The sequence below is a fragment of the Paraburkholderia strydomiana genome (assembly GCF_031456815.1).
GTDB classification, from domain to species: domain Bacteria; phylum Pseudomonadota; class Gammaproteobacteria; order Burkholderiales; family Burkholderiaceae; genus Paraburkholderia; species Paraburkholderia caledonica.
In genome coordinates this window covers 1-54,983 of sequence record NZ_JAVDVL010000017.1, presented here as the reverse complement: position 1 = coordinate 54,983, position 54,983 = coordinate 1, and the positions used below count along the sequence as shown (strand labels likewise).

At 59.3% G+C, this 54,983-nt stretch carries 59 protein-coding genes and 1 pseudogene (1 of these 60 running past the window's edge); 25 read left to right on the top strand and 35 right to left on the bottom strand.

Annotated elements, in window-relative coordinates; translation table 11 throughout:
• Positions 1–167, top strand: partial view of an efflux RND transporter permease subunit gene (locus tag J2W46_RS30620; protein WP_310359021.1) — the 3' portion only. 2,977 nt of this gene lie to the left of the window's left edge; 167 of the gene's 3,144 nt are visible here — the last part of the coding sequence; its start codon lies off the left edge, out of view; the stop codon is at positions 165–167.
• Positions 167–1,687, top strand: a complete 1,521-nt coding sequence (locus J2W46_RS30615; RefSeq protein ID WP_374726896.1) for an efflux transporter outer membrane subunit — start codon at positions 167–169, stop codon at positions 1,685–1,687. Before J2W46_RS30620 ends, J2W46_RS30615 begins: the two co-directional genes overlap by 1 nt.
• Positions 1,688–1,799: 112 nt before the next feature.
• Here J2W46_RS30615 and J2W46_RS30610 read toward each other — a convergent pair whose 3' ends face one another.
• The 4 genes from J2W46_RS30610 to J2W46_RS30595 all read right to left on the bottom strand — a co-directional run bounded on the left by J2W46_RS30610 (position 1,800) and on the right by J2W46_RS30595 (position 5,878).
• Positions 1,800–2,402 carry a TetR/AcrR family transcriptional regulator gene (locus tag J2W46_RS30610; protein ID WP_310359016.1) on the bottom strand — a complete coding sequence of 201 codons (603 nt, stop codon included), beginning with the start codon at positions 2,400–2,402 and terminating at the stop codon, positions 1,800–1,802.
• 83 nt (positions 2,403–2,485) lie between these two features.
• A complete protein-coding gene (locus tag J2W46_RS30605; protein ID WP_310359014.1) occupies positions 2,486–3,199 on the bottom strand; it encodes an SDR family oxidoreductase in 714 nt (237 codons plus the stop codon).
• A 124-nt stretch (positions 3,200–3,323) separates the two neighbouring features.
• The gene (locus tag J2W46_RS30600) at positions 3,324–4,292 is read right to left on the bottom strand and encodes a LysR family transcriptional regulator (RefSeq protein ID WP_310359012.1); all 969 of its coding nucleotides are present in this window, start codon (positions 4,290–4,292) and stop codon (positions 3,324–3,326) included.
• 212 nt (positions 4,293–4,504) lie between these two features.
• Positions 4,505–5,878, bottom strand: a complete 1,374-nt coding sequence (locus J2W46_RS30595; RefSeq protein ID WP_310359010.1) for a pyridoxal phosphate-dependent decarboxylase family protein — start codon at positions 5,876–5,878, stop codon at positions 4,505–4,507.
• A gap of 227 nt (positions 5,879–6,105) precedes the next feature.
• On the opposite strand from J2W46_RS30595, the gene J2W46_RS30590 reads away from it, so the two are divergent.
• Together J2W46_RS30590 and J2W46_RS30585 are read left to right on the top strand one after the other, a co-directional pair.
• Positions 6,106–6,933 (top strand): SDR family NAD(P)-dependent oxidoreductase, encoded by an 828-nt coding sequence (locus tag J2W46_RS30590; protein WP_310359008.1) that lies wholly within the window; start codon positions 6,106–6,108, stop codon positions 6,931–6,933.
• Between the two features lie 145 nt (positions 6,934–7,078).
• Complete coding sequence (locus tag J2W46_RS30585) at positions 7,079–8,263, top strand: thiolase family protein (RefSeq protein WP_310359006.1); 1,185 nt, start codon at positions 7,079–7,081, stop codon at positions 8,261–8,263.
• Between the two features lie 220 nt (positions 8,264–8,483).
• On the opposite strand, the gene J2W46_RS30580 is transcribed toward J2W46_RS30585, so the two are convergent.
• Together J2W46_RS30580 and J2W46_RS30575 are read right to left on the bottom strand one after the other, a co-directional pair.
• On the bottom strand, positions 8,484–8,780 hold the full coding sequence (locus J2W46_RS30580; protein WP_310359005.1) for a putative quinol monooxygenase: 297 nt from the start codon (positions 8,778–8,780) through the stop codon (positions 8,484–8,486).
• Between the two features lie 59 nt (positions 8,781–8,839).
• Positions 8,840–9,463 (bottom strand): nitroreductase family protein, encoded by a 624-nt coding sequence (locus J2W46_RS30575; protein WP_310359152.1) that lies wholly within the window; start codon positions 9,461–9,463, stop codon positions 8,840–8,842.
• A gap of 460 nt (positions 9,464–9,923) precedes the next feature.
• Between J2W46_RS30575 and J2W46_RS30570 the strand changes: the two genes are divergently transcribed.
• Positions 9,924–10,520, top strand: coding sequence for a CGNR zinc finger domain-containing protein (locus J2W46_RS30570; protein ID WP_310359002.1), 597 nt, complete (start codon positions 9,924–9,926; stop codon positions 10,518–10,520).
• 523 nt (positions 10,521–11,043) lie between these two features.
• Here the strand turns inward: J2W46_RS30570 and J2W46_RS30565 are convergent.
• Positions 11,044–11,277, bottom strand: a complete 234-nt coding sequence (locus tag J2W46_RS30565; RefSeq protein WP_310358999.1) for a hypothetical protein — start codon at positions 11,275–11,277, stop codon at positions 11,044–11,046.
• A gap of 125 nt (positions 11,278–11,402) precedes the next feature.
• Positions 11,403–11,708: pseudogene (locus tag J2W46_RS30560) on the bottom strand (GNAT family N-acetyltransferase); the annotation flags it as partial.
• Positions 11,709–11,800: 92 nt separating this feature from the next.
• Between J2W46_RS30560 and J2W46_RS30555 the strand changes: the two are divergent.
• Positions 11,801–12,160, top strand: a complete 360-nt coding sequence (locus J2W46_RS30555; RefSeq protein WP_310358997.1) for a hypothetical protein — start codon at positions 11,801–11,803, stop codon at positions 12,158–12,160.
• Here J2W46_RS30555 and J2W46_RS30550 read toward each other — a convergent pair.
• The 7 genes from J2W46_RS30550 to J2W46_RS30520 form a co-directional block, all read right to left on the bottom strand.
• Positions 12,141–12,404 (bottom strand): hypothetical protein, encoded by a 264-nt coding sequence (locus J2W46_RS30550; protein WP_310358994.1) that lies wholly within the window; start codon positions 12,402–12,404, stop codon positions 12,141–12,143. The genes J2W46_RS30555 and J2W46_RS30550 overlap by 20 nt on opposite strands.
• Positions 12,398–12,835: an acyl-CoA thioesterase gene (locus J2W46_RS30545; protein ID WP_374726889.1), complete on the bottom strand. Its 438-nt coding sequence runs from the start codon at positions 12,833–12,835 to the stop codon at positions 12,398–12,400. The genes J2W46_RS30550 and J2W46_RS30545 overlap by 7 nt, the downstream gene beginning before the upstream one ends.
• Before the next feature lie 109 nt (positions 12,836–12,944).
• Positions 12,945–14,402 (bottom strand): CoA transferase, encoded by a 1,458-nt coding sequence (locus J2W46_RS30540; protein WP_310358990.1) that lies wholly within the window; start codon positions 14,400–14,402, stop codon positions 12,945–12,947.
• 19 nt (positions 14,403–14,421) lie between these two features.
• Positions 14,422–16,149 carry a ubiquinone-dependent pyruvate dehydrogenase gene (poxB, locus tag J2W46_RS30535; RefSeq protein WP_310358988.1) on the bottom strand — a complete coding sequence of 576 codons (1,728 nt, stop codon included), beginning with the start codon at positions 16,147–16,149 and terminating at the stop codon, positions 14,422–14,424.
• Between the two features lie 25 nt (positions 16,150–16,174).
• Entirely contained in the window at positions 16,175–17,494 is a 1,320-nt protein-coding gene (locus J2W46_RS30530; RefSeq protein WP_310358986.1) for an acetyl-CoA hydrolase/transferase family protein, read from the bottom strand.
• A gap of 24 nt (positions 17,495–17,518) precedes the next feature.
• A complete protein-coding gene (ripB, locus tag J2W46_RS30525; RefSeq protein ID WP_310358984.1) occupies positions 17,519–18,046 on the bottom strand; it encodes a (R)-specific enoyl-CoA hydratase RipB/Ich in 528 nt (175 codons plus the stop codon).
• The gene (locus J2W46_RS30520; RefSeq protein ID WP_310358982.1) at positions 18,039–18,890 is read right to left on the bottom strand and encodes an aldolase/citrate lyase family protein; all 852 of its coding nucleotides are present in this window, start codon (positions 18,888–18,890) and stop codon (positions 18,039–18,041) included. Before J2W46_RS30520 ends, ripB begins: the two co-directional genes overlap by 8 nt.
• A 109-nt stretch (positions 18,891–18,999) precedes the next feature.
• Here J2W46_RS30520 and J2W46_RS30515 point away from each other — a divergent pair, with 109 nt between their 5' ends.
• Positions 19,000–19,881 carry a LysR family transcriptional regulator gene (locus J2W46_RS30515; RefSeq protein ID WP_310358979.1) on the top strand — a complete coding sequence of 294 codons (882 nt, stop codon included), beginning with the start codon at positions 19,000–19,002 and terminating at the stop codon, positions 19,879–19,881.
• A gap of 165 nt (positions 19,882–20,046) precedes the next feature.
• Here J2W46_RS30515 and J2W46_RS30510 read toward each other — a convergent pair whose 3' ends face one another.
• From J2W46_RS30510 to J2W46_RS30495, 4 genes are all read right to left on the bottom strand, one after another.
• On the bottom strand, positions 20,047–20,700 hold the full coding sequence (locus tag J2W46_RS30510) for an HAD family hydrolase (protein ID WP_310358976.1): 654 nt from the start codon (positions 20,698–20,700) through the stop codon (positions 20,047–20,049).
• A gap of 219 nt (positions 20,701–20,919) precedes the next feature.
• Positions 20,920–21,282, bottom strand: a complete 363-nt coding sequence (locus J2W46_RS30505) for a hypothetical protein (RefSeq protein WP_310358974.1) — start codon at positions 21,280–21,282, stop codon at positions 20,920–20,922.
• 113 nt (positions 21,283–21,395) lie between these two features.
• Entirely contained in the window at positions 21,396–22,166 is a 771-nt protein-coding gene (locus J2W46_RS30500; protein ID WP_310358971.1) for an AraC family transcriptional regulator, read from the bottom strand.
• Positions 22,167–22,225: 59 nt separating this feature from the next.
• Positions 22,226–22,867: a TetR/AcrR family transcriptional regulator gene (locus tag J2W46_RS30495; protein WP_310358969.1), complete on the bottom strand. Its 642-nt coding sequence runs from the start codon at positions 22,865–22,867 to the stop codon at positions 22,226–22,228.
• On the opposite strand from J2W46_RS30495, the gene J2W46_RS30490 reads away from it, so the two are divergent.
• Both J2W46_RS30490 and J2W46_RS30485 read left to right on the top strand, forming a co-directional pair.
• Positions 22,866–23,621, top strand: a complete 756-nt coding sequence (locus J2W46_RS30490) for an SDR family NAD(P)-dependent oxidoreductase (RefSeq protein WP_310358967.1) — start codon at positions 22,866–22,868, stop codon at positions 23,619–23,621. The two genes, J2W46_RS30495 and J2W46_RS30490, sit on opposite strands and share 2 nt — an antisense overlap.
• Positions 23,622–23,726: 105 nt before the next feature.
• Complete coding sequence (locus tag J2W46_RS30485; protein WP_310358964.1) at positions 23,727–24,491, top strand: sulfite exporter TauE/SafE family protein; 765 nt, start codon at positions 23,727–23,729, stop codon at positions 24,489–24,491.
• Between the two features lie 54 nt (positions 24,492–24,545).
• Here J2W46_RS30485 and J2W46_RS30480 read toward each other — a convergent pair whose 3' ends face one another.
• A complete protein-coding gene (locus J2W46_RS30480; protein WP_310358962.1) occupies positions 24,546–24,902 on the bottom strand; it encodes a winged helix-turn-helix transcriptional regulator in 357 nt (118 codons plus the stop codon).
• Positions 24,903–25,046: 144 nt separating this feature from the next.
• On the opposite strand from J2W46_RS30480, the gene J2W46_RS30475 reads away from it, so the two are divergent.
• A complete protein-coding gene (locus J2W46_RS30475; protein ID WP_310358960.1) occupies positions 25,047–25,541 on the top strand; it encodes a nuclear transport factor 2 family protein in 495 nt (164 codons plus the stop codon).
• Between the two features lie 515 nt (positions 25,542–26,056).
• Positions 26,057–27,031 (top strand): oxidoreductase, encoded by a 975-nt coding sequence (locus J2W46_RS30470; protein ID WP_310358957.1) that lies wholly within the window; start codon positions 26,057–26,059, stop codon positions 27,029–27,031.
• A 31-nt stretch (positions 27,032–27,062) separates the two neighbouring features.
• Here the strand turns inward: J2W46_RS30470 and J2W46_RS30465 are convergent, their stop codons facing one another.
• Positions 27,063–28,001: an AraC family transcriptional regulator gene (locus J2W46_RS30465; protein ID WP_310358955.1), complete on the bottom strand. Its 939-nt coding sequence runs from the start codon at positions 27,999–28,001 to the stop codon at positions 27,063–27,065.
• A 121-nt stretch (positions 28,002–28,122) separates the two neighbouring features.
• On the opposite strand from J2W46_RS30465, the gene J2W46_RS30460 reads away from it, so the two are divergent.
• From J2W46_RS30460 to J2W46_RS30425, 8 genes are all read left to right on the top strand, one after another.
• Positions 28,123–29,274 carry an NADP-dependent oxidoreductase gene (locus tag J2W46_RS30460; RefSeq protein WP_310358952.1) on the top strand — a complete coding sequence of 384 codons (1,152 nt, stop codon included), beginning with the start codon at positions 28,123–28,125 and terminating at the stop codon, positions 29,272–29,274.
• Positions 29,275–29,284: 10 nt separating this feature from the next.
• Positions 29,285–30,361, top strand: a complete 1,077-nt coding sequence (locus tag J2W46_RS30455) for a quinone oxidoreductase family protein (protein WP_310358949.1) — start codon at positions 29,285–29,287, stop codon at positions 30,359–30,361.
• Position 30,362: 1 nt separating this feature from the next.
• A complete protein-coding gene (locus J2W46_RS30450) occupies positions 30,363–30,725 on the top strand; it encodes a VOC family protein (RefSeq protein WP_310358946.1) in 363 nt (120 codons plus the stop codon).
• 208 nt (positions 30,726–30,933) lie between these two features.
• Positions 30,934–31,737, top strand: coding sequence for a transporter substrate-binding domain-containing protein (locus J2W46_RS30445; protein ID WP_374726888.1), 804 nt, complete (start codon positions 30,934–30,936; stop codon positions 31,735–31,737).
• A complete protein-coding gene (locus tag J2W46_RS30440; protein ID WP_310358941.1) occupies positions 31,734–32,930 on the top strand; it encodes a succinylglutamate desuccinylase/aspartoacylase family protein in 1,197 nt (398 codons plus the stop codon). Before J2W46_RS30445 ends, J2W46_RS30440 begins: the two co-directional genes overlap by 4 nt.
• An 11-nt stretch (positions 32,931–32,941) precedes the next feature.
• Entirely contained in the window at positions 32,942–33,898 is a 957-nt protein-coding gene (locus J2W46_RS30435) for a threonine/serine dehydratase (protein ID WP_310358938.1), read from the top strand.
• Positions 33,895–34,887 (top strand): ornithine cyclodeaminase family protein, encoded by a 993-nt coding sequence (locus J2W46_RS30430; protein ID WP_310358935.1) that lies wholly within the window; start codon positions 33,895–33,897, stop codon positions 34,885–34,887. Before J2W46_RS30435 ends, J2W46_RS30430 begins: the two co-directional genes overlap by 4 nt.
• 40 nt (positions 34,888–34,927) lie before the next feature.
• Positions 34,928–35,605 (top strand): helix-turn-helix transcriptional regulator, encoded by a 678-nt coding sequence (locus J2W46_RS30425; protein ID WP_310359150.1) that lies wholly within the window; start codon positions 34,928–34,930, stop codon positions 35,603–35,605.
• A 582-nt stretch (positions 35,606–36,187) separates the two neighbouring features.
• Here J2W46_RS30425 and J2W46_RS30420 read toward each other — a convergent pair.
• On the bottom strand, positions 36,188–36,724 hold the full coding sequence (locus tag J2W46_RS30420) for a VOC family protein (RefSeq protein ID WP_310358933.1): 537 nt from the start codon (positions 36,722–36,724) through the stop codon (positions 36,188–36,190).
• 131 nt (positions 36,725–36,855) lie between these two features.
• On the opposite strand from J2W46_RS30420, the gene J2W46_RS30415 reads away from it, so the two are divergent.
• Positions 36,856–37,854, top strand: a complete 999-nt coding sequence (locus J2W46_RS30415) for a LysR substrate-binding domain-containing protein (RefSeq protein WP_310358931.1) — start codon at positions 36,856–36,858, stop codon at positions 37,852–37,854.
• Here J2W46_RS30415 and J2W46_RS30410 read toward each other — a convergent pair.
• The 5 genes from J2W46_RS30410 to J2W46_RS30390 all read right to left on the bottom strand — a co-directional run bounded on the left by J2W46_RS30410 (position 37,848) and on the right by J2W46_RS30390 (position 43,123).
• Entirely contained in the window at positions 37,848–38,747 is a 900-nt protein-coding gene (locus tag J2W46_RS30410; protein WP_310358929.1) for a ketopantoate reductase family protein, read from the bottom strand. The genes J2W46_RS30415 and J2W46_RS30410 overlap by 7 nt on opposite strands.
• Before the next feature lie 280 nt (positions 38,748–39,027).
• Entirely contained in the window at positions 39,028–39,360 is a 333-nt protein-coding gene (locus J2W46_RS30405) for an EthD domain-containing protein (RefSeq protein WP_310358926.1), read from the bottom strand.
• 372 nt (positions 39,361–39,732) lie between these two features.
• Entirely contained in the window at positions 39,733–41,076 is a 1,344-nt protein-coding gene (locus tag J2W46_RS30400) for an MFS transporter (protein ID WP_310358921.1), read from the bottom strand.
• Positions 41,077–41,117: 41 nt separating this feature from the next.
• Complete coding sequence (locus tag J2W46_RS30395) at positions 41,118–41,957, bottom strand: FAS1-like dehydratase domain-containing protein (RefSeq protein ID WP_310358919.1); 840 nt, start codon at positions 41,955–41,957, stop codon at positions 41,118–41,120.
• The gene (locus J2W46_RS30390) at positions 41,954–43,123 is read right to left on the bottom strand and encodes a CaiB/BaiF CoA transferase family protein (protein ID WP_310358916.1); all 1,170 of its coding nucleotides are present in this window, start codon (positions 43,121–43,123) and stop codon (positions 41,954–41,956) included. The genes J2W46_RS30395 and J2W46_RS30390 overlap by 4 nt, the downstream gene beginning before the upstream one ends.
• On the opposite strand from J2W46_RS30390, the gene J2W46_RS30385 reads away from it, so the two are divergent.
• Complete coding sequence (locus tag J2W46_RS30385; RefSeq protein WP_310358915.1) at positions 43,122–44,171, top strand: LysR family transcriptional regulator; 1,050 nt, start codon at positions 43,122–43,124, stop codon at positions 44,169–44,171. The genes J2W46_RS30390 and J2W46_RS30385 overlap by 2 nt on opposite strands.
• Positions 44,172–44,237: 66 nt before the next feature.
• On the opposite strand, the gene J2W46_RS30380 is transcribed toward J2W46_RS30385, so the two are convergent.
• The 3 genes from J2W46_RS30380 to J2W46_RS30370 form a co-directional block, all read right to left on the bottom strand.
• Positions 44,238–45,200, bottom strand: coding sequence for a quinone oxidoreductase family protein (locus tag J2W46_RS30380; RefSeq protein ID WP_310359147.1), 963 nt, complete (start codon positions 45,198–45,200; stop codon positions 44,238–44,240).
• Positions 45,201–45,257: 57 nt separating this feature from the next.
• A complete protein-coding gene (locus J2W46_RS30375) occupies positions 45,258–45,824 on the bottom strand; it encodes a TetR/AcrR family transcriptional regulator (protein ID WP_310358913.1) in 567 nt (188 codons plus the stop codon).
• 406 nt (positions 45,825–46,230) lie between these two features.
• Entirely contained in the window at positions 46,231–46,449 is a 219-nt protein-coding gene (locus J2W46_RS30370; protein ID WP_310358911.1) for a hypothetical protein, read from the bottom strand.
• A gap of 581 nt (positions 46,450–47,030) precedes the next feature.
• Between J2W46_RS30370 and J2W46_RS30365 the strand changes: the two genes are divergently transcribed.
• Complete coding sequence (locus J2W46_RS30365) at positions 47,031–47,363, top strand: hypothetical protein (protein WP_310358908.1); 333 nt, start codon at positions 47,031–47,033, stop codon at positions 47,361–47,363.
• A gap of 9 nt (positions 47,364–47,372) precedes the next feature.
• On the opposite strand, the gene J2W46_RS30360 is transcribed toward J2W46_RS30365, so the two are convergent.
• Both J2W46_RS30360 and J2W46_RS30355 read right to left on the bottom strand, forming a co-directional pair.
• On the bottom strand, positions 47,373–47,591 hold the full coding sequence (locus tag J2W46_RS30360) for a hypothetical protein (RefSeq protein ID WP_310358905.1): 219 nt from the start codon (positions 47,589–47,591) through the stop codon (positions 47,373–47,375).
• A gap of 593 nt (positions 47,592–48,184) precedes the next feature.
• Positions 48,185–48,388 carry a hypothetical protein gene (locus tag J2W46_RS30355; RefSeq protein WP_310358902.1) on the bottom strand — a complete coding sequence of 68 codons (204 nt, stop codon included), beginning with the start codon at positions 48,386–48,388 and terminating at the stop codon, positions 48,185–48,187.
• Between the two features lie 476 nt (positions 48,389–48,864).
• On the opposite strand from J2W46_RS30355, the gene J2W46_RS30350 reads away from it, so the two are divergent.
• On the top strand, positions 48,865–49,491 hold the full coding sequence (locus J2W46_RS30350; protein ID WP_310358900.1) for a tyrosine-type recombinase/integrase: 627 nt from the start codon (positions 48,865–48,867) through the stop codon (positions 49,489–49,491).
• Between the two features lie 498 nt (positions 49,492–49,989).
• Here the strand turns inward: J2W46_RS30350 and J2W46_RS30345 are convergent, their stop codons facing one another.
• Positions 49,990–50,160, bottom strand: a complete 171-nt coding sequence (locus J2W46_RS30345) for a hypothetical protein (protein WP_179214121.1) — start codon at positions 50,158–50,160, stop codon at positions 49,990–49,992.
• A gap of 87 nt (positions 50,161–50,247) precedes the next feature.
• Positions 50,248–50,610, bottom strand: a complete 363-nt coding sequence (locus tag J2W46_RS30340) for a hypothetical protein (protein ID WP_179214120.1) — start codon at positions 50,608–50,610, stop codon at positions 50,248–50,250.
• A gap of 190 nt (positions 50,611–50,800) precedes the next feature.
• Here J2W46_RS30340 and J2W46_RS30335 point away from each other — a divergent pair, with 190 nt between their 5' ends.
• Both J2W46_RS30335 and J2W46_RS30330 read left to right on the top strand, forming a co-directional pair.
• Positions 50,801–51,820, top strand: coding sequence for a helix-turn-helix domain-containing protein (locus J2W46_RS30335; protein ID WP_374726887.1), 1,020 nt, complete (start codon positions 50,801–50,803; stop codon positions 51,818–51,820).
• Positions 51,821–52,201: 381 nt separating this feature from the next.
• Positions 52,202–53,335, top strand: a complete 1,134-nt coding sequence (locus J2W46_RS30330) for a sensor histidine kinase (protein ID WP_310358894.1) — start codon at positions 52,202–52,204, stop codon at positions 53,333–53,335.
• Between the two features lie 405 nt (positions 53,336–53,740).
• Here J2W46_RS30330 and J2W46_RS30325 read toward each other — a convergent pair whose 3' ends face one another.
• Positions 53,741–53,947 (bottom strand): hypothetical protein, encoded by a 207-nt coding sequence (locus J2W46_RS30325; protein WP_310358890.1) that lies wholly within the window; start codon positions 53,945–53,947, stop codon positions 53,741–53,743.
• Between the last annotated feature and the right edge of the window lie 1,036 nt (positions 53,948–54,983).

Sequence of the window (54,983 nt, the reverse complement as noted above, 5' to 3'; positions counted from 1 at the left end):
TTGGCGTGGCGCCGCTGGCCGTGGCAACCGGGGCGGGCGCGGAGATGCGGCAGTCGCTCGGTACGGCAGTGCTTTTCGGCATGCTGGGCGTGACGGGGTTCGGGCTTCTGTTCACTCCCGCCTTCTACGTTCTCATCCGCAAAATCGGTAAGGACAAGGTGCAATGATGCGCATCCGACACAACAGGAATGTATTGTCCGCGGCGCGGCATGGCATGCGTTGGACCTCCAGTCTCGCAGCCGCCGCAGTGCTGTCCGGCTGCATGGTCGGCCCGGACTACGTCGCGCAGAACGTTCAGCTGAAACCCATCGCCAAAGCGACGCAAGCCGGCGCCGACAATAAACGGGAAGCTGACATAGAGCAGTGGTGGAAAGAGTTCGACGATCCCATGCTGTCGGAGATAGTCAGGGACGTCCTGGCCCAGAATCTCGACCTCGCAGCAGCACTCGCGCGAGTCGAGCAGGCGCGCGCAGCGGCGGCATTCGCAGGCGCCCAGCTGCTGCCCACCGTGGACGCAAACGCAAGCGCGACCGCCGAGCATCAGAGCGTCGTCGGACCCGAGGGCAGTCTGGCGCGAAACTTCCCCGGATATGGGCGAGACCAGAAGGAATATGCGGTGGGTGCTGCTGCTTCGTGGGAAATCGACGTGGCGGGCGGACTTCGCCGCAATGCCGGCGCCGGGCGCCTCGAGTACGAGGCAGCCGAAGCCGACAAGGCCGGTACGCGAGTCACCGTACTGGCTGACGCCGCCGACGCTTATGTCCAGGTCCGGGGTCTGCAGGCGCGCCTGGCGGTAGCGGAAGACCAGATCCGCACCGAACAGCATCTTCTCGATCTCGTGAAGGCCCGAAAAGCCGCGGGTGCTGCAACGGAACGTGAGGTCGCGCAGGCCGATGCGCTGCTCCGGCAGGCACGCACGTTGCCCCCGGCGTTGAAGACCGCTCTCGAGGCTCAACTGAACCGGCTCGACGTCCTGCTGGGCGTGCAGCCTCATACCTATGCGGCAAAGCTGGCCATACCGTCGCCGATTCCTGCCGTGCCGGGTTCGAGCTTCACGGCAACGCCGGGCGAACTGCTCAGGCGCCGCCCGGATATTCTCGCAGCGGAGCGGCGCCTGGCGGCGGCGAACGAGAGGATCGGTGCGGCTATTGCTGACTACTATCCGAAAGTATCGCTGTCCGGCGTGCTGGGTTTCGATAGTCTTTCCGCCGACAAACTGTTCACCGCGCAGGCGTTCCAGCCTTTGATCACGGCTGGCTTGCGCTGGCGCCTCTTCGACTTCGGCAAGGTGGATGCCGAAGTAGCAGCAGCGAAAGGGCGCAACGCCGAGGCCATCGCGCAATACCGGCTGACCGTGCTGCACGCCGTGGAAGATGTGGAAAACGCGTTCGTCGGGCTGTCGCAATCACAGCTGAGGGCGTCGGAGCTTGAGGCAGAGGTGACTTCCCTGCAGCGTGCCCGCGACCTGTCGGAGACAGCATATCAATCCGGCGCAATCACGCTCACTGACGTACTCGATGCCGATCGCCAGTTGTTGAGCGCGCGCGACGATCTCGATGCGACGAGGGCCGACGCGGCACGAGCGGCTGTCGGGGCGTATCGCGCGCTGGGCGGTGGCTGGAGTGCGGACGACTCCGCACTGGCAACAGCACCCGGCCTATCGGCGCCGCAAACCACCGCACGCTGAAACGAAATGATGCGCGCCGGACGAAAGACGCTTGCGTTCAGCGTTCAGTCAGCGCGCACCAGCGGACGGCAGTCCGGCAAACGCGCGCACCGAAGTACGGCCGCCGCGTTTCTCAGGACGCGCGTCTCTTCTCTTTCACGATTTCGTCGCTGTATAGCGACAGCAACTCGCTCGTGACATTGCGGAGAATGGATCGGGAAAGCTCGCGGTCGGGAACCGCTCTCGCGAGCGACAATGCGCCGACGCAGGCGCTGAAGATCGTCATGGCCTTTGCGCGCTTTTCGGCATTCGTTCCCGACGCGAGCAGCGACTGGAGCAGGCCAAACATGCGCGTTACACGTGCGCCGAATGCGTCTCTGACTTCTTCGCTCGCTCGAGAGACATCGTTCGCCAGTGCCGCCATCGCGCAACTGCCCGGCAAATCGTCGCGGTGCGCCTCGGACAGATAACCTTGAATTGCCTGGCGAAGATTGCCGCGCGCCAGATCTTCCCAGCCGTCGAGATCCGCGAAAGCCTGCAGCATTGCTTCAACGACAAGATGATCGCGCGTCTCGAAGTGCCGGTAAAAGCCGCCGACTGTCATGCCAGCTTCGGACATGATGTCGGCGACGCTGATTCCTTCCAGGCCTCGCTCGCGGAATCGCCTCGCCGCGATCTCGACGATCCGCGCATGTGTCGCCGCCTTCTCTGCCTGTGAGTGTCCCATTGCGTACATGAACTAAAGAGCTTCTGTCGTATAAGTATAATCCTAACGCGGGACATGCCGGCACCCTGCGGCGCCGGCTAGCCAGGCCTTCTTCAGAACGGCAGATCGGGGTGGATATACGCGGGACTGTCGCTCGACAACGACGCCTTGATTTTCTCGGTACCCGCATCGGCGAGAACTTCGTAACTTCCTTGCTCAAGCGCGCTCAGCGCCGCGGCCGCCACGTCGTTGGGGTCGGACTTGGGGACGTCTACACCGGCGGTCATGTCGGTGTCGAGAAAGCCGACGTGAAGTCCAAGCACCTCGATTCCGCGCGGCTTTGTCTGCAGGCGCAGCGAATTCGTGAAGCTCCACGCTGCATGCTTCGAGGCAGCATAGGCCGCAAGCATCGGGGCGCTCACCCATGTGGCGTCTGACAGCACGTTCACGATCGCCGAGGGCGCATTTTTGCCGAGCGTGTCGGCGAACGCTTGCGTGGTGCGCACTACGCCGTAATAGTTGGTCGCAAAGATGCGCTCGGACTGATCGATCAATCCCGGATCGAGCGCGCCGTCGCTGAGCAACGCGATGCCGGCGTTGTTGACGAGCAGATTCACGTCGCCGCACGCAGCGGCGGCGCGCTGCACAGACTCTGGGTCCGTGACGTCGAGTTCCACTGCCTGGATGTTCTCCACGTTGAAGTTCTTCGGCTGGCGTACGCCAACGTACACTTTGCTGGCGCCGCGCTTGAGTGCCTCTTTTGCGAAGGCCAAGCCGAGGCCGCGGTTACCGCCGGTCACGAATACCACTGCTCCATTCAAATGCATTTTGCTACTCCGTTTCATCGCGGGCAGAAAGACGTGGGCTGCCCAATAACCCGTAATCATCGACGACATTCGTATTGCCAGTGACGATGCGTTGGTTGCGCTCCTTGCAGCATGATCCGCATGCTCACGTGGAGTACACGGGGGCTGCATGTTCTATCGCAGTGCGGTCAGTGTCGTCAGCGCGCGAGCGCTGCAGCGATGGGCACGACGCAAAAATCGAGGCTGTCCACTCCACGAACACGCGCACCTTTCGCGAAAGGTGACGATGACTCGGGTAGACAATCGCAACCGGAATCGCGCGCGGCTCATGCGCCGGGAGAATCTCGCGCAACGCTCCCGTTTCGAGATGCTGGGCGACCATGAACAGGGGCGGCTGGATGATGCCCAGGCCTTCCAGTCCGCACTTCACATAAGCGTTGGCATCGTTGACCGAAATGGGTCCGGCGAGCCGGTACTCTCGCATCGACACGCCATCGGACAAACTGAGGTCATGTAAGCGGCCGGTTCTTCCGGAGAAATAGTGGATCGCGTGGTGATACTTGAGATCATCCAGCCGATCTGGCGTGCCGTGAATGCGCAGATAGCTGTCGCTGGCAGCGGTAACGGTGCGGAGCGAGCCCAGACGTCTCGCTATAAAGCTTGAGTCCTCAAGTGTCCGCAGCGTGATCGCGCAGTCGACACCCTCATGTACGAGATCGCCAAGCCTGTCCCCGAAGCGCACCTTGAGTTCGATGCCTGGAAATTCGCTGTGGAATGAGGCCAGCTTGGGAATAACGATGCCTTGTCCAACTGACGCTGGCATCTGAACATGTAGCTTGCCTTTGAGCTCTCGACCTGTCGGCGTGAGTTCGCTTTCGGCTTCTTCAACATGGGCGAGGATCCGCACGCAGCGCTGATAGTACTCTGCTCCTTCGGGAGTCACGCTCAGACGGCGTGTTGTGCGATGGAGCAGGCGAACGTTGAGGTGCGCCTCAAGTGCCTTGAGTATGTTCGTTGCCGATCCATGCGGCAGGTTCAGCGACTCAGCAGCGCGAGAGAAACTGTTCGTCTCGACGATGCGCGTGAAAACCTGCATAGCTTGCAGTCGATTCATCTGGTGGCGCCGCCAGGTAGTGACTGTCATGTCTCTACTGGCTATCCGGTCAGTCTTCCATTTTAGGATTATAAGCATTCACCAGAAATCCGGTGTGCACTTTTTATCGCTGTGTGAGGTGGCGCAGCCGGATTCCCGGGGGGCTCTTCGCATGCGAGCGGTCCCCTTTGGCTGGAACCGCCACCGGCGGCGTCGGATGACTTTGTTAGCAGTCAGTGGTCGGCCTCACGCCAGTCACGCTTGAGTCGCTGAAGTAACTGGCTGACTCGCGCGATGTCCTCATCGGTGGTGCGCCAGGAGGAGACACTGAGTCGAAACGCTTTTCGGCCGTTCCACACAGTCGGGCCGAACCACGTCTCGCCGGATTGTTCGGCGCGCAGGCGTACCCCTTCCGTTTCTTCGTCGGTCGTGCCGCAGGCAATCACCTGATTGAGAACAACCCGGTTGAGCACATCGAACCCGGCGGACCGGAGATTGCCTGCAAGTGCCTGAGCCTGCCGGATGTGCCGCTCGACCATCTCTGCCACGCCGTCTTTTCCTAATGAGCGAAGCGCGGCCCACACAGGGATGCCGCGCGCGCGTCGCGAGAATTCGAGCGTGAGATTCTTTTGTGCGTTCTTCGAGCCGGTCGCGTAGACGGCGTCGCTGTTCATGGCGGCCGCCAGGGCGTCGGCATCACGGCAGATGCCCATTGCGCAGTCATACGGTGTGTTGAGCCACTTGTGGCCATCGACGGTCCAGCTGTCGGCGCCGTCGATTCCTGCAGTGAGATGCCGAACGCTGGCTGCTGCTCGCGCCCACAAACCGAAAGCGCCATCGACATGCACCCATGCACCCGCGGCTTTGGCTACGGGAATGATCTGCGCGAACGGGTCGAATTCGCCGGTATTCACCTCGCCCGCCTGGAGGCACAGAATGGTCCTGTCGTCGAGCACAGGAAGTGATTCCGGGCGAATACGGCCGTTCTCGTCAGTAGGCGCCTTGATGATCTGCTCGAGGCCAAAACCCAGCACTCGTAGCGCCTTGAGTACGACAACATGAATCTTTTCGGACACGACAACCTTGATTTCCGGTCCTCCGTGAACGCCCTTCAGATCGGCATCCCAGCCCGCGCGATGTAGAAGATGACGCCGTGCTGCCGCGAGACAGGCCAATCCGCAAGCAGTCGCCGATGTCCCGAAGCCGACGGCGCTTTCTCGCGGCAAATCCAGAATTTCGAGCAGCCACCGTGCAGCAACTTCTTCCACCTTTGCACTGACGGGCGACGTCAATGCAAGCGGCGCGCCGTTGTCCCATGCGAGCATCAGGCGCTCTGCGGCGGCGGGCGCGGGCAGCGCGGCGCCGACGACAAAGCCGAAGTAGCGTGGCCCGTTCGTGGTGACCGTTGCCGGCGAGCCTATGTCGTCGAGCATTGCCAATGTCTCCGTCGCCGATCGGCCCGAGTCGGGCAACGGCTCGTCGAACGCTACGAGGCCGGTCACGGCATCCTTGTCGGGGAACACTCGTCTTGTCGATACCGTTTGGAGATATCGAGCGGCGCGGCGGTCGGCGTCTGTTAAGAGCTTTGCTTCTTCATCGTTAGTCATGAGGTCAGTCCACAAGTTGGATTCTGGCAAGGCGTCCGAAGGGAACGAAAACGGGTGTCGGAGTCGATTCAGATCGGGGTTAAGTCAGCCGAACCGAACTCGGGAATCAGGAGTATATACACACTCCTCATCATGGGAACATTAGCGCTTGACAATGTGGAGTATGAATATAATCATGAAAGGGAGCGTTCCATCTTGGGGCGTCAGCTGACGGCGGAGATCTGCCGATGGCAGACGATGTCTTACGAAAAACGGTGAATATGGTGGACAAAGCATTACCAGTTGTCTTGATTACTGGCGCTTCTAGCGGTATCGGCGCTGCGTTTGCTGATCGCTTTGCCCGTCGCGGACACCCGTTGATTCTGGTCGCGCGAGACACTGATCGACTAGGCGCAAAGGCCGGCAAGCTGCGCGAAGAGACCGGCGTGGAAGTTGATGTGATTCGCGCCGATCTAACAAACGCGGAGGAGCTGGCCTTGGTCGAGTCGCGACTCGCTGAAGATGCCAATATTGGTGTGCTCGTCAACAATGCCGGTGCAGCACTGCCGGGCAGCTTCCTGGATCAGTCTGCTGACGACGTCGCGGGCTCGGTAGCGCTGAACGTTACGGCCGTCGCACGGCTCGCACGTGCGGCCGCGGGTAACTTTGTCGCAAAGGGAGAGGGTGCAATTGTGAATGTTGGTTCTGTGCTTGGCCTTGTGCCCGAGTTCGGAATGACCATTTATGGCGCGACCAAGGCCTTCGTGCAGTTTCTGTCGCAAGGTTTGCAGGCAGAGCTGGGTGAGAAGGGCGTATTCGTTCAGGCGGTTCTTCCTGGGGCCACACGAACCGAGATTTGGGAACGGAGTGGGCGAGACATAGCTGCCCTGCCAGCGGTGATGGCGGTGGACGACCTGGTCGATGCGGCGCTTGTCGGCTTTGACCGTCGCGAGGACATTACGATTCCGGCTCTACCCGACCTTGCGCAGTGGACTGCGTTCAACAACGCACGCGTCGCAATGATACCTAACCTGAGTCTCGCCGAGCCCGCAGCGCGCTACCGCAATCCTGCGTAGCCGCCAGTATTCACTGGCGGTCACTGCGGGTCACTGCGGGTCATTGGTAGGCGCTAGTAGTGACAAGGCAAGTAGTCACTAGCAGGCGCGGGCGCGGACGCCCGCGTCACACATGCGCGAGTCGAGTTCGCGCAAGGAGAGGACGATGCAGCACCGTGACGTTGTTATCTGCCATCCGGTCCGGACGGCAATCGGATCGTTCAACGGAACCTTGAAAGACACACCTGCTACCGAGCTTGGCGCAGCCGCGATTCGGGAGACTATCGCCCGCAGCGGTCTCGACCCGAAGGAGGTTGGTACGGTGGTAATGGGTAATGTCGTTCAGGCGGGAAATCAGATGAATCCGGCCCGGCAGGCGTCGATTCATGGACGTTTGCCAGTCGATGTACCTGCGCTCACGGTCAACCGGGTGTGCGGTTCCGGGGCGCAGGCGGTTGTGTCGGCTGCGAAGGATATCTGGCTTGGGCTTGCTGAGGCTGCGGTCGCCGGCGGGATGGAGAACATGGACCGCGCCCCGTATCTTCTTGCAGGCGGACGATGGGGCTACCGAATGGGCAATGCGCAACTGTACGACAGCGTATTGCGCGACGGTCTGAACGACGCATTCTCGGGGCAGCATTCCGGCTGGCACACGGAAGATCTGGTGAAACGCTTTGGCTTGACGCGCGAAGCGCAAGACCAATGGGCCGAACGTTCACAGCAGCGCTATGCCACTGCGCAGGCGAGTGGCGTCTTTGAGAGTGAGATCGTTGCACTGCAGATTCCTTCACGCTCAGGCCCGGTCACGTTCGCCCGCGACGAAGGCCCGCGGCCGGATACGAGCATGGAGGCGCTCTCACGGCTGAAGCCGGCATTCCGGCCGGACGGAACCATCACAGCCGGTAACGCACCGGGGCTGAACAGCGGTGGCGCTGCAATGGTCGTTGCCTCGCGTTCGTTCGCCGACGAACGCGGTCTGGATGCATTAGTGCGTCTTGCCGGCTTCGGTGTGGCTGCGGTAGAACCCGACATGTTCGGCATTGGACCCGTGCCGGCTGTCAGGCAGGCTATCGAACACGCTGGCTGGGCGTTGGGCGACGTGGACAGGATCGAAATAAACGAGGCGTTCGCGGCCGTTCCTCTAGCAGTAATCAAGGAGCTTGCCTTGCCACCGGATATCGTCAACGTGGACGGAGGTGCTATTGCACATGGTCATCCAATCGGCGCAACAGGCGCCATCCTGGTGAGCCGGCTCGCGCACGCCATGCGCCGCGATGGATTGCGTCGCGGCCTCGTTACCTTATGCATAGGCGGCGGGCAGGGAATCGCGCTCGCGCTGGAAGCTCTTTGACAACACGTGCTCCGTGCCTGGTGCGGGGCGCCCTTCATGCCGTCTGCACGCAACGGCGGCTCGGGTGCTGCAACGGAGCACCACGCTATTCCGCTCGAAACTTTCGAAGGTTATTCTCTTCGGTGTTCCGCTATCGTTCGGCCGTGCCTTCAAACCGACGACTTCGGAACTCAGTGAATCGCTGACCTTGGCGCAGGGCATGATGCCTTGCGCGTAACGATCAAAGACCTCGCAGCCTTGTGACGCGTGGCGGTGCGGACAACTTGCCTTGAAGGAACGCAAAGACTTCCTTCGTTGAGTCCAGAGCAACGAAGCTTTGATGTGCGCTGTGCGTTGCGAAGACCTCTATCAGCCTGATCCGGCTGCGATCTTCTTCAACAGATGTCTGCAAGAACAGATCGCAACCCGGATGCTGGAGCGCGATCGGGTGGCTGGATTGAAGGCGTGAGATCACTGCTTCAGTGAACTCGCTGAGAACGTCAAGTTCGACCAGGATAATGACTTTTGAATCTGCCATGCGTACCTCTCTCGCTTGAGCCGGCAAACTCGTTGGCAGGAGTTTGCCGACCATGATTGTCAAACAGTCTGAATCAGAGCATCCCAGTCCTTCCGTACCTTCGCGAGCTTGGCAAAACTGTCGTCTGCGGAGCGCTTTCCGACCACTGCCAAAGCAGTAGCCGTCAGCCCCATTCCGGACAAGTCGAGAAGCTCGTCGATTTTTGCTGGCAAAAATCCTTCCATTGGGCAGGCGTCGATGCCCGCCTGCGCTGCCGCGGCGATAAAGATTCCGAGTGCCAGATAGACCTGCTTCTGCGCCCAATGCGTTCGGTCGGCGGATGCTAGCCGCGAAACGGCGCCGACGATTTGCTGTTCGCGCTCACGCATCGAGTCCCGGGGAACGCCGCGAACTTCACATGTGAGATCGACAAACTGGCCAACGGTCTTTTCGTCAACGTGGGTCTGAGCGGCAAACACGACGAGGTGCGATGCTTCTTCCACCTTTTCGAACCCGGGAACATTCGGCGTAGCCTGCGTGCGGATGAGCTTCCTGAGAGCGGGGTCTTGAACGACGAACACCTTGAACGGTTGAAGGCCGAACGACGTCGGTGCGAGTCGCACGCACTCAAGCAGATCTTCGAATTCCGATTCGGCCAGTTTTACGGACGGATCGAACTTTTTGGTGGCATAACGCCATTGCATGGATTCAACCAATGACATGAAACGGGTACCTCATGAGTCAGATGGGCGGAATTGGATGGGACCCGACGACAGCAGAGAATCTTAGTCAACGAGCAGGTAATTGGCTAAATCAAGTATGCCCATTACGTGAACAAAGCGCAAGCGTCACCGGACGAGGAAGCGCCGAGTGGTTTGAGGCAGATCGCGGTCGGGGGTGAACCGTGGTTGGAGCCGATGTTTGCAATCGCGACTATGCCGTGGCTGTCGACCTGCGCTCGGTCGCAGAGCGCCGGAGAGAGTAATCAGCCCAAACGGTGATAAGTCGTTTCTTGGCAAATCTTGTTGGTCTTGGTGTCGGTCCAGCGCTAGTGCTGGTGACATCGGAGAGGAGCTCGTCTACAGCTTCGTGATGAGGGTCAGATCGTATGGACTACAAGTCAGTGAGCATCAAGATTGTCCTTTGTAATTGGCATGCCATATAATGCATATTACTGATCGGTTTGATCCGCAGAAAGTGTTGCGGCGTTGGGGAGATGTCATGGGTGAAAGTGCGAAGGAAGAGGCAATAGCGCGCATCGTTTCCTTGTTGAACTCGAAGGGCGTGGGCTACGAGGCCGGCCATGATTTATTGGCCAAAAACAGCCGGTATGAAGATTTTTGCCGGGCGACGGGGTACGCTGGATCGCTCAGGGCGAATGCGCGGACGCTCCACGACCTGCGCGGGCTTCGGGAGGCATTGCTTGCTATGGTGCAGGGCGTCCGTAATACGAACGACGCTTTTGTCGAAGTCGACACTATCTCGGCGCGTTACGGGTTTTGTTACGTGTTCGATAGCGAAGGCGGCGTCTCCGCGCAGGCCCGGGAGCGCTCGGTTGTCTCTGAAGTTCTCGCCGACGTTGCCGTAGTCAGCGCTGCAAAAGCTTGGGATCGAATCAAGATTTGCGCAAACGATGAATGTGGCGCCGTGTTTTTTGACCCGACGAGGGCGAAGAACCGCAGGTGGCATTCGTTCGATGTTTGTGGCAATAAGTCGAACGTTGCGGCCTTCCGCGCGAGAACCGTTGTCGACGAACGTTGAGCGATCAGACCGGCAAGCTGTCCCAGCATCAACCAAAGAATCGGTGCGCAAAGGGGCGTCTTCGAATGGGTTAGGGTAGCAAAACCTGTTAGACGATGTTCGTCGCAAACAGGTCATTCAATTGGCCACGATTTCTATCAACTGAACGGCCGAAATTGGCCGACAGTGACCCGAACAGGAGATTGGTGGTCACTGCTTCGCAGGGTCTATCCATCCCAGGCGAAGTCCGCGAACGTGTTCGTCTCGGACCTGCTTGACCGATTCCGCATAGCCTAGATCAGCCTCAATCTCGCCAACGCAACCCCAGCAGTCACCGCCACAGTTCATCGACAAGGGGTCGTCGGGCTGATCGAGTGCTCGTCCACATATCTGGCATTTCATCGCTCGGCTTCCAGGGTGTGAGTTTGCGAAATTGTCTGCGATTTGCGCCGCTATGGCGAACGACCGGTTGTGGTCGCACGCCGCCTTATGCAAACTGCATCGGAAATCGTAGAGTACAACTGCGGGAAGTGATCGAGGCGGATTACTTCAGTGCGTGAATCACAATGTCGCGCAACCTTTCAGCCTCATCTTTTTGTCTGCGCGGTACGACTTCATCATCAACAACTCCAGAGAGCCGTGACTGCAGAATCATAAAAATTTCTGTACCGGTCGCCCCTTCGGACAGTGCACCTCGAAGCCCCTCTGCGTGCAACGCAAAATCAGCCTCAGCAAGCGAACCGGCCAACTCTTCAACAGCGTCATAAACATGCGTCATCGGCACATTCCTTTGACTCTCGATGGCGCATTGTCGACGATCTGTCTTGCGCTGTCGAACGGCCGCTTGTAGCCGGTTTTGGAATGCCGCGACATTCGACGCGGCGCGCCTCTGGCCCCAAAGGGTTAGATCGTCGCGTCAGGGGAGCTCGTCCAGCGGGCCAGCTTCTCTTCCAACTGGTTCTTCACGTCAGGCCATTCCGTATCGATGATGCTGAATCGCACCGAATTGCGTTTGCAGCCGTCGGGTATGATCCGCTCATGGCGCACGATACCTTCCTGCTTTGCGCCGATGCGCAAGATTGCCGCTCGTGATTTCTCGTTTAGCTCATCGGTGGTGAACTGCACCCGGACAGTCTGCATTACTTCAAAAGCATGCTTCAACATGAGGTATTTCGCCTCCGTGTTCGCCGCTGTTCGTTGAGCGGACTGCATATCTTATTGCGTGCTTCGACCATGATTCGCTGGTCTTCACGGTCCATGCAGGCGATTGTCGATTTGGTCTCGTTCAAGGAGCCGGGGCCGTGGAATGGAAAACACCCGTCCACTCCCTGGCGACTGCGCTGGGGCCGGTGGATGAGAAAGCTCTCGCAAACGCCGAGGGTATAAACCAGCTTACCAGGAGCTTTGCTACACGACGGTTCTGCGAGCCGGAACTGCAACAATGGCATCTACCGATCCCTAACTCGGCGGTCCTGGGCACGGACGGCTTCTGGGCGGCAATGACCCCGACAGCGCAATCCCAAGCGTGCGGACAGCAGGGCGAGACACAGATGCGTGCCGAGGAGGATAGCAGCATGCTCCTGGCGTCCCCGGCGGAAGCGTTTTCAATCAATCACAATGGCGACGAGCCGAACATCTACGTCAAATTGCGAAAACCGTAACGGCTGCCACCAACAAAGTGACGACGGCGAAGAAAATGACTCGTCTGGTAAGCGCACTAGATTCGCCCATGCTTTCGTCGCTGAATAGGCTGCCGAGCGGATCAAAGACGTTTTGTGGCAGTCGCGTTGCTGCAAATACGGTCGCAGTGGCAGACGCGATAAATCGTGGCTTCTTGGGAGACGGCAAAGCACCATACACTTGACCAAAGGAATCCTCAGGCTCTGAAGTGACACCTTTCAACATACGGCTTCTTGCCCCGCGGTGCCAGTCTGCAAGTTAGCGATGGGCGGGAGTGGCCGCGGACGCCGATTGTCGTCGGTAGCGACATAGGTTAGCACCGCGTCGGTCACCTTCACTACTTCCGTCGCATAGCGCATGCGCTGTGCGTAGACCTCAACTGACACGGTAACCGAGCTATTCCCTGTTTTCACAATGCTGGCGTAGAAGCTCAGCAGATCACCAACGAACACAGGCTGCGTGAACACAAACGAATTGACGGCCACTGTTACGACACGACCGTTTGCGCGACGGCATGCTGGCACCGAGCCGGCTATATCCACCTGCGACATGATCCAGCCGCCGAAAACATCTCCGTAAAAGTTCGCGTCTGCAGGAAGCGGTACTACTCGCAGCACGCATGATTCAGGAGGAAGGTGAAGCGGTTCTTTCATCATGCACCTTTTAGCAATTTTGGCGGGGAAGTGCGGAGGGCTGACGCGGCTCTCCAGGTTGTCCGGAATCGGCAGGTTCCGTCGGAGTGAGAGCCGCTGCCATTAGCGCTGCTCAATAGCGACGGTCTTGCCACGTCGCCGGACTCGCACCGTATGGTTCGAGCATCTCAGCCGCTGGTAGCTTCATGGCGCCGAATTGCAATGGAGGCTGGAGGCCAGCAACAGACCCGTAAGGCGTTTGAATCGCAACGAGCTTGGCAGGATAGTTATCATTGGAAGGGAGCTCACTTTGAACCGATACATCGAGCAAACCCATTTCCTGCACCCACATAGCACTTCTCGCCAGCGACAGTTTCACGTGGTAGGAGCCGCCTTCAATCGACCGCCTCAGCAGTGCTGCCATCATGCCGGCTGCTGCAAGATAGCCGGTAATCAAGTCGGCAAGATAGAAAACAGGCGAAAATCGCGGCTTTCCGGGAAGCCCCTCGCGCACTGCGAATCCGGTTGCTACCTGGCCATTCTGGTCAAACCCCGGCCTCTCGGCCCACGGTCCCGAATGTCCGTACGCGTTTACCGTCAAACAGACAATGCCCCGGGCATTACGTTCTGCCAGTTGTTCGGGCAACAGACCGAAGCGAGCATTCACGCTGTGCCGATAACTTGTCGTGAAGATGTCGGCATGGGCAGACAGGTGCAACATCTCGGCGCGGTCTGCAGAGTCCCGCAGATCCAGGTATGCACATCGTTTGCCTATGTCCACACCCAGATGTTGGGCGTGGGTATCGGGATACGATGGTGAACTGATATGCAGCACGTCTGCTCCATACTCGGCGAGAGTACGAGCACTGCGAGGCCCCGCCAGTACGTGAGTGAAGTCCAGGACGCGGACACCCTGTAGTGGTGAGTTCGCGCCCGTGAACGGTGCAAACGGCACCACCGGACCGTCTGAAATTTTTTCGATTTCGACGACCGGCGTGGCCTGGAGTTCACGGCCTTGTGGATGGGCAAGCCACTCCTCTCTCGTAAATGCGCGGCAAGCGGGGAGTCCAGCCTCCGCCACAGCGGCTTCGAGTGCCTCAGAATCCCACTTGGCGACTTCGCGTGCGATGGACTCCTTATTGTTGCCGCAGTCAAAGAAGTTGAGATATCCGTCGAGCAGCTTTGGATAGGGCGGCCCCGCTTCCAGCATCACATATCGGCCGTCGCGGCATAGAAACAAGTCGTTGACGGCGACATGCTCCGCGCCGACGTTGATGGGGCGTCCTTGCTGCGCCACGTAATGCGTCGGATGCAGGAAGTGCAGAGCATCGACGATGTCAATAGACACATCGGTGCTGATGCCGGTGCGCATGTTCCAGATTGCGGCGCCGGCCATGCCGATAAGCAACTGAGCAATACCAGACGCCTCCCCCAAACGATGCGGAGAGCGGATAATCGGATCGCTGCCATTCAGCACGGCATCACCGGTGAAGTATTTATTCAGCCCAAGCGACGTGGCCATGCCTGCAAGGAGCGGCAGTTCTCCTAGCGAAAGTCGACGCGGGGTGAGATCGGGATGTGAATGTGTCATTTGTCGATTCTCCCAAGGCTCACCGACGCAAGTGATTTGCCGCCAGATCAATTACTTCATCTGCGCGACCATTAAGTACCGCTTTGAGCATGTACAAAGTAAAGCCTTTGGCCATTGCGGATGTCACCTTGGGCGGCATGGCGAGTTCCATCCGGGTGACAGCCGCGTCGACGACGACGGGGCCGGGGTATGCCAGTGCCTTCCCGAGCACATCTTCGACGTCGGCAGGATCGTCCAGGCGGAAGCCCTTGATGCCGACGCTCTCTGCCATGGCGGCGAAGTCCGGATTGTCCAGGTGGGTGCCGGTGTCAAGAAAGCCGCTCGATTTCTGTTCGAGTTCGATGAAGCCGAGCGAGCCGTTGTTGAAAATGATTACCTTAACCGGGAGATTCAGTTGCTTCAGACTAAGCAGGTCGCCCATCAGCATCGTGAAACCGCCATCGCCGCAGAGTGCGACGACTTGTCTGTCGGGCGCCGCCGCCTGTGCTCCGATGGCTTGAGCGAGTGCGTTGGCCATCGAACCATGCCAGAAAGAGCCGAGCAGGCGTCGCCCGTTTCCCATGCGTAGATAACGTGCTGCCCAAACGGTGGGCAGGCCGACGTCGGCCGTGAAAATTGCATCTTTCGTTGCTTGTTCGCTCGACACGCGCACGACATGTTGAGGATGAAGACGTCCGCCGGGGCGTCCGTTAGCAAGTTCATCCAGTGATGCGCGTGCCGCGCGATAGTTTCCGAGCGCCTTCTCGAGGTGTTCCCGGTTGTCTTTCCTGCGAAGACGGGGAAGCAAAGCGGAGAGGGTGGCGCGCACCTGGCCAAGCACCCCAAGCTCGACAGGCGCTCGGCGTCCGATCGCCTCGGCTCGGATATCAACCTGAATGATGCGCGCGCCGGCGGGATAGAATTGCCGGTAGGGGAAGTCGGTGCCCAGCATTAGCAGGACATCGCACTGCTCCATTGCGTGGTACCCAGATGCAAAGCCGATCAGGCCGGTCATGCCGACATCGTAAGGGTTGTCGGCTTCGACGTACTCCTTCCCGCGCAGCGCATGCACGATGGGCGAGGCGAGTGTCTCTGCCAGCGGCAACAACGCGTCGAGTGCGCCTGCACATCCGCCCCCGCATAGAAGCGTAATACGCTCTCCGGAGTTGAGAATGTCCGCCATGGCGTCCAGCACATCGGGCTGCGGCACGATCTCCGGTCCAGCGAGGCACAGAGCCTTCCTGCTTGGAGCAGGTGCTGAGGTTGCGGGCTGCAGCGCGACGTCCCCTGGTATGACGATCACGCACACGCAACGCTCGGCCGATGCTCGACGGAGGGCGGTATCGAACGCACGTGGCATTTGCTCTGGCGTAGCGACGAGTTCACAGTAGTTGCTGCATTCGCGAAACAGCTGCTCCGGGTGAGTTTCCTGAAAATAGCCAGAGCCGATTTCTGCTGACGGAATATGTGCTGCAATGGCTACGACAGGCACCCGTGAGCGATGGCAGTCGAACAGGCCATTGATAAGGTGCAGGTTCCCGGGACCGCAACTGCCGGCGCAAACGGCTACTTCTCCGGTGATTGCGGCGTCGGCTCCGGCTGCGAATGCCGCTACCTCTTCGTGCCGCGTATGCAGCCATTCAATGCCGCCGTGGCGGCGTAGCGCATCGGTGAATCCATTAAGACTGTCACCTACGATGCCGTAGACGCGCCTAACGCCGGCGGTTGAAAGGGTGTCGACCATCTGGTCGGCGACGGTGCGTGTCATGGAAGCCTCCAATAAGATCGAACAGTCAGACCAGATGTAGATCGCGGGCCGCCTGAAGCAGCTCATCCCGGAACCGCGGATCGGCAATGGCGATCAGACTCAATGCTCTCTCCGTGGACGATTTGCCTTTGAGATCCGTCCAGCCGTACTCAGTGACCACGATGTGGGTATCGATGCGTGGTGTGGTGACCGGGCCGTCCAACCGTGGAACAATGCGCGAAATCTGTCCTTTTGCGGCAGTGGCACGACAGGCGATAATGGACTTGCCGCCCCTGGAGGCATAGGCGCCGCGCACGAAGTCGAGCTGGCCACCCGAGGCGCTGTATTGGTGGCCGAGCACGTGTTCCGAGTTGCATGCACCCGTCAGATCGACCTGCAGCGTCGCATTGACCGAGATGACGCGGTCGTTCTGGGCGATGATGTGCGGATCATTCACGTAGTCCACCGGCTGGCTGTAGATCGCCGGATTTTCGTCGATGAATTCGTACATCGCCTTCTGTCCCATCGCGAAGGTAAACACCGTCTTGCCGGTATCCAGCGCCTTGCGTCGGTTGTTAACCACTCCGCTTCGGATCAGATCAATCATTCCGGGGCACAGAGCCTCCGTATGAATGCCCAGGTCGTTGCGTGTGGAGAGCTGTCCGCAAACGAAGTTCGGTAACGCACCCACGCCCATCTGCAAGCATGCGCCGTCCGGAACCATCTCAGCGATCGTACGGCCGATGGCTTCGTCCTCAGGAGCTGCCTGGCGGACCGGCAACTCGAACAGAGGCGCTGTGTGCTCGACAATGGCGCTGACCTGTGAAACGTGGATTTGCGCGCCATTACCCTGGACGCGAGGCATATTCTCATTGACTTCAACGATCACGCGGCGTGCAGTCTGTGCCAGCCGGCTCGAGTAATCGTTGCCGGTGCCGAGGCTGAAGTATCCGTGGCGATCCATCGGCGACACGATCATCAGTAAGGTATCGATGCCGATATGCTCGCCGAGCAGCCGTGGTGCCTGATGGAATGTACTTGGCACGTAGCTGACCACCTTGCGTCCGTCTTCCAGTCCGCGCTTGATGAGCGCTCGCTCGGCCGAGGTGATGAACATACTGAACGGGGCGATCCGATCGTTGAGTTCGTAACGAAGGATCGTTTCGTTGAGCAGCGGCGTCGACTCGTAATAGTAGGCCCGAATGCCTTCGACTTTGCCGGCTGCTGCACGGTCGGCCAATGCGGCGAGCAACGCTGGCGGTTCGGCTGCCGCCATTCCGATCGAGATCCGGCTACCCGAGTCGATAAGCGAGACTGCGGCCTCCGGCGTCGTCAGCTTCGACTGGTAGAGAGTGGCGATGTTCATGGTGATATTTCCGCGGTATAACGATTAGTAGTTCGATGCTTCTTCGGGAGAATGGCCCCGGCGATAGACAAGCATCGTGCGTTCGAAGCTCATGACCTCGTCGCCGTTCTGGTTGATACCACGCGTCAGTACGGTGACGATGCCTTGTGTGGGGCGGCTCCTGGATTCGCGCTTATGCAGCACAGTGCTCTCTGCATAAAGCGTGTCGCCTGCGAATACCGGATGGCTTGCTTTGACCTTGTCCCAGCCCAGATTGGCGACTACCTTTGCGCTGACCGTGCGTACGCTCATTCCGGTTAGCAGCGCCAGCGTGAATGTGGAATCGACCAGCAACTTCTTCCATTCGGTCTTGGCCGCATATGCCGCGTCGAAATGCACCTGCTGGATGTTGAGTGTCAACAGTGTGAACCACACGTTGTCGGTGTCCAGAACAGTGCGTCCTGGACGATGTTCGAACGTGTCACCGGGATTGAAGTCCTCGTAATACAACCCGGACGTTTCGCGGTAGCGCTGATCGCCAACGCGCTTGTAGGCAGGCAGAATGTTATCCATGGTGTGCTCCTTCAGGGGAAGTGGAAAGACCCGCCGCGTCGAGTACCCGGCGTGCTTTGCGCGCCACGGCCTCGTCGATCATCGCGCCGTCTAGCAGGCCGACTCCGGCAGCATTGACGGCAAGAACCGAACGTGCGTGTTCGACTTGCTCTGCTGTTGGCGTGAATGCGGAGTTGATGGTGGCAACCTGGCGCGGATGGATCGCGGCTTTTCCGACGAAACCCATATCGACAGCCTGTTCCACATCACGTTGAAAGCCAGCGTCATCGTGCAGATCGAACCATGGTGAATCGATGGCATCGACACACGCGCGGGCCGCGGCCGAAATCAGCCGGGCGCGGGCGATAAGGAGGTTCGGCGCGCGGCCGTCACATCCATAGTCCGCAGCCAGATCGGCGGCACCCAGCATTGCGGCGCGAAGCCGCGGCGTAGCTGATAGCGATTCATGAGCTGCATCGACACCGCGGGCACTCTCAATCAATGCGACCAGTGCGGTGGACGCGCCGGCTTCGGTCAGTAGCCGGTCAAGGATCTGGAGTTGGACGGGTGATTCGACCTTCGGCAGCAAAAGCAGGTCAGGGGTTGCTTCGCTTTCCAGAATGGCGGTCAGGTCCGCGAGTCCGGTGCGCGTTCCAAGCGCATTGACGCGGATCACGCGGGCTGGGCCGTCACTCGCCGCGTTCAATGTCTGCAGCGCGATGGATCTTGCTCGGTCCTTGTCGACGAGCGCCACCGAGTCCTCAAGATCCAGGATAAGGATGTCAGAAGCCACTGACGCGGCTTTCGCAAATCGCTCAGGGCGGGTGGCCGGTGTGAATAGCCAGCTTCTAAGACTGGTGGGCATAACCATGACCTCCTTGTTGATGTTGATCGTTCGGAAGTCATGCTAAATAGACGCGGTGGAAATCGCGATACGGCGATGGCGGCGATTTCTATATATATAATGTATGGCCATGGAGCTTCGACACATTCGCTACTTCCTGGCTATTGCTGAGGAACGGAACTTTTCCCGTGCAGCGGAGCGCGTGGGGATCGGCCAGCCGCCGCTGAGCATGCAGATTCGTGATCTGGAACGGGAAGTTGGCGCGCGCCTGTTCCATCGTGTTCCGAAGGGTGCGGAACTCACGGCTGCCGGGCAAGCGTTCTACCGCGTCGTGGAAAAGATGCCGGCGATGGTGGAGGAAGCGTGTCATGCGGCGCGGCGGGCAGAACGTGGCGAGCTCGGTATTTTGCGCATTGGCTTTACCGCATCGTCTGGCTTCAATCCCGTGGTTGCAACTACGATCCGGTCCTTCCGAAGAGGCTATCCAGGAGTGGATGTACAGCTCGAGGAGTCGAATACTGCACGCCTGTTTGAAGCCCTCAGCGGAGACGAACTCGACGCGGCGTTCATGCGGCCAGGTGAGCACCTGGCGAGGGATCTCCAGGTACGGGTCCTTTCGGAGGAGCCATTATTGGCGGTCTTACCTTCCAAACATGCATTTGCCAGGAAGCAGCGCCTGAAGCTTGCAGATCTGGCCGGCGACGAATTGATTACCTTTCCGCGGCAATATGGTTCAGTTATGCACGACGCCATCATGGCGGCCTGCCGCGACGCGGGCTTCGAGCCGAAGTTAGGACAGGTTGCGCCGCAGATGGCTTCGATCATACATTTCGTGGCCGCGGAACTCGGTGTCGCATTGGTGCCTGCTTCGATGCGAGAGATACAGGCGAAAGGCGTGCTATTTCGGGAATTGCACGACACCGCGGCATCGGTTCAATTGTCTTTGGCGTGGCGTCGGGGAGATCGCTCTCCATTTCTGAAGAATTTCATTGATTGCGCTTTACGCGCTTGATGTTTTGCGTGTGCGGCAATAGACCTGGGAAATTGCCCGTCGAGGCGTCGTCTTGGGCAACGCGAGCCTCGGAGAATATCTGGGCATCGGACGCATAGAACGATTGTTGCGCCTCTTTTTCCCGATCACATCCAGACTCTTGCGGTAGGTCAGTTCAACAAGCTTTCAGGGGACAAAGGCGACAAGTTCCGCAATGCTATGCTCGACAGACTTACATCCGATCCGCGCCCAAGCATCGCTCGTCAATTGACCAGTCACTGCACCGATGAATCTGGTGCCAGCGGCATGTGCCGCATGTGCGTCGATAAGGTGATCGCCGACGTAGAGTGCTTCGTTAGCAGCGACATTCATAGCGGCAAGAGCCTTCAGGATACCTTCCGGGTCCGGCTTGTGTCGCAAAACATCTTCGCCACCAACGATAGTACTGAAGCAGTGGCGCAAGCTCACTTTTGACAATATCGCTTCGATCCGGCGCCTGAATTTTGTCGACACGATCCCAACGGGAACATTGCGTTTGTGTAACTCCCTTAGCAGGCATTCAGCAGACGGGTAGACGTCCGTCATATTGACCATCACCCGGTCGGCGTGCGACACAAAACAATTGGCATAAGTTTCGGCTAAAGTCGCGTCTTCGATCCCCGTCAGAAAACGAAATGTGTCATGCAAGGGCAAGCCGATCGACTCACGGACTCTCGTGGCACACGGTACCGCCAGGTTCATATCGGCGATCGCCGATTGTGCGCAGAATTGAATTGCCTCCGTTGAATCCACAAGCGTGAGGTCGAAATCGAACAGGAAAGCGGTGGCAGAGTGCGTCATTCTAAAAATACGGAGTGTGTTTTACTGCTCGTGCTGCGCGGCCGCCCCGTCGAAAAGCCGGCCTGCAGGCGGCCGGCCGAACTCCCTTGAGCATCGGGTCAGGCACAGCGCACGGCATTTTCAGGCGGGACCAGCAACCTGTCAGCGGCGTGAAGGTGTCAATAACGCATCTTCCAGGTAGGCGGATCATGCCGTCAAGACAGGGGCAACCTTGCCACGTCAAAGTGACGCGTCAAGTACGTTCGTGGCCGAGGCTGCTGCCGCCGCTCCTTTAATGCTCGCTTGGGCTTGTGCCTGTTCAGCCTGAACGCGTAGCTCCTTCTTCACCGTTTCACGTACCTTTTCTGCGATCTTCTCTTTCTCCGGCCCTGACATCTGCTCGAATTGCTGGCGTGTAAGCCCCATCGAAGCCAGGACTGAATCTTCCATCCGCTGCTCGGGCGTTTCCTTGATCCAGTCGTTCAGTTCCTTCAGCGCCGAGTCGAAGGAAGTGCCGACGTTGCCATTGTCGCCGGCTGCCGTGCCTGACGATAATGTTGACGTGGGATAGAGCGAGGAATTCGAGGTGTTCTGAATGTGCACGTTTGTTTCCTTCCTGTGAAGTAGATGCTCCGACACTGAAATATTCTGGCGACGGTATCCGGCACGGCTTTCATCAGGCGCGGTCGATTTGCATTGTCTCGCTCCGGACGCAGTCAGTCGAATCGTCTCACTCCGCCGACGGTCCCGTCTGGTATGTTTGTGACCGATCGTGTACGGGCATACTGGCCGGGGGAAACGCCGAATGTCCGGAGGAAATGCCTTCCCATATGACTCTGGTCGGCAAAGCCGCACTCAAGAGCGGTCAAGGCCGCTGCGCTACCGTCTCGCAGTAAAGCTCGAGCGCGGTTTAGCCGGACCAGCAGCGAGAATTCAGCTGGCCCTATCCCTGCTTCCCTTGAGAACTTCCGGCTGAACGCTTCACGGCTATATCCGAACGCGGCCGCCAACGTCGACACGTCGCGGAACTTACTGTTGGTATCCGACAAAATCATCAGAGAGGTTTGAACTACATCGGATATCTCGCCCTTTTCCGTCCTGGTATCCGGACTGATTTTCATGGTCTGGCACAGCAGGGCCACTTCCGATTGAGGAACGTACAGGTTCAGGCATTGGGTGGGCCAGTTCCCGCTCGGTGCCGACCGGTGAAGATGACCCGCTGGAATCAGCAGGGCCTGTCCTGCGTGGACGACATACAAACGTGAACCGACGATAAACTCACGACGTCCCGAAAGCACAAAGACCATCTGTGCTTCGTTATGAAAATGGGTTTTTCCGTCAGGCGCCCTCGGCCCCTCCCAGTATGCAGTCTCGAGAGTGCACCGCGTAGGCGCTCGACGATAAGCCCATGCGGCCGCACCGCCTGATTGCAGGCAATCGTCAAACTCGGGCGGGCATTTCGCCTCAAAGAGATAAGGTTCTGTCATGTTCCGATCCTTCAGTTGCGAAAGGTTTCCGGCATGTCCGCGCCGCATTATTCCGGGCGCTACTCTGCGATCAGGCAGGTCTGAATAGCTGCGGCGAGCAGAGAAACGATCCTCTGCGGTTTAGCCCGCTCGATGGCTGCCGAACCCAGCCCTGCACGGAGAACAGCGAATCCCATCACATATGCCGTGATCATTGCCGCGCGTTCCTGAGCGTCCTTTTTTCCAATATGCCGCGCCAGGGGCTCGACGAAGTCTCTGTGCAATGCGGCAGCGAGGATCGGCGCCGCTACGGGACTGCCCACCGATCTGAGCAGGAACGCGAATTCATCGAACGCTTCGCTTTCTGACTTGCGAATCGGGCCAAGCAGGTGTCGTGCAATGCGATGTGCGAGTGTGTCGACCGGCCCGACGAAGGCGGGCTCCAGACTGAACGCCTCGTCCGCCACCACGCTGAACAGCGCTTCCTTCGACCCGAAAAGTCGGGACACCATGGCAGGATCAACGCCAGCTCTGGCCGCGATTTCACGGACACCAACCGCATCATAGCCGGCTCGTGTGAAGGTGAAGCGTGCGGCGTCAATGATCCGCTCGCGGCACTGTGCCGCGGACAGACGCTCTCGCGTCGATTTATCAACACTCGTTGACATTTTTGTCGATCCTCTTCTATTATCAACACTCGTTGATAATACAGGAGCGACCATGGATCCGAGTACCTCCCCTTTACGCGGGCGCGTGATCTTTGTTTCCGGGGCGACGAGTGGCATTGGGCGGGAAACTGCGTTGAAGCTTGTCGAGGCAGGCGCGTACGTGGTGGCGAGCGGCCGTGACAGTGAACGTTCAAACGAACTGGCCGACGAGCTCGGCGCATCCGGCGAATGCATCGAAGGGAATGTTGCCCAACCGGAAGACATTGACCGCATCATGAAGGCTGTGTCAGCACGCCATCGCGCACTCGATGGCCTGGTGATTAATGCGGGTGTAGCTCCGCAGACTTCTTTGGAAGCGTTGGATACGGAAACGTATGACCAGCTCATGGATGTCAACGTCAAAGGCGCAACGTTCACCTTTGCGCGCGCGCTGCCACTGCTGGCAGAAGGCGCGTCCTGTGTCTTTGTGGGCTCAGTGGCGGGACGCAAAGGCCAGCCCGGCGATGCACTCTACGCAGGCAGTAAGGGCTTTGTGCGAGCCTTCGCGCGCAGTGTTGGCACCTCGCCTGACGTTCTTCGGCGAGGTATTCGCGTGAACGTGGTGTCGCCAGGTCCGACTGAAACGCGACTTACCGCGCAGGCGACGATGGATCCCTCGGTTCGCGAATATGTAGAAGGGCTTATCCCTATGCGTCGATGGGGAAAGGCGAGCGAGGTGGCAGATGCCATTCTGTTCCTGCTGTCTGACGCGTCCTCATTCACGACTGGTGCAGAAATCACCGTAGACGGTGGCATGGCGCACGCCTAGGCGCGTGGCTTGGGCGTGCCGAGCCTGAACGGTGACCCGATCACTATTGTTCCAGACCTGTTTCTACGATTACCCCACACTGCATCGTTTGTCAAAGGGGCAACGATGGACTGGACCACAACATTCTCTCTTTTTGTCGCGGGCATTGCGGGTGGCGTCGTGAATGCTATGGCAGGCGGCGCCACACTGATTACGTTTCCCGCCATGATGATGGCGGGCCTGCCCGCCATCACAGCCAACGCCTCAAACGCGGTGGCAATCTCACCCGGACATATCGTCGCCGTGCTGGCAGACCGCAGCAAGCTCCCAGCACGTTCCATGTACTTCACCGTTCTCTGCCTCACTTCGCTCTTATGTGGCGCGATCGGCGCATGTGCAGTGCTCGCATTGCCGGAGCGCCTCTTCACGCTGCCCGTCCCGGCGCTCATAGCATTCGCGACCGGCTTATTCGCCCTTGCGCCGACGATACAGGTCTGGGCATTCCGGAACAGGCCCACGGAAGATGGCGTGTCCCTTCGTATGCGTGCATCAGTGATCGCGGCGACGAGTCTTTATGGCGGGTTTTTCGGCGCAGGTCTAGGCGTGATGTTGACCGCTGTCCTGTCAATTGTTGAAGTGGGGGACATCCGGACGATCAAGGCGCTAAAGAACGTGTTGGCCGGGTGCGTCTCGCTGGCCGCGGTGGTGACCTTCGTGGGATCCGGTGCCGTTGCATGGCCCCCCACCGTCGTCATGCTCGGTGGCGCGTTGATTGGCGGATACCTTGGAGGCTATCTGATCCGAGTGCTTCCAGCTGTCTGGGTCAGGCACTTCGTGATCGTGGCCGGCGTGTTGATGTCGATCATTTATGCGCGACAGTACTGGTTCTAGCTCTTTGTCATTATCTAGATCCGGACGTTGCGATGCGGCCCAAGCCGTGCGGAACTAGACATCGCTAGATTCGCCCAGCGAAGCAGCGCCCCAAGCGTCCAGCGCACGCAGCGCGGGCAGTAATGCATGGCCCGCGTTGGTCAATTGGTACTCGACGCGCGGGGGTACTTCAGCAAAGACCGCACGCGCAACCACCCCATCCCGTTCGAGTTCGCGCAGCTGCTGGGTGAGCACTTTGTGTGTAATGCCGTCAGCGAGTCGATGTAATTCAGAGAAGCGCAACCTGCCTGCGCTGAACAGATGAAAAAGAATGACTGGCTTCCAGCGGCCGCTTAGTGCACGAATTGCCGCCTCGAGCTGCTGGGGTGAATGACAGCGGTACGGGGGTGGGTTAGTGGCTTTCGATTCCATGCTTACCTTCAGGTGACTATCGCACTCTAAAGTGCATTATTGCCTCTCATTCCAACGGGCGGCTATGCTCAGCATCGCACGGCGGTCGCGCTTTATCGAACCGCTATAACGCGCCAAGCGAGGCGCCTCAAGGAGCCATGACCAATGATAGACTCGCAGCACAAAGACATCCGTTTCCTGCTGGATCGCATCGAGATCCAGGACGTGATTGCACGGTACTCGCTAGGACAGGACAGCCATCAGGGCGACGACGGTAATATCCTTGGCGAATGGGACAGGACCTTCACGCCAGATGCGCAGGTGGACTACAGTGCGGCTGGCGGCATCGTAGGATCTTATCGCGATCTCGCGCGCTGGATGCGCGGCGATGCCTCCGGGCCGGGCAGCATGAGTGCGTTCTCGAACTGGCAGCACATGCTGGGGCTGCCTAACGTGTCACTTGCGGGGGACAAAGCGTTCGCACGGACTGACTTTTACGCGACCCACAGGAGCCGAGAGGGCGATACGCCGCCTGTCCACTTCAACGCGGCAGGAGCGTTCGTCGATGAACTGGTTCGTACCGACGATGGCTGGCGCATCCAACACCGCCGTCTGGTGCTGCATTTCGCCGATCCTCTCCAGATCGTGGTGCCGGTGTAAGGCTGGGGCTACCGCGCTTTGATACGTCGCCGCGATCAGTGCGAACCGCACCACTCGGGGAGATCGGCGGTAGGTACGAGCCGGTCGCTGGGGGCGAGCGGAAAAGGCGATAAGCGCGGGAGATTCGCGTGCGTGGTGAGCCTCCGTACGCTGTGTTCGCTGGTAGCAGGCGAGCACGACAGTGGTCCACAGCAGGTAGTGAAGCGATCGCGTCTTCGGGCGGCAATCCCACATCCTAGCGCCCACATTGCGCTGCGCAAGCGACACCTTTACGTGATGCGAGCCGTTGTCTTGCGCGGGGTCCCAGTGCGGCGACGCGCCTGGCTGGTCGCCAGAGCATCTGCCGACGGCAGCCCAAGCCGTAACGAAAGGAACTGCGGCGCGCCTGCATCTGTACGCTCGAATAGCAATTGCGTCCGGTGGAATATGGACGACGTTACGGGGCACCGCGAAAATTGATCAGTCGCCGCGATGATTGAGAGCGGTGCCACCGTACTTCGCGAGCAGGAGCAGGCATGCCACCACTACAGTCCCCACTTGGTTCCCGCTTTGGCCCTACGAGCACAGCGTCCGAAGTCATTGACGGAATTGACCTGCAAGGCCGCGTGGCAGTCGTAACTGGCGGGTATTCTGGGATCGGCCTTGAGGCCACCCGCGCACTATCCCGCGCTGGCGCTACGGTTATCGTACCGGCCCGAGACCCCGGCAAGGCCCGCGAAGCGCTGGCGGCGATCGATCGAGTCGAAGTGGCCGAGCTCGACCTTGCCAATCCCTCCTCCATCGGCAGCTTCACGACCAGCTTTCTTTCACGAGGTTGCCCATTGCATCTGCTCGTGAACAATGCAGGAATCATGGCTGTGCCACTTCAACGTGATCGGCGCGGTCACGAACTTCATCTCGCGACAAACCATCTCGGGCCGTTCGAGTTGACGGTTCGATTGTGGCCGGCGTTGCTGCGAGCGGGTGAAGCGCGCGTCGCCATTCTGTCATCCGGTGCTCATCGACGTGCGTCGTTCGATTTTGATGACCCCGATTTCGAAAGGCGTAAATACGACAAATGGATAGCCTATGCGCAGTCAAAAACAGCCAGTGTGCTGTTCGCAGTTGCGCTCGACCGGCGAGGGCAGACTCATGGCATCCGTGCGTTCGCCGTCCATCCCGGTCGGATTGAAACAGGGCTGCAACGAGCAATTCCGATGGAAGAGCTGAAGGAGCTTGGATTACGCGATGCCGAGGGGCACATTCCGGAGTCTCAACGCTCGCTTTACAAAACGGTCGAACAGGGGGCAGCAACGACAGTATGGTGCGCCACGAGTTCCGAGCTCGATGGTATAGGCGGCGTCTATTGCGAGGATGTGAACATTGCGGCTGCAGTACCTGCCACGCACGAACAGCTGAGCGGTGTGCTTCCCTGGGCAATCGACCCCGACGCGGCAGAGCGGCTGTGGACGTTCAGTGAGAAGTTGACGGGCGTCAAACTGTCTTCGTGACATGGACGATCCCACGCCGTGCGGGACCTGATCACGCGGACGCAAGGTTATCTCGCTTCGCACTCCGGTAGCGTCCGGGGCTCAACCCGGTGCTGCGCTTGAACGCTATGCTGAACGCTGTATCCGACAGGTAGCCGACGCGCTCGGCGATTCGCGCGAGCGGTTCGTCCGACTCCGACAGCGCTGTCATCGCGAGCGACATTCTCCACGACTGGAGATACTCCAGGGGCGCGCTGCCGACCCGCAGCCGGAACCGTTGGGCAAATGCGGTGCGCGACATGCCAACTGCCGCGGCGAGCGTATCGATGGTCCACCGCTGCGCCGGGGAGGCGTGCATAAGAGATAACGCGGTGCCAATCCGCGGGTCGGAGAGTGCGCCGAGCCAGCCAGCTGGTGCGTCGGTGCCTGCAAGATAGGCGCGCAACGCCTGAACTAGTGCGAGGGTGGCAAGACTTGCCTTCACTACGTCTGACCCCGGCATCTGTCCATCGGTCTCTGCGCGCAACAGCGCGAGTACGTGAGACAGCGCGTGCGCGGCGACGTCCGCTGCCCGCAAATGGATCAGCGGCGGCAGGTTCGCCAGCAGAAGCGCGGATAGATCGTTGTCGAACTCGAAACGCCCACTCGCAAGGCTCACTGGCGAGACCGGCCCTGGACCGTCGAAGCGCACGACGCCATCTGCCCCGCGGATCGACCGGTACGTTTGTGGTCCATCGAGCGGTACACATGCAGGATCGCTGGCTGAGCAGAAGGGCTGCCCTGCAGTAAGCAGATAGAAGTCGCCTTCCTCCATCGTGTGCCTCTCGGCATCGCCCTCCATCCACAGCCACAATCGCCCGCGCAGTACCGATCCGAATTTGACATGCCGGTAGCTTGGAAAGTGAAAAGCCCATGCACCGCGTCCCTCGAAGCGTGACGACAGCGCACTGGAGACTCGCAGCATCGACAAAACTTCAGACAGTGCGTCCATAAATGTCCTATCGAATAAGAAAAGCGGCGAACTGATTATACAAAGTCCAGCCACGATGGACGATCATGTTCTTCATCGCTCATTCGAGTGAACCCGTTTGCGACAGACCGGAGGTCGAGTGATGAAGCCAGCCGATACGGAAGAACAGGAAACCCGGCAGATCCCGGAACGTTTTCGGCAGTGGATCGTCCGGCGCGCACCGCACAACGGCAGCCTGACGCCGGAGAACTTCGAGGAGCGGATCGTCGAAACGCCGGGCCTTGCGCAGGGCGAAGCGCTGGTGCGCATCAAGGTACTGAACATCCACTCGGCTACCCGGGTTCGAATGATCCGGGGGTTGATCCGCGAGGGTGAGACTGACCCGCACAACTACGCATGCGCGGAAGTCATCCGCTCCCGTGACCAGGCTTTTGCCGTTGGCGATATCGTCGCATGCCAGGCCGGCTGGCAGGAGTACCAGGTATTACGCAGTAGCGATCCCCCGGTTGGCTTTCCGCGCCCGAATGAGCTTGTAAAAGCCCTCAACGGGACAAGTTCGCCATGGACGTATGTGTTTCGTCCGGCGCTTGCACGTCAGTGGCCAGCGTCCGTATTGATGGAGATATTTGGCACGTCAGGTATGACCGCGTGGTTCGGCCTCCGCGAATACGGTCCCATCATGCCGACCGACACCGTGGCCGTCGCTGCTACAACTGGCGCTGTGGGCTCGATCGTCGCTCAACTGGCGAAAGCCGCCGGGGCGCGGGTGATTGGGTTTGCGGGAGGCCCGGCGCGATGTCGCTGGGTTCTCGAGACGCTCGGCATCGATGGTTGCATTGATTACCGGTCACCGACCCTCGAGGATGAGCTTGCCGCTGCATTTCCGGAGGGCATCGATGTGTTCTCCGATGGCGTCGGAGGTGATCTGACAGGACGTGTGGTAGCCCTGATGAAGCGGCACGGCCGGTTGTTCTCATATGGCTCGGCGGCGGCATCTTATTCGCCGCATGCCGAGGACGAGCCGGCGGTGCGACCGACGATGCGGGAAACCTTCGGTATTTCGCGAGAGATCGAACGTCTGTTGCGGGAGCGCCATATCAAATCCGGTGCCTGGACGGTGGACACGTTTTATCACGAGCGTCTTCAGGCTGAAAACGATCTGGCGCGTCTGCTATGGATGCAGCGGCTGCGCCCGAATGCCCGCGTGATAAGCGGTTTCGAAAACCTGCCGCGTGCGGTAGCTGACCTGTACCGGCTGCCGCGCGCTGGCAAATTGCAGATATCACTTGAATGAGGAGAGCCAAATGAGAGCGTGGCAGCTAGACAAACTAGGCGGTGCGCTGACGCTGGTCGAGCGGCCCGTGCCCGAAGCTCGGCCGGGCAGTGTCGTGGTCCGTATGCAGTCGTCCGCATTGATGTCCTACATGCGCGACTACGTGGATGGCAAGTTGCCCGTCTACCACGTACCGTCGCGCCCGTTCATACCGGGCGGAAACGGCGTGGGCATCGTGGAGTCAGTTGGGCATGACGTTTGGCATCTGAAGCGTGGGCAGCGTGTGGTGATTTCGTCGCATTTTGTCGCACAGGAGAATGTTCGCGATCCGGCGCAGATGCTGATTGGCGTCACGGCAGGCAGCGAGGCCGGGTTCCGGATGCAGAACGACTGGCCCGACGGCACACTCGCCGAATATGCGTTACTGCCTGCGTCGACGGTTACCCCAGCCGATCAGGTCAGCCAGCTCGACGGACGCACGCTCGTCACCACCATGCGTTACGTTGTTCCGTATGGCGGTCTGCTGCGTGGCCGGCTGGCAGCTGGCGAGACGATCATTGTCTCCGGCGCAACCGGCGCCTACGGATTCGCGGCTGTTCGCCTGGCGGTTGCTATGGGAGCCGCGCGCGTCGTGGCGCTGGGACGCAACGCAGAGGCGCTGGCCCAGTTGGTGGTCAGCGCGGGCCCACGCGTGGCGCCAGTCGCCGCTACTGGGGATGCCGCAAAGGATGCGGCAGCGCTGCGCGAGGCCGCCGGAGGTTCTGCACAGATGGCATTCGATATGGTGGGCAATGCGCGCGATCCGAACATGACACTGGCCGCCCTGCGGGCACTGGCGTTCGGCGGCCGGCTTGTGCTGATGGGCAGCATGGCGGTGCCATTGCCGATTCCCTACACGGAGGTCATGCTGAACGGCTGGGAAATTCTGGGCCAGTTCATGTATCCCCGCACTGCGTACGCACAGTTGCTCACGCTGATTGGAAGCGGGCTGCTGTCGCCCGACGGCATACGCGCCGTCGAATTTCCTTTTTCCGACGTCCCCAACGCCATCGACGCCGCAGCAACTGCGCCGAGCGCGGAATGCGTCGTTATCAACCACGAGGTATGACATGCAGATTCTGAAATCGATGTTGCGCCACTATGTCGCGCCAGAGCAGCTGGACACCGCAGTTGCCTTCTATGAGGAACTGCAGCAGATGAAGTGCGAACGGCGTCTGTCGTTTCCCGAAGCAGGTATCAACGTAGCGGTGGTTGGTTCGTTCATCCTTGTCGCGGGCGATGATTCCGCGCTCGCACCGGTCCGGCATATCCAGGCCGCATTCGTCGTCGACTCCCTGGACGCGTTTTCAGCATGGCTTCGGACCCAGGGCGCTGATGTGTCGGCCGCGCACGAAAGCCATGTAGGCCGCAACGTGATGGTGCGACATCAAGACGGATTCTGTGCTGAGTACTTCCAGCCTGCAGCAGCCTGACCCGCGCAGTGTCCGGGCGTGCATCCGAGGGCTCGAGCAGACCGGCTTTTTGTTAACTGGACACGTGATCCAATTTGGACGTACAGTCCAATTGAGGCTCGTCAGGCACCGCGCGCGAGAGCAGAACATAGTCGACCACGGCATTGGTCGGCTGTGTCCCGGCTGACGAGGCAAACCACCATCAACGTGTCAGAACTGGAGAGCACTCATGGGCAGGTACCTAACAACAAACTGGCGGGGGCGTGTCGTTTTCTTAGTTTCCACTGCACTCATCGTGTTGTCAGCCGGTGCTGCGTCCGCAACGGACACGCTGCGGATCGGCGTCGAAGCCGCTTATCCCCCGTTCGAAAGCCTGACGCCGGCTGGCGCACTGCAGGGGTTCGACATCGAGATTGGCGACGCGCTATGCGCCCGAATGAAAGTCAAATGCGTGTGGGTGCAAAACGCGTTCGACGGCCTTATCCCGGCGCTTAATGCGAGGAAATTCGATCTGATTGACTCGGCGATGAACATCACCGACAAGCGCAAAACGGCGATCACCTTCACGTCTGCCGTCTATGTGGTTCCCATGCAGATGATCGCGCGGCGCACGGCGCATCTGCTGCCCAGTGCTTCCGCGCTGGCGGGCAAGCGGGTCGGAGTGCTGCAGGGTTCTTCGCAGGAGGACTACGCAAAGCGCCATTGGGCTCCCGCGGGTGTCGATGTGCAATCTTATCCGACGCAGGATCAGATTTTTGCGGATCTCGCAGCCGGTCGCCTCGACGCGAGTGTGCAGGAGGCGACAGTTGCAACCGACAGTTTTCTCTCGAAGCCGGGCGGTCGCGATTTCGATTTTGCGGGCGGCCCTTTGCGCGACGATGCGTTGCTGGGGGCGGGAGTTGGTCTGGGTATGCGCAAGGACGATGTCGCATTGCACGCAAAGGTGAACGCCGCGCTCGAGTCATTGAAGGCTGATGGGACGCTGAGCACATTGTCACGTAAATATTTCGGTCGCGACATCGTCGCCAGATGATCCACCATCATGGACGGAAATGCCGCATGAAAACCGAAACGATCGAACTGCCCCCGCTGGCGCCGGGCGCACGCTACGAGTTGACAATGCATACGTTCGGCAGCGGCGAGAGCGGGCGCAGCGCATACGTGCAGGCTGGACTGCACGCAGACGAGCACCCGGGCTTGCTGGTCGCGCATCACCTCATCGGTTTGTTGGCCGAACTGGAACGGGAGCGGCTGCTCACCGGGACTGTAGTGGTTTGTCCCTTTGCGAATCCCGTCGGGCTTAGCCAGCGAATCTTTGGCATGCCGACGGGGCGGTTTAATCTGGAGAACGGTGAAAACTTCAATCGTGCATTTCCGGACATAGCACCTGAAATCTCAGCCATGTCAGGCGATTGGACGTTTGCGCGCAACGATATCTCGCAGATCAAGCGCGCGTTCGCCGGGTGTCTGGAACGCCACCGGCGCGCCGACACGGTTGGTGCGCTGAAGTTTGTACTGTTGCGCGAGGCGCTCCGCCATGACGTGGTGCTCGATCTGCATTGCGATACGGCAGGTGTACTGCACTTATATGCGAACCGGGCGCAGACCGCCCGGGCAGAATCGCTCGCCCGTGCAATGGAAATTGGCACCGTACTTGTAGAAGAATATGCCGGTGGCGAGCCCTTCGACGAATCGTTCATGCGCCCATGGCGGGCGGCGGTGGAGGCAGGATGGGTCGATCCGGACCGCAGCGGTTTCTGCGCGTCGATTGAGCTTCGCGGGCAGGCGGACGTGGATGACGTCATGGCGGCGGAAGACGCGCGCGGCATCGTGCGCTTTCTCGCACGGGAGGGGCTCGTCGAACTGGGCGAAGGCGAGGCGGACAGGGCGGACATTCATGCACTCTTTCAGCCTCGCGGCAATCCAGTGCGGCCCGATGTATTTCCACTTGAAGGAGCCTCGCATCTACGCGCGCCAGCGACCGGCATTGTGGTGTACCTCAAGCATCCTGGCGATCAAGTGTCGAGCGGCGAGCTGATAGCTGAGATCGTCGCACTTGAAGGTGATCCGGTAGCGGCCAGAGTCGAGGTGCGCAGCGACGTGGATGGCGTCTTCCTCGTCGGCCAGCAATTCAGGCTTGTGCGTGCCGGTCAGCGCGTCGCACTGCTAGCGGGGACGGCGATGCTTCCGGGACGGAAGCCGGGCAAACTACTCAACGATTTCTGAGGGGATAGGAAATGCAAGACCTTTTCAACCGGATTCTGGACGCGCACGTGGCATTGCGGCCGCAGGTTGCAACGACGCCCCTTGAGCACAGCCCTTTGTTGTCTGCACAAACGGGTTGCGACGTATGGCTGAAATGCGAGCATCTTCAGCACACTGGTTCGTTCAAGTTTCGTGGCGCGTCGAACAAGCTGCGCATGCTCGGCGCCCAGGCACGAGCGCGCGGCGTTGCAACCGTTTCGACGGGAAACCACGGACAAGGCGTGGCACTTGCCGGCAAGCTCGCGCACGTGCCTGTTACTGTGTATGCGTCGACGTCCGCTTCGTCCGTCAAGCTCGACGCGATTCGGGCGCATGGCGCTCGCGTGGTGACAATCAGTGCATCGACGCTGGAAGTTGAACTGGAGGCAGCACGTCGGGCAAAAGAAGAGGGTTTGCCCTTCATCTCGCCGTACAACGATCCTGATGTGATCGCAGGTCAGGGGACAATTGGCGCGGAGCTGCATGAACAGCACGCGGGCCTCGCGGCCGTGTTCGCATCGGTCGGTGGGGGCGGCTTGATTTCCGGTATCGGTTCGGCGCTGCGCGGCTTCGGCGTAGCGGCCCAGGTCATCGGGTGCTGGCCGCAAAACGCACCGACATTGGCAAAGTGCATGGAGGCAGGGCGAGTCATCGAGGTGGAGGAGAGCGACACCATCTCGGACGGGACCGCGGGTGGAGTGGAGCCCGATGCCATCACACTGCCGATTGCCCGGCAGGTGATCGACCGAACGGTCCTCGTCAGTGAAAGCGAGATTCGCGACGCGATGCGAAGACTTGCGTTGAGCGATCGCTGGATGGTCGAGGGCGCTGCCGGTGTCGCGCTCGCCAGCTTCCTTAAGATTGCACCGGACTTTCAGGGCGAGTCTGTAGCGGTCGTTCTGTGCGGGCGCAACATCAAGGTCGATACGTTCATTGAGGCTGTACGATGAGAATCCTGAACAAAGACGAGATCATGCGGCGCTTTGATTCCGCTAGAGCGCTCAAGTTGATCGAGGCCGGGCTCATTGCCCATGCACGCGGAGACGTGCAATTGCCACCGGTACAGAATTTCCGCTTTGACACGAGCGACGGTGACTGCTGTGTGAAATCGGCTTATATCGACGGGGAGCCGGCCTTCTTTGTCAAAGTGTCGACGGGCTTTTACAAAAATGCGCGGCTCGGATTACCCACCAACGATGGTCTGGTGCTCGCGCTTTCGGCGAGTACTGGTGAGCCGCTCGTTCTGTTGCAGGACGGTGGCTGGTTGACCGGCGCGCGGACGGCACTTGCCGGTGCTATCGCAGCGAGGCTGCTTGCTCCGGATGACGTGCACGCTATCGGGATCGTCGGGACCGGTGAACAGGCCCGCCTGCAATTGCGCTATCTCGCAGACGTCGTTACTTGCCGGAAAGCTATCGTCTGGGGGCGAGGCGGTGTGCAGCTGCAGGCGTTCTGCAAGGACGCGGCGCAGTTTGGTTTTGAAGTCCACGCGACGCTCGACGCGTCCGAACTCGCGGGGAGCGCCAATCTCATTGTTACAGCCACGCCTTCGCGTGTGCCTATTCTGCGTCGGGAATGGATTCAGCCGGGTACGCACATCACGGCAGTGGGTGCCGATGCACCGGGCAAACAGGAGCTGGATGCCGCAATCGTCGGCCACGCCGACTGTGTGATCGTCGACTCGTTGAAGCAGTGTGCCGCCTATGGGGAGCTGGCGCATGCGATCGCGGCCGGGCTGCGGTCAGAGGACGATGCGCTCGAACTCGGCAGCGCGCTCGCCGACGGAAAGCGCGTGCGCCGGGACGGCAGCGAGATCACCGTGGCTGACCTGACAGGGTTGGCCGTGCAGGACGCCGCTGCGGCGGCCAGCGTGCTGCATATTGGTGAGCTGGACCAGCGCGGTGGCATTCTCCATGACATACGACGGCCGGTATCCTGACGCTACAATGTGCGGTCCTATACGACCGGAACGCATCGCCATGAGGAAACGGAAGATTGCTCGCGGCCCGCACCCTCTGCTGAAGCGTCAGGAAGCGGTCGCAAACGGGATCGCGGCGCTGTTTTATCCGTACGCTGAAGTGGTGATTCACGACCTGGGAAGTCAAACGATTGCGTACATCGCGAACAACCTGTCGAAACGCGAGCTTGGCGACGCATCGGCTCTTGAGGAGATTGACGCGGCGGTCGCGCCTGATGGCACTATGGGACCGTACGAGAAACTCAACTGGGATGGCCGGCGAATGCGATCGGTCAGCATCATGATGCGTGACGATGATGACGAGCCGGTAGGAGTGATGTGCATCAATTACAACGTCGCCGTGTTCGACGACATGAAAAGCGTGATCGATACCATCGTTTCTCGCGTGACACTCGTCGCCCAGCCCGAGGTACTCTTCCGCGACGACTGGCAGGAGCGGATTAACACATTCATGCATACATGGCTGCGCGAGCGTCAGCTGTCGCTCGCTACACTCTCGCGTGTGCATCGACGTGAGCTGGTTGACGCGCTATTTGCTGAAGGCGCTTTCTCTGTCAGAAGTGCGGCGAATTATGTTGCAAAAGTGCTGGGCATGGGACGCGCGACCGTGTACAAGCGGATCGGCGAACTACGCGACGCCGAGACCAGAAACACACGGGCAGCCCGGCTGGGGAAATAGCCGCTCTTTCCTCGCCAAGGAAAGCATGCGATTCGATATTGCTTATCTGCGACTCTTCGTGGCAGCTGTTGAGGTAGGGGCGTCACGCGGCGCGGCAGCCGATGCGTCGCGTGCGAGGCAGTCGATTGTCGCATTGCGGCCGACTGTCGGAAATGGACGCATCTCTCGGATCGCCGGCCGTTGACCCGTCCGCTCACACCGCCGCCCGTGCACCGACAATCATGTGGCCGTTACCCGGCATCCGGTGGCGAATGTTAAGCGGCCTGCGTCGACCAGATGTTTGCGCTGCGTAAGCCCGCGCTCGTCGACGTGGCGATCACCCGACAGGGGATTCGCATTGCCGCCCAAGATTGGACGGGCGCAAGCAAAAGGGTTCAGCCTCTATATGCCGCGCGCGTGCTAAATGCGGGGCAACCAAGTTATTGAACTGGTCACAACGATGCGGGTGATAGCGGCATGTCCGGGAGATGCAGCGCGGGGGTGGTTTCGGCCGCGCTGCGTAAGGGTGCGGTGCTCCCGAAGATGCCTGGAACGATGTTTTCGGTTTTCTCGCCATCACCCGGACGGTGACGAGCATCGGCCTCACACCGGTGGGGGCCAGTTGTTGTTCGGGATGCGCTCGCCCCTGATCCAACGGCGGAGATCTTCATGGGCACTGGCTGCCATGGTTCGCGCTATGTCCTGTGCGTCGGGATGATCAACGGTGAATTCAAGCGTTAGGCCGTTCGGATCCTTGACATAGAGCGAATCACAAAAGCCATGGTTCATCCTGAAGCTGTGAAGACCTGCCTTTGCGAGACGTGCTTCAATATCGATTTGCGTTGCACGTTCGACTAGCAGCGACAGATGAACAAACAGAGATTGCTCCCGGGCTTTCCATAACTCCTGCTTTTGTGCGTCCGCGAACTGGAAGAACGCGAGCGCACTGCCGTCAGCCAGCCCGTAAAATGCGTGACCGAGGTCGACGTGTTCTCCATCGATAACTTCGTGTTCGATCCACATGGCTACGAGTGGCAGGCCTAAAATGTCTTCATAGAACCGGCGGTTCTTTTCGTGGTCGTCGGTGGTAAACGCATGGTGATGAAGACGCAGCGGCAGGCATTCAAGGTGGCGGCTCATAACTGAATCCGTATGCGGTCATTGTCATTGGGAAGAGCGTGAGCACTCACGCTCCGTAGGGAAACAGCATAAAAGTTCGCGGCATCCCGGTAGTGGTCCTCGCGGGATGCCCTATTGCGGAAATCAGGACAATGAAAACGACCGGACTACTGGAACTGAACGCGGTTGTCGCACTGGCTTCACATCGAAATTTCCGGCTGGCCGCGCAAGACCTTGGCGTCTCGCGGTCGACATTGAGCCATTTGATCGCTTCGCTTGAAACCCGCATTGGTGTGCGGCTGTTCAACCGCACGACTCGAAGCGTTGCCCTTTCTGAAGCGGGTGAAGCCTTCCTGGAACGGGTGCGGCCTGCCCTTGCCGATATCAGCCTTGCGATCGAGGCGGCAAATGGCTTTCGTGCGTCGCCGAAAGGGACGCTGCGAATAGCCACCTGCGAAGCCGGTGCGCGGTCGATAATAGGATCTGTCGTTACCCCGTTCCTGCAGACCTATCCCGATATGACAGTAGACGTTGTCACCGAAGGTCGTATCCTCGACATCGTCGCGGAGGGCTTCGACGCGGGCCTACAGGCGCCGGAGGATGTGCCGCTCGACATGATCGCGTTGCCATGTGGCCAGCCGCGGCGGCAGGCGGTGGTCGCGTCGCCCCGATACCTCCGAGGCCGTAGTGCGCCAGTGCATCCGTTCGATCTCAGCGTGCATCGTTGCATACGCAGGCGTGTGTCCGGAGCAGGGCTGCAGCAGTGGGTATTCGAGCGCTCGGACGAGCGCTTAACGATTCCGGTTCAAGGCCCACTGGTTCTCGACAATCGCAACGCCGTCATCGAGGCGGCAGTAGATGGTGTGGGACTGGCCTATGTCAATCATGAACTCGCCGCCCCATACCTTGCATCTGGCAGGCTCGTTGAACTGCTGGTTGAATGGGTGCCAGCTTTGCCGCGCCTGTCCTTTTTCTATCCTGGCAGGCGGCACCTCCCTGCTGGACTGGTGGCATTCATCAATCTAGTTCGAGCGTCGGCCAACGCGGATCAGTTGAATGCGCACGGTGGCGGTGTGCCGAAGCGGCGGACGGCGAGCGACGTGGATCCTCTCGAAAATGGAATAGCTCACATCGACGGCGCAGGTCAATGAGCAGCGTTCGCTTCGAGCATTTTGACGAGCGTGTAGAGCGTTCGATTCGCTGGTACCGGAATTCCCCGCTCGGTCGCAAGGCGCACAACGGTTCCGTTTAAGTAGTCAATCTCGCTCGCTTTGCCGCGCCCCAGATCCTGAGCGGTTGAAGACAGCTGTCCCGGAGGAATGGTCCGTTCGATTTCGCCAACAAATTCAGACACGTTTTCCTTGAATGTCACCCCTTCCGTTGCTGCGACCGCAAAGCACTCCTCGACTATGTCGCTCATTGTCCGCCGAAGAATGTCGCGCAAGGGCATCGCCTCAAGTGCTTGCATGAGAATGGCGGATATGGCGTTGTACGCACAGTTGAGCGTGAGTTTGCGCCATAACGCGACCTTGACGTTGGGGGAAAGCTGCACCGGTATGCCGGCTTCACGTAGGACCGCGGCCAGCCTTTTTGCATCGGGCGAGTCGTCGATCACAAGGTCGCCCCGACCGTGGTGCAGCAAATGACCGTCGCCAGCCATTTCCGCAGCAACGTACACGGCAGCCGCGATGACCGGCTGCTTCAGCTGCGCTCGTAGCAGCGGAGCGTTCTCGATGCCGTTCTGCAAACTGACCACGAGCGAGCGCGAGGGCAGTACTTCGCGGAGCGATCTCGTCGCCTCGAGTGTCCCGGTTGACTTCGTGCATACGAACACGGCATCTGCGGACATGGCCGCCGACGCGTCGGTGGACGCGCGTACGCTGACCGTCTCGTCGGATCCGTGCGTTTGAAAACGCAGGCCGCGCCGCGCAATGGCCGAGACGTGACGCGCACGTCCGATCAGGACAACATCATAACCGGCACGCGCCAACATCGCGCCGAAATAGCACCCGACCGCACCAGCTCCATAAACGGCAAATCGCATATTTCCTCCTTGAGCTCCGCTCGCGATTCGGCGCCGATGGGCCGCCGCGCGAGCAGTGCGCTCACGTTAGCAGTGTCTGTCGCTTATACGTGTCCGATACGTGAACGACCTGGTGCCAAAGGTCGGACAATGAAGAGCTCTGCAGGTGAAAGCGCGCCAGGGGGTTGGCTCGCCGAATGTGCCGGTATGGTCTTCGGAGCCTGGCGCCTGCCGACCACGCCTGTTGCTGACAGCCGAAGGCCGACGATTGCGCATCTTGCGCGCGAGTGCACCGGAGCGATTAAACGAGCTTGACCACCCTGTCGACTACGGCCGGATGAACGCCAATCGATGCATCAAGCAGGAAGGCCTTCCGCATGATCTGCGCACTACGGTAGCCGTCCGACTGTAATGCACAGTCCATCGCGTCACGCGACTCGAAGCTGATCGTAACTATCGCGTCAATCGGGGACTCGGCCGCATCTGCGGCGGCATCTGACAGGTAGTAATGTACATAGGCCCTTGTTTGCGGCATCGCTACATATGTCGGCCCGTATTGGAACTCCATGAAATGTCGGAATGCTTCAGTGGAGATTTCAGGCCGTTTGCGCAGTACCGTCATGATGGTGTGCATGGTGTTTCCTCTTCCAGAAAATTTGATTCAGCTGCGGCGTTCCGCATTTGTCGAGATAGTCCGGAGACGCAACTGGATTGACGTGGGCGGTCTGCTGATCGTGGGAGCGTCTGAATTCTCGCTCTCCGCCGCCGTTTCAGGCGAGGGAGCTGCCTATGTCGACGTCGGGAAGGCGATCAAGTATCTCGAGGCCGACTTTCTCGTGCAGCTAATGCCCGAGTGGACACCACCCGTCGCGGGCGTGTGTCTGCACTATCCGCGGCAGCGCGTGCCGTCCGCCGTGGTCCGGGCCTTTAACGATCATGTGAAGGCCTATACCGCGGCGTCCGACGCAAGGTCTGCTATAAACCATTGGTTTGCCGCTCCCATCCCTCACGTGACCTTCGGCGTTGGCCGGCCAAGAAAGAAAGAGGCCACCGCACTGATGAGTGCCATCCCTGCGAGGAATGCGGCGACGGCATATCCAGTATGAAATGTCTGATACAGCCAGAGGGAAACAAGCGGAGCAGGACCGCCCGCGATAATAGAGGCGCCCTGATAGCCGAGCGATGCGCCCGTGTAGCGTATGTGCGCAGGAAACGACTCCGCAATATACGCGGCCTCTGTGCCGTAGATCGCCGAGTGAATCACCATCAACATGATCATGGCGACGAGCACTGCCAGATGCGATCGTGTGCCAAGCAGCGCGAAGTACGGAAATGCGAAGAGGGTCATCGCCACGCAGGCGGCAAGAAAAGTCCGGCGACGGCCTAAACGGTCGGAGAGGTGCCCGAAAAACGGGAGCGCGAAGCAGGCAACGATTGCAGCGACGAGTACCGCGTTCAGGACGAACTCGCGGCCAAGCGCCAATTGCTTCGATCCATACAACACGACAAACGTCGTTAACATATAAAACGCGACCTGCTCACCTGGGCGAATCAATGCGCTCAGCAGGATCGCACGCCATTGTGTCCGCACTGCCTCGACAATCGGCGTCTCGCGTCGCACGACCGCTCGGCCATCTGTGCGATTTGCCTCAATAAATTCTGGGGTCTCGGGTACGCCGAGGCGGATGAGGAGGCCAACCACGAGCAAAGCACCGCTAACCAGGAACGGAATGCGCCAGCCCGAGTCGAGCAGATGGTCGCCGGTTACCCGTGCACAAGCGCTCCAGACCAGCACCGAAAGTACGAGTCCAAGCGGTACGCCTACATGGGGGAGACTCGCCATCAGTCCGCGCCGTTTGCCCTGATGCGATTCCATAGACAGAAGCACAGCGCCACCCCACTCTCCGCCCACGCCGATGCCCTGCAGGAAGCGTAACGCTATCAGCAGCCATGGCGCAAAACTGCCAATTGTGCTGCTTCCTGGCAGACAGCCGACGAGAAAGGTGGCGACACCCATCAGCAGCAGCGTAGCCACAAGCGTGGATTTCCGACCAACGCGATCGCCCATGTGACCGAATACTGCTGCTCCAAGCGGACGCGATAAAAAGCCGACGAAGATCGTTGCGAATGATGCAAGGAGTCCTCCCGAGCCTGTGTTCGCAAAGAAGACCTGCGGAAATACCAACGCGGCGGCCGTGCCGTAAATAAAAAAGTCATACCACTCGATGGTCGTGCCAATTACGCTTGCGAGCGCTGCGCGCCGTTCAGTTCGGAGCGTATCCACCGTGACACTCGATCCGTTGACCAGCGTGTGACCGCTCGCGGCGGCGATAGTGCTTTTGCCTGCCATGTCTGTCTCCGTAAGTTTATTGTTGAGAACTGTGAAAATGCTCAGAACGTCGCGTTGGCCTGCATCGACGTGCGTTCGTCCGGCAGGGCCGTCCAGAGCGTAAGGTGATCGCCCTCGCGCTCGGCATTGAGTGTCAGCGCGTTGCCAAGGGTGGCTGGCCGCACGCCCCGGTAGTCGAAAGTTCGCAGCGGTTTGCCCGCGATACGCCGGGCGAACCCTGCGAGCAGGGTTGCGTTCAACGGCCCATGAATGACGAGATCAGAATAGCCCTCGACATTCCGGCAATAGTCCTGATCGTAATGAATGCGGTGACCGTTGAACGTCAGGGCTGAATAGCGAAACAATGTCGTGGTGTTTGCCACGAAATGCTCGCAATGCTCGCCTGGTGCACGGGTGACATTGCGAGCCACCGGGCCGCCCGGGGAAGCTTCCTTGTAGACGATGTCGTGCTCTTCGGAGATTGCTAGCTGGTCGGCGTGGAGTATCCGGTGCTGAACCGTGACGAAAACCAGTTCTCCAGAACGACCTTGTTTGTGCTCGACGGATAGAACTTTAGAATGCTTTTCGACAGTTGCGCCGAGCGGCAGGGGTAGGTGAAAACTGACGCGGCCGCCAGCCCACATGCGGTTCGGCAACGGTACCGGTGGAAGGAAGCCGCCGCGCTCCGCATGGCCATCGTGACCGAGCCTTGACGGCGGCACGCCTTCGAGGAAATAGATCCAGTGCCACAACGGCGGAAGCGGCGTGCCAAGCTCCACTGACTCAATGTCCGTTCCAAGCGTCGCCGCCATCAACCGCGCGTGGCGCACACTGAGCACGTCGCGGTCAATGGTGGATCTACCGATCCAATCCCGCAATAGGTTCATGTCGACGGCGCTCATACAGCTACCTCGTCGCTGGCGGCGGCGAATTCCATCCGGATACTGGCGGTGTGTTCTCCGAGCTTCGGCGCAGCGCGGAAGCGATGTTCATCCCACGGTGCGCGAACAGGTGGGGCGATCATCTGAAGGTCCTGCCCCTCAGCCGTCATCGGCCATGTTCGTAGTGCGGGGTGCTTAACAACGTCGGTCACGTGGCGCAACTGGCCGTAAGCTATGTTCGCCTCGCCGAGCAGCGTCAGTATTTCGGCAAGCGGTTTCGCCGCGAAGACATCGCCGATGATGGTGTCGAGAACATCGCGGTGCTTGACGCGAGCATTATTCGAGACGAAGCGCAGGTCGCTGGCGACGTCGTCGTCGTTGAAAAAGACCGTGCAGAATTGACGCCATTCGCGCTCGTTTTGGATGCTGATCACGACTTCGCGACTGTCGAGAGTCTGGTATGCGCCGTACGGCGCAATGGACGGGTGCTTGAGCCCCTGTGGCGGCGGGGCGCCCTTGCCATAGCGTTCGTGGACGTAGGGCACGGTCATCCAGTCCGCCGCCCCGTCAAATAGCGACACCGACACGCCGGAACCCGCACCCGTTCGAGCTCGCAGCGCGAGAGCAGATAGTACTGCGATGGTTGCGTTCATACCGGCCCCGATGTCGCAGATCGATACACCGATGCGACCGGGCGCGCCCGGTGCGCCGCTCACGCCGACGAGGCCGCTCTCGCACTGCACGAGAAAGTCGTACGCCTTGAGCTTGCCCACAGCTTCGCTTTCACCGTACCCGGTAATGTCGCACGTGATCAGACGTGGGTGGCGTTCGCGGAGTTCCGCGCTGTCAAAGCCGGCACGCGCAAGCGCACCCGGGGCCAGGTTCTGAACGAACACGTCAGCATTGGCGATGAGGCGATGCAACAATGCAGCGTCTTCGGGCACCTTGAAATCCAGCACGACCGATTCCTTGCCATGGTTGGTCCACAGGAAGTACGAGGAATGGCCGTTGGCTGCGGCGTCGTAACCGCGGGCGAAATCACCTTCAGCGCGTTCTATTTTGATAACGCGGGCTCCCATGTCGGCGAGCCGGCCAGTGCACAGCGGAGCCGCAAGTGCCTGTTCGATTGCGACAACGGTGAGTCCCGAAAGCGGGAGTTGTGGGGGAGGTGAATGGCTGTCCGTCATGGTGTCTCCATCTGATCGATCCGTTTTGGCGAGTATCGGTGTTCGGGGCATGCGGGACCATCGGGATGATGCAAACTCAGCGTTTGTAAAATCCAAACGCTTGAGCCAGAATCGACCGACAGATGGAGAAGTTGCGATGCGTTATGAACTTACGGACCTCGAGGTTTTTCTTGCAGTAGCGGAGGAGGGCAGTGTCACGCGTGGCGCGGAGCGTTGCCACCTCGCGCCGTCTTCTGCCAGCCTGCGAATAAAAGGTTTCGAAGATGTAATTGGCGTTCCGCTGCTGGTGCGGCTTGCGCGAGGCGTCGCCCCGACTGCGGCGGGGCGTATGGTAATGGAGCACGCACGCCGCTGTGTCGCGCAGCTTGAACAGATGAACGCCGATCTGTTGCCGTTCACGAAGGGGCTTGTCGGGCACGTGACGCTGTTTGCAAACAACAATGCAATCAGTTCTCACCTCCCGGATGATCTCGCACGATTCTTCGCCGCATTTCCTAACGTGCGAATCTCGATGGAAGAGCGTTTAAGCCACGACATCGTTGCAGCGGTCGCTTCGGGACGGGCAGACCTTGGCGTTGTGGCGCTGGAGGCCGATCATCCGGAACTCGACTTTCATCCGTACCGGGAAGACGAACTCGTCATCGTCGCGGCGCTATCGGACTCGTTTGCCGACCGCAAACGGATCGCATTCGCAGAGTGTCTTGGTCGCCCCTTCATCAGTCTTCAGCCGGGCGCCGCGCTTCATACGTTCCTCATGAACCATGCAAGCGCGTTGGGTGGCCGGCTCGATGTGCGCGTTCAGGTGTCCAGTTACGGCGCGATAGTGAAACTCGTTGGTTCCGGTGCGGGGATTGGCATTGTTGCAAAGTCAGCGATCAACGGCGATGCGGCCCAAAACGTTGCCGTGGTTGCCCTCGCGGAACCTTGGGCCCGCCGCGATCTTCGCGTCTGCGTGCTGCGTAACGCGCCGGTCATCAATCCGTTTCGTGACCGGTTGTTAGAAGCGCTCACCACCCGGCAAGATATAGCGGGAGCGACTGCAAAATAGGAAACCGTATAAAGGCGCTCGTGCGTTCCTGCGCCTTCCCGGTGCGACGACCGCTCTGATGGTGCCTTACGGTATTAACAATAGCTTCCCAGTTGTGAGGCGCGCTTCCATATCCGCGTGCGCCCGGGCTGCCTCCGAAAGGGGGTACATGCCGCCGATGTGAATCTTTAGCTTGCCTTGGGCGATCCAGGCAAACAACTCCGCCGAGCGCGCTTTGAAAAGTTCGGGGGTAGAAATGCTGTCCGCAAAGTTGGCAAAGCCAACCTTGATGCTTTTCGGTAATCTGGCGATTTCAATTGGTTCAGGCGCTCCCAGGACCGGGCCATACCAGCATAACGTTCCGCAGCGACGCAATGAGTCGAGTGAAGCCTGAAACGTCGTCTGTCCCGAACCGTCGTACACGACATTCACGCCTTCACCGCCAGACAGTCGGATGACTTCACTCGTGAACTCTGCTTCGGTGTCCACGATCACATGGTCCGCGCCGGCATTCTTCGCGACAGCAACCTTTTGTTCGCTTGACACGCGGCCGATGACGGTCCCGCCCCGCATCTTGATAATCTGGGTCAGCAAAAGGCCAACACCCCCGGCGGCCGCGTGAACAAGAGCTACATCGCCTGGCTGTACTGGATAAAACTTCGTTGCGAAGTGGCTGGCGGTCAGGCCTTGCATCATTACCGCCGCCGCGGTGCGCTCATCGATCGCATCAGGCAATGGGACCAGGGCTTCGGCAGGCAGAACAAGCCGCTCAGCGTAGCTTCCTCTTCCATAGACCCACGCGACTCGCTGACCTCGCCTTAAGGCACTAACTCCCTCGCCGACCGCGAGCACCCTTCCTGCGCCCTCTACTCCCAAGCCGCGGGGTAGGGGAATTTCTCGCCATAAGCGACCAAGTCGCACGCCGATGTCCATGAAGTTCACACCGGCCGCAGCCACCTCAACAAGCACCTGTCCCGAACCGGGCGTCGGTTCGCTGCAGTCAACGACTTCCAGTACTTCCGGTTCCCCGACACGCGTCATGCTCACCATCTTCACGACTATTCTCCTTGTTTGAACGAGCGTTCCAAAATGGCCGAAAATTTTTGACTATCTAAGGACGCGTAGAGCCATTTTCCCCAGCTTCTGCAGGCTTCGACGGGACGCTCCGGCGCGAGCAGCAATGCGAATACCAGCGAAATTCGCGATAAGAAAGCTGGCCGCATCGTTTGCATCAATTTCAGGGGAGACCTGCTGCTCCGCCTGCGCCTGACGAATACGGTTTGCAATTGCAGAACTGATCAGGCGCGAAGCTTTCTGTCTAAGCATGACCAGGTCGGGTTCGCGGTTCCCAAATTCACATACGGCATTTGTCCCGAGGCAGGCAGTGCTAGCCTCGTCAACCACGCGGTCGACCATTGCCCGAATGCCGTCGAGTGCAGTTGATCCAGTCCTTAGCGCGGTGAGATGTTTTCCGGTCTCAATGTCGACGTAGCGGCTGACCGCTGATAGGTAAAGCTTCCACTTGTCGCCAAAAGTGTCATAAAGACTCTGGCGGCCGACTTTGAGCCTGCTCACGAGCATTTCGGTGGACGTGCCTTCAAAGCCATGCTCGCGGTAAACCTCGATGGCAGCGTCGAGTGCATCGTCTTCGATGAATGCTTTGGTTCTAGCCATGCGACCATCTTACGCATTTGGAACGATCAGTCAAGATTTGAGCCCCGGACTTATGGCGATCGCTAATCGCGCAGAGCGACCAGCAGCACTCCGACCGAGGCGGCTGCTTTTCAGCCCAAGGGGGCTAGGAACAGTGCGGCCAGGAGCCGCGATGACCCTCGCAATCCAATTCAAATAGCCGAGGTCTCGTCCGCACTCGCTCAATGGCCGGTTTCCAGCGAGCGAATTGTCGGTGGCACTGCCTCAACCCGGCCAGGAACAGCCGCTCGATGGAGGTGGTGCGCCGACGCTCGAAAGTCCGGTTCGCCTTCGATAGCGGCTATCCGGAGCGTCACCGAGGCTGCCTGAAAGTAACGTCATTACGCCAGTCGTGATAAGCAGTCAGACCAGGTCACGGCAGAGCAACCTACTTCAGATGCGATTCGGCCAGATCATGTGCCAACCCTTCGACAAAGGAAAGTGCCTCTGCCTCGGTCCCGAAAAGCACTACGCCGTCACTCGTGCTCACTTCCGGTGGAGACTTGCCGTGATTCATTTGCACAATCTGTTTCGCCCAGCTCACGCCAATTGGAACCGCTCGAAATGTGCACTCGATGTTGCCGACCCAAAATCGGTTCGGGTTCATGCCACCCCCTCGCTTCCAGGTATCGTAGCACGGTGACTTTCGTAGTTAGTCACACGGTATTACAGGGGACGACAGCTTAGGGTCGCGAAGTGCCGGTCCCCTCGCATAACCACCGCCTAGGGAGACCGGTCTTGCTGGCTACCACCGCCGACCCGGACAGTCCAAACAATTTCGTGCGTTCGAGTCCAGCTAAGCGCGCTCTAGTCCAGCTAATTCCGTTTCCCGGCAAGTGCGAATCAGCCATAGGCTTGTGTCTCGCCATATACTGTACATCCATACAGGGTGTACACCACGCCTCATTTCGACCCATACGGGAATCCGCGCACCCTGCATCGGGTGCGAGCACTTCGCGGAGTACCGCGCCGGCGGCTCGATCGTTCTATGCATGTACGGCGGTCGCGCGCAGGTCAACGCCCAACCAGAACAAGGCTGCGTGCACTGGGTCCGCGGGATCGGCTCGGATGACGAAAAGAAGAAGGCAAAGCGACGGGCGTAGAGTATGCTCGAAAGCTAGGCCCCTGCGCGACCGTCCGCTGAAGATTTCGTCAGGCTGTTCGAACTCTAAACCCGCCTGACATTCAATGCAGCCAAAAGCCAAGGTCGAACTGCTCTGCTACCTGGTCGTAGCGCAATTGATCGCTCGCGCGCGCACAGGCGATTGGTTAAGAACTGACCACTTCGTCGAGTCTCTGCACATATGGCTGTACGCCAATAGCGCAGAGGTAGACTGGCTTGAGCGAATGCACTTCAAGTGTGTCTCGGAAATCGTGGCGTCGGACTTCGGCAACCTGCCGCACTTCGCCAATGAACCCAAACTTGCGGAACTGTTCACTGACAGCTGGAGGCTCGACTACGAATCTCCAGTTGTCCGCAGCATCTCTGCCGCGTGCGACCGCGAGCTGCGGGACATATAAGTGCACGGACTACTGCTCGATATACATCCGCCATTCCGGAAACTGCTCGAAGAAGCTTTCGCTGACGTAGGCAGCGTACAGCAAAGGCGAAGTATCGTTGGCCGGGCCGCCGGTTTCACTGACGACGGTCAGGCCAGGATCAACGCCACTCGATGCGGCCCAGGCGGTAAGGTCGTCGGCAAGGTCGCTCGTTTCCTCGCGCGGCAGTCGCAATCTGGTCGGCTTCATACATTTCCTTCAACGTGTGGACTACAGTGTATCCATCGACCGTCGGAATTCAACCATGAACAAGGACCGCCCCGATGGCCCCGATCATCCCCTGTATGACCAGATAATGGTGCTCACCTCGACGGTGCGCATCGTGCGTCGGATGCGAGGAAAGAAGAACCCTGAGGACGTGCCTTTCGGCTCACCAGAATGGACATCGTCAGTGCTGAATTCACACTCGATGTGTTTGAGGCGATGGTCGGCGATCCAGGCAGCCTCAGACCCAGCGACCTCTAAGCGAGAAGCGGGGTTTCTAGCCGCCGACAAGGGCAGCCGAGCAGCAACGCGCCTAGGCATACAAACGCCATAGTGAGACACACGATGCCGGCGGCCAAGTTGTCGTATGGATATTTCGTGAGATCCCCGATTCGTTAGCTAGCAAGAGCAGGATGGACCGAAATGGCGCACTGTTGCGGATGGTCAGACATGGAAAAGCCCGCTCGCATCAGTGGGCCACCGTCACGCCCCCCAATACACTAAGCAAACCTGTAGCCCAAGGAAAGAACTACTGCCGGTGTGAGGAAGCAAGACGCTTTCGACAGGCGGTGGCTTGCTCAACCTTCCTTTGGCCGTTGCTGCGACTTCTTGCTACTAGCTGCGTTGTCTGTCTGCCGCAGCGCCGCGTTTGCCGTGACGAGCAGCGCTGCATCGTGTTCACGCAGCACCGCGTCAACTGCGTCGAAGGCGTTCTTTAGCTCCTTCTGCCCCGTCTTCGTTGCATTGCTGCCTTCCAGAATGGCATCTGCTTCCTTCTTCAACCGCCTTACGAGTTCGCAGCAAACCGGCTGTCGAGCGACCTGTTCTGCACAAACTCCTTGATCTGTATTGTCAGTGCCGCCAACGCCTGTTCAGTTGTTTCGTTCGAGTCGCAGGCATCGACAGAAGCCGATTTCTTCCCCATCAGAATTCTCCAAAGAATATTACTCTCGACGAGCAGCGGCGAAGAGCACGCGTACATTTGCGAATCGGATGCCTAAGAGTATCACCCTCTTGGCGTCGGCGATCGCTGCCTCCGGTTTGTGTGGACCTCGTACCTCGACGAATCCGTGAACTGAAGTTCACCAGTCACGCGCGCCCGGGATTTAACCAGCAAGTGGTGGGTGTTTTCCTAAGGGCGTTAACGGTCTGACTTCGGTCGTTCGGTCTTGAGCAGGCCGAAAGTCCGTTCGGGGTTGAACAGCGACCGCTGGCGTGAGCGCAAGATTGATCTCTGTTCATCGAAGAGGAGGTTGCCATGGAAGCGCTTAATTGTTCGCCCGCTCGTCGGGTGCCGTGGAATAAGGGGAGGCTGACCGGACAGAAGCCTCCGTTGAAGCTTCGTGAGATCTGGGCGATTCGGACAAGGCTCCACATGTCATCCAACGCTCGCGAGTTGGCGATGTTCAACCTTGCGATCGACAGTAAGCTTCGAGCGTGCCATTTGACACGCTTGCAAGTGCAGGACGTCTCCATGGGAGGTCATGTCGTAGCTCGCGCGACTTTCATGCAGCAGAAAACGCATCGACCAGTGCAGTTCGAAATCACGGAGCAGACTCGTCAAAGTGTCTCTGCCTGGATTTCGGCGCGGGGGTTAAAGCCTGCCGACTATTTGTTTCCAAGTCGACTGCATGCATCAGCGCATGTGTCGACGCGCCAATATGCGCGCATCGTTCATCGTTGGGTGTCGTCAATCGGGCTTGACGACACCGCGTACGGTACGCACACCATGCGACGAACGAAAGCGTCGTTGATCTATCGACGCACTAAGAACTTGCGCGCGGTCCAATTGCTCTTGGGCCATACAAAAATAGAAAGCACCGTGCGATACCTCGGGATTGAGGTTGACGATGCTCTCGAAATGGCGGAGCAAACCGAAGTGTGATCACCGGTGCCCGGCGAGCGTGCGCTTGTCGGCCATGAGCGGCGGTTCGGCAGGTGTCTTTTAATGTCCGTTGAGCAACGCTTAGCTGCCCGCCAATCGTTGCGACTCCAAGTCCGGGATGTGGGCTGTCCCCATTCGTCCAAGCCACAGCACGGTTTCAATGCGTTCGAGCGGGCAATCTGCAATCACAACGTCAACTCGTCGCGGTTCGACGCACTTGGCAGCGGAGGACGTTGAATAGAAAGTTTGGAGGATCAGGTTATCACCATGTGGGAACCCGCGAACTGCTCGGGATCACCATCCGCGCCGCGCAGACGTGAATTGAAGAAAACGGGGCTCGATTCTGGAAGACACCGGGGGTCATCGGCGCGTCCGACGCGGCGCGGTGACGGACCTTAAAGTGCGGCCCATGCCACACAGCGCTAGCTGACCAAGGTCTTGCGCCTGCGATTCATGGTTATCGCGTCTGTAAAGAAGGCTGCCCTCTGCCAGGAAACCTCACGCATCACCCAAACAATACAAACCGATCATGAACAGGATCGTCAGAACAGCAGCGACGGTCGTTCCCGCCAGGATGAGCCAGTCGCTGAAAGTCGAAATGGCAAAGATACGGGTGAAGTGGCGCTTGCCGTTACCGCCCGATCTGGCTTCCCTACCTTGATCTGCCATCTGCGATTTACTTAGCGCTGCGGAGCAATGTTGTTGACACTGGAGGGCTCAGCTACCTCCAGTCACCGGAGTTCGGGAAGAGCTTTCTCAGGTCCCGGACGGCTTGAGCTCGGTGATGGCCGTTTCCAGAGCCTGTACAGGATCGACGTCCAGGCCGGGAAAAGTCACCCGTATCACCTGGGTGAGTTGGGCGACGCATTGACGTGCTTCGATTGGAGCGTTCAGCTCGAGGACTTCCAGCAGCATGACGAATACTGGCAGGAAAGCGTCAGACACCGGCGTCGCCCTGGCGTGCTCGCGCAGATAAGCGGAATAGCCGAACAAATGACGAATGAATTCAATCCGACGCGCTGAGAACTGGTCGTCGTCCATAGGCTCGGACGCAACAGTTAGCGGATTTACGGAGTCGTGCCCATGCGGCAGCCGCACGTACGATGTCAAATCGTTCAAGCGAAGACTCCGGTTATAACGGAAGGCAATGTCGAGGGGGTGGGGACGTTTCATTCGTTGTCCGCACGCGATGTGCTATAACGCCCGAATACACTTTACGTCGTAGTTTGCGGAGTTTGTATCGCGGCAGTATTTCATACCACCATACTCGCGTCAAACTCATTTGACAAACCCTTTTCGCCCTTACTGAATGACATTCGATTGGCATGCGCTGTACGACGACGTGAAACGGTTCGGCGAGTTTGGCAGCGATGCACAATTGGCCGAGAGCCTGGGACTCACACGCGCGCAGATTTCGGCGTGGCGCACGGGCAAAAGCGATCTGGGAACGCTTACCAAACTCAAAATCCTCGACGCGCTCGGGCATGACACGTTGCGTTCGGCTGTGCTCAGCCTGTTGCCAGAACAGAACCGGAAGGAACTGGAGCGGCAACACATCAATCTGACTGCGCGGGTGTCGCGTGGCATGCAGGCAAGGGATTTGGGTCGCAACTCGTTGTACGACGGGGAGCCGGTGCAGGACGAAAACCAGCTGCTTGCAGGTCTGCCCGCGGAAGAACGGGCGCGCATCTTGCCGAACCTGTCTCCCGTCGCCATGTCTCTCGGAAAGGTCGTATATGAACCGGGGGATCGCCTGACGCACGTTTATCTGCCCACCACAGCAATTATCTCCCTGCTTCATGTGATGGAAAACGGGCAGTCAGCCGAGATTGCGGTCGTCGGTAAAGATGGAATTCTTGGCGTAGCGCTTTTTATGGGCGGGGACACGATCTCCAATCGTGCCGTCGTGCAAAGCGCGGGTAAAGCCTATAGGCTGAGCGCCCAGTTCGCCGTCGAGGAGTTTGCGCGCGGGGGCTATGTCCAGCGTCTGTTTCTGCGTTACACGCAGGCACTCATTACTCAGATGGCCCAGACTGCAGTCTGCAACCGGCATCATTCGATCGCACAACAGTTTTGCCGATGGCTGTTGCTGAGTCTGGATCGCCTTCAGAGCAACGAGTTGCAGATGACGCAGGACCTGATAGCGAATATGCTGGGTGTGCGGCGTGCCAGCGTGACCGAGGTGGCGCAACAACTCCAGGCGAGCGGCGCGATTCGTTATAACCGTGGACGGATAGAAGTGATCGACCGCTCCTCGCTCGAGTCTCACGTTTGCGAGTGCTACGGTGTCGTGCGCCGCGAATGCGAACGGCTTTTCCGCAACCTCTGAAGCGGCGACGAACCCCAAAGAATAACCCCTGCATCACACGCCCGTGCGCAGTTATCCATGCGCAGCGTTTTCTATCGGCGCTAGCGCCGCACGGCTGAGAAGCCGTTTTCATTCCTCCTCTCAGTCGCAGCATTGCGTCGGAACGCCCTGACGAGCCGTACGACAGCGTACCGACAACCACGGCGATCCTCAGGATAATCGTCTAGCGTTTGGCTGATGCCGGCGCGTGTGTTTCCAAAGGCCGCGGCAAACGCTGCGGCTTCTTTTTCTTCAAGGGATCGCGATTGATGCGACAAAGACATATCGCCAAATGCGAACGCGCCTGAAAGCGTCGGCATGCCATTTTGTAAAAGCCGGGCTCGGGCGCTCTGGGGGTGTTTCATGATGCATGTTTTTCTCGCAACCAATCGCGATGCGTTGATAGAACGGTGCCGCGCGAAGGTGGCTCAGAGGCCGGCGCGTCAGGCTACGGCGCAACAACTGCAAAATGGCATCCCGCTTTTCCTGGATCAGCTCATCAGGACCCTCAGGACGGAGCAGACGTCGCAGCCCATGGACAGTCGCAAGATTTCGGGTCCCTCGGGCGGAGGAGCGTCCCAATCTGAAATCGGTAAGTCAGCGGCAGAGCACGGACGGACGTTACTGACACTCGGCTTCTCGGTCGATCAGGTCGTTCACGACTACGGCGACCTGTGCCAGGCGATCACGGACCTCGCGTTTGAGCGCGATGCTCCATTTCTGACAGACGAATTTCGCACGCTCAACCGATGCCTGGACAATGCCATTGCCGATGCGGTCACTGAATTCAGCTATCAACGCGATTTTGCCATCGCGGATCGTCAAGCTATCGAAATGCATCAAAGGCTCGGGTCCTTCGCGCACGAACTGCGTAACTTCCTGCAAACCGCAACACTGGCATTCACAGCCGCAAAAACCGGAAATCTGAACCTGTCCGGAGCTACTGGCGCAGTTCTGGAGCGTAGCCTGGACGGATTGCGCGATCTGATCAGTCACTCGCTGGACGAGGTTCGAAAGGCAAGCGGGATTTCAGGGCAATCCGGACTGTTCTCTGTCACTGATTTCATAGCTGAAGTGAAGTATGCCGCTGACCTTGCGGCTAAGGTTCGCGGTTGCGCGCTCACGGTTTCGGCGGTGGATGCACGGCTTGCCATTAGCGGAGACCGTGATCAGCTCTATTCGGCATTAGCAAATCTGCTGCAAAACGCCTTCAAATTCACACGCCCTCACACAGAGGTGACGTTGGAAGCTTATGCGCTGTCTGACCGGATCCTGATCGACGTCAAGGATCATTGCGGTGGTCTGCCGCCCGGAGATGCAGAAAGAATGTTTGTGCCGTTTACCCAGAACAGCGAGGACAGGACAGGCTTGGGACTAGGTCTTGCCATATCGCGGCGTAACGTGGAAGCAAATGCGGGTACTCTCAGCGTCCGCGACCTACCGGGCGTCGGCTGCGTCTTCACCATTACCCTACCGCGATTCGCTTTGGGAGGGTGATGAGTATGTCCAACTGTTGTTCGCCACACAAGAAGCGCGGGAAATCGGCAGACTGACAGGCGCCCAGGACTTTGAATCTTTAATTTGCTGTGCGTTAAAGCGATTTAGGGCGCGTGAATGGAACCTATGGCCGCGCGCCCTTTTGTTGGTCGCGAAGATCCAGAAATGGTGGCACGTTACGCAGTCTTCTTCTGTACCAGTGCAGTAACCGTAACCGGCCTCATATCGCAATCAAAATAAGCGGGTGGATCGATGTGCACCGGATTCGATCACCCTTTCGGGAAGCCAGCTTCAATGCCGGTCATTTCGCCGCCATCAACGTCGCGGTGCAGGAGTGGCGAAATGGGGTCTACTCCCGATGGCGGCCCAAGTGATTTCCGCCCGCATCGCATCGACGAGGCCCTATCACTCCTTCCCCCCACCGTTGATCCCGCTTCCACTTCGCCATACCTGCTTGCCACGCTCGGAGAGCTCGCCGCAACTATGCCCCGCGTCGGCCTCCGTTCCTTCTATCGCCATTTCGCCGCCGGCCTGTTCCTGTGCCTTTTGCTTCTGCATGTGCCGCGCTGCCACTGCTTCATCGTGCGACTCGCCTGCGTAATTCATGGTCATTTCGCCACTCCTCCAAAAAGTAGTCTTTGCAACTCTCCATCTGCCGAGCGCGTGTCATTTCTGGAGCGACAATCCCAATTGCTTGCGTAGCCTGTCCAATACATGGTTGTCAGCCATCCAACGGATTTCCCGCTTGCGCAGAAGGCTACGCCTGTACCGCTGCAGCGACACGCCGAACATCAGCGCCAGGCCAACCACGATTCCCCAAATTGCGTACGTCATATCGTCCTTTCAATCTATTCCCGCTTTACATCAGGCGATAGGCCGCACGATAGAGAAATAGCACGCGCGCGGCCCAGCGTTTCGAAAAATCATCTTCAACCACTCAGTGCTTATGGGGCAACCACTCCTTTATCGGATGCGCGTCTAGCCGACGGGTAACCGGCTCGTCCTTGCGTCCTTGCCTGTCCCGTGCCGCGGCGAATATCGCGACGCATAGCAGCACCACGATCCCCACGACAAAACTGATCATGGTCTGGTTGATGGCAACCCTCTTCGAGGTCACACGCACGCTTATATTTTAGGTGGACAGAGAAATGGCAGGAGCCATCTTCGTTCAACGCTCCCTGTTTCGCGTGCGAACCGCGCAGCTTCATTGTGCGAGCCAGGTTTTCTCGGTGGCGGCCGCTGGCGCCTCATCCACGTCAGAAACAATCCGGAGACGGTGGCGAGCCGGCACATGCCCGGGCGCTGCACCATCCGGGCCGGCGCGAACCCTCGGTACGAGTCTAATTGCAGGTGGGGCGTTGGCCCACTACGGCGTCGAATCCATGCTCGCTTGGCCATCCGGCCGGAACGATGGCACGCATGACCGCTGCACCTGCGACACTGCCATTGAGGAGGCGCCTGGACGAAAGGCCGATTCAGGCTACCTTGCTCTTGAACGCAGCACAGGCGATAGTGGCACTTCTTATCGCTGTCAGAAGCCAAGCGGCGTTGCACCCTTTAGAGGAGGACAGGGCGCTGCGCGAGGCCGGGAGCTGACAGATCAGGAAGCATTGTCGCGGCAGAGCGGTAGCTCATGAAATCGAATACC

Bases quoted from the DNA above. Each gene is read 5' to 3' on its own strand.
- J2W46_RS30615 (WP_374726896.1), top strand. From the start codon at position 167: ATGCGCATCCGACACAACAGGAATGTATTGTCCGCGGCGCGGCATGGC.
- J2W46_RS30610 (WP_310359016.1), bottom strand. From the start codon at position 2,402: ATGTACGCAATGGGACACTCACAGGCAGAGAAGGCGGCGACACATGCG.
- J2W46_RS30605 (WP_310359014.1), bottom strand. From the start codon at position 3,199: ATGCATTTGAATGGAGCAGTGGTATTCGTGACCGGCGGTAACCGCGGC.
- J2W46_RS30600 (WP_310359012.1), bottom strand. From the start codon at position 4,292: ATGAATCGACTGCAAGCTATGCAGGTTTTCACGCGCATCGTCGAGACG.
- J2W46_RS30595 (WP_310359010.1), bottom strand. From the start codon at position 5,878: ATGACTAACGATGAAGAAGCAAAGCTCTTAACAGACGCCGACCGCCGC.
- J2W46_RS30590 (WP_310359008.1), top strand. From the start codon at position 6,106: ATGGCAGACGATGTCTTACGAAAAACGGTGAATATGGTGGACAAAGCA.
- J2W46_RS30585 (WP_310359006.1), top strand. From the start codon at position 7,079: ATGCAGCACCGTGACGTTGTTATCTGCCATCCGGTCCGGACGGCAATC.
- J2W46_RS30580 (WP_310359005.1), bottom strand. From the start codon at position 8,780: ATGGCAGATTCAAAAGTCATTATCCTGGTCGAACTTGACGTTCTCAGC.
- J2W46_RS30575 (WP_310359152.1), bottom strand. From the start codon at position 9,463: ATGCAATGGCGTTATGCCACCAAAAAGTTCGATCCGTCCGTAAAACTG.
- J2W46_RS30570 (WP_310359002.1), top strand. From the start codon at position 9,924: ATGCATATTACTGATCGGTTTGATCCGCAGAAAGTGTTGCGGCGTTGG.
- J2W46_RS30565 (WP_310358999.1), bottom strand. From the start codon at position 11,277: ATGACGCATGTTTATGACGCTGTTGAAGAGTTGGCCGGTTCGCTTGCT.
- J2W46_RS30550 (WP_310358994.1), bottom strand. From the start codon at position 12,404: ATGTTGAAAGGTGTCACTTCAGAGCCTGAGGATTCCTTTGGTCAAGTG.
- J2W46_RS30545 (WP_374726889.1), bottom strand. From the start codon at position 12,835: ATGATGAAAGAACCGCTTCACCTTCCTCCTGAATCATGCGTGCTGCGA.
- J2W46_RS30540 (WP_310358990.1), bottom strand. From the start codon at position 14,402: ATGACACATTCACATCCCGATCTCACCCCGCGTCGACTTTCGCTAGGA.
- poxB (WP_310358988.1), bottom strand. From the start codon at position 16,149: ATGACACGCACCGTCGCCGACCAGATGGTCGACACCCTTTCAACCGCC.
- J2W46_RS30530 (WP_310358986.1), bottom strand. From the start codon at position 17,494: ATGAACATCGCCACTCTCTACCAGTCGAAGCTGACGACGCCGGAGGCC.
- ripB (WP_310358984.1), bottom strand. From the start codon at position 18,046: ATGGATAACATTCTGCCTGCCTACAAGCGCGTTGGCGATCAGCGCTAC.
- J2W46_RS30520 (WP_310358982.1), bottom strand. From the start codon at position 18,890: ATGCCCACCAGTCTTAGAAGCTGGCTATTCACACCGGCCACCCGCCCT.
- J2W46_RS30515 (WP_310358979.1), top strand. From the start codon at position 19,000: ATGGAGCTTCGACACATTCGCTACTTCCTGGCTATTGCTGAGGAACGG.
- J2W46_RS30510 (WP_310358976.1), bottom strand. From the start codon at position 20,700: ATGACGCACTCTGCCACCGCTTTCCTGTTCGATTTCGACCTCACGCTT.
- J2W46_RS30500 (WP_310358971.1), bottom strand. From the start codon at position 22,166: ATGACAGAACCTTATCTCTTTGAGGCGAAATGCCCGCCCGAGTTTGAC.
- J2W46_RS30490 (WP_310358967.1), top strand. From the start codon at position 22,866: ATGGATCCGAGTACCTCCCCTTTACGCGGGCGCGTGATCTTTGTTTCC.
- J2W46_RS30495 (WP_310358969.1), bottom strand. From the start codon at position 22,867: ATGGTCGCTCCTGTATTATCAACGAGTGTTGATAATAGAAGAGGATCG.
- J2W46_RS30485 (WP_310358964.1), top strand. From the start codon at position 23,727: ATGGACTGGACCACAACATTCTCTCTTTTTGTCGCGGGCATTGCGGGT.
- J2W46_RS30480 (WP_310358962.1), bottom strand. From the start codon at position 24,902: ATGGAATCGAAAGCCACTAACCCACCCCCGTACCGCTGTCATTCACCC.
- J2W46_RS30475 (WP_310358960.1), top strand. From the start codon at position 25,047: ATGATAGACTCGCAGCACAAAGACATCCGTTTCCTGCTGGATCGCATC.
- J2W46_RS30470 (WP_310358957.1), top strand. From the start codon at position 26,057: ATGCCACCACTACAGTCCCCACTTGGTTCCCGCTTTGGCCCTACGAGC.
- J2W46_RS30465 (WP_310358955.1), bottom strand. From the start codon at position 28,001: ATGGACGCACTGTCTGAAGTTTTGTCGATGCTGCGAGTCTCCAGTGCG.
- J2W46_RS30460 (WP_310358952.1), top strand. From the start codon at position 28,123: ATGAAGCCAGCCGATACGGAAGAACAGGAAACCCGGCAGATCCCGGAA.
- J2W46_RS30455 (WP_310358949.1), top strand. From the start codon at position 29,285: ATGAGAGCGTGGCAGCTAGACAAACTAGGCGGTGCGCTGACGCTGGTC.
- J2W46_RS30450 (WP_310358946.1), top strand. From the start codon at position 30,363: ATGCAGATTCTGAAATCGATGTTGCGCCACTATGTCGCGCCAGAGCAG.
- J2W46_RS30445 (WP_374726888.1), top strand. From the start codon at position 30,934: ATGGGCAGGTACCTAACAACAAACTGGCGGGGGCGTGTCGTTTTCTTA.
- J2W46_RS30440 (WP_310358941.1), top strand. From the start codon at position 31,734: ATGATCCACCATCATGGACGGAAATGCCGCATGAAAACCGAAACGATC.
- J2W46_RS30435 (WP_310358938.1), top strand. From the start codon at position 32,942: ATGCAAGACCTTTTCAACCGGATTCTGGACGCGCACGTGGCATTGCGG.
- J2W46_RS30430 (WP_310358935.1), top strand. From the start codon at position 33,895: ATGAGAATCCTGAACAAAGACGAGATCATGCGGCGCTTTGATTCCGCT.
- J2W46_RS30425 (WP_310359150.1), top strand. From the start codon at position 34,928: ATGAGGAAACGGAAGATTGCTCGCGGCCCGCACCCTCTGCTGAAGCGT.
- J2W46_RS30420 (WP_310358933.1), bottom strand. From the start codon at position 36,724: ATGAGCCGCCACCTTGAATGCCTGCCGCTGCGTCTTCATCACCATGCG.
- J2W46_RS30415 (WP_310358931.1), top strand. From the start codon at position 36,856: ATGAAAACGACCGGACTACTGGAACTGAACGCGGTTGTCGCACTGGCT.
- J2W46_RS30410 (WP_310358929.1), bottom strand. From the start codon at position 38,747: ATGCGATTTGCCGTTTATGGAGCTGGTGCGGTCGGGTGCTATTTCGGC.
- J2W46_RS30405 (WP_310358926.1), bottom strand. From the start codon at position 39,360: ATGCACACCATCATGACGGTACTGCGCAAACGGCCTGAAATCTCCACT.
- J2W46_RS30400 (WP_310358921.1), bottom strand. From the start codon at position 41,076: ATGGCAGGCAAAAGCACTATCGCCGCCGCGAGCGGTCACACGCTGGTC.
- J2W46_RS30395 (WP_310358919.1), bottom strand. From the start codon at position 41,957: ATGAGCGCCGTCGACATGAACCTATTGCGGGATTGGATCGGTAGATCC.
- J2W46_RS30385 (WP_310358915.1), top strand. From the start codon at position 43,122: ATGGTGTCTCCATCTGATCGATCCGTTTTGGCGAGTATCGGTGTTCGG.
- J2W46_RS30390 (WP_310358916.1), bottom strand. From the start codon at position 43,123: ATGACGGACAGCCATTCACCTCCCCCACAACTCCCGCTTTCGGGACTC.
- J2W46_RS30380 (WP_310359147.1), bottom strand. From the start codon at position 45,200: ATGGTGAGCATGACGCGTGTCGGGGAACCGGAAGTACTGGAAGTCGTT.
- J2W46_RS30375 (WP_310358913.1), bottom strand. From the start codon at position 45,824: ATGGCTAGAACCAAAGCATTCATCGAAGACGATGCACTCGACGCTGCC.
- J2W46_RS30370 (WP_310358911.1), bottom strand. From the start codon at position 46,449: ATGAACCCGAACCGATTTTGGGTCGGCAACATCGAGTGCACATTTCGA.
- J2W46_RS30365 (WP_310358908.1), top strand. From the start codon at position 47,031: ATGCAGCCAAAAGCCAAGGTCGAACTGCTCTGCTACCTGGTCGTAGCG.
- J2W46_RS30360 (WP_310358905.1), bottom strand. From the start codon at position 47,591: ATGAAGCCGACCAGATTGCGACTGCCGCGCGAGGAAACGAGCGACCTT.
- J2W46_RS30350 (WP_310358900.1), top strand. From the start codon at position 48,865: ATGGAAGCGCTTAATTGTTCGCCCGCTCGTCGGGTGCCGTGGAATAAG.
- J2W46_RS30345 (WP_179214121.1), bottom strand. From the start codon at position 50,160: ATGGCAGATCAAGGTAGGGAAGCCAGATCGGGCGGTAACGGCAAGCGC.
- J2W46_RS30335 (WP_374726887.1), top strand. From the start codon at position 50,801: ATGACATTCGATTGGCATGCGCTGTACGACGACGTGAAACGGTTCGGC.
- J2W46_RS30330 (WP_310358894.1), top strand. From the start codon at position 52,202: ATGATGCATGTTTTTCTCGCAACCAATCGCGATGCGTTGATAGAACGG.
- J2W46_RS30325 (WP_310358890.1), bottom strand. From the start codon at position 53,947: ATGACCATGAATTACGCAGGCGAGTCGCACGATGAAGCAGTGGCAGCG.